The 56,107-nt window shown below is 68.2% G+C and carries 54 protein-coding genes and 1 riboswitch; of the genes, 37 read left to right on the top strand and 17 right to left on the bottom strand.

Going from position 1 to position 56,107, the window contains the following annotated elements; genetic code table 11:
• Positions 1-131: 131 nt before the first annotated feature.
• Positions 132-956 (top strand): crotonase/enoyl-CoA hydratase family protein, encoded by an 825-nt coding sequence (locus tag ACT86A_RS19900; protein WP_445093660.1) that lies wholly within the window; start codon positions 132-134, stop codon positions 954-956.
• Between the two features lie 185 nt (positions 957-1,141).
• A complete protein-coding gene (locus ACT86A_RS19895) occupies positions 1,142-1,384 on the top strand; it encodes a hypothetical protein (protein WP_445093659.1) in 243 nt (80 codons plus the stop codon).
• A 263-nt stretch (positions 1,385-1,647) separates the two neighbouring features.
• Here ACT86A_RS19895 and ACT86A_RS19890 read toward each other — a convergent pair whose 3' ends face one another.
• Positions 1,648-2,133 carry an inorganic diphosphatase gene (locus ACT86A_RS19890; RefSeq protein ID WP_445093658.1) on the bottom strand — a complete coding sequence of 162 codons (486 nt, stop codon included), beginning with the start codon at positions 2,131-2,133 and terminating at the stop codon, positions 1,648-1,650.
• A 218-nt stretch (positions 2,134-2,351) separates the two neighbouring features.
• Here ACT86A_RS19890 and dacB point away from each other — a divergent pair, with 218 nt between their 5' ends.
• The 4 genes from dacB to hpt all read left to right on the top strand — a co-directional run bounded on the left by dacB (position 2,352) and on the right by hpt (position 6,790).
• On the top strand, positions 2,352-3,791 hold the full coding sequence (gene dacB, locus ACT86A_RS19885) for a D-alanyl-D-alanine carboxypeptidase/D-alanyl-D-alanine endopeptidase (protein ID WP_445093688.1): 1,440 nt from the start codon (positions 2,352-2,354) through the stop codon (positions 3,789-3,791).
• 13 nt (positions 3,792-3,804) lie between these two features.
• Positions 3,805-4,914 carry an Rv3626c family coenzyme F420 biosynthesis-associated protein gene (locus ACT86A_RS19880; protein WP_445093657.1) on the top strand — a complete coding sequence of 370 codons (1,110 nt, stop codon included), beginning with the start codon at positions 3,805-3,807 and terminating at the stop codon, positions 4,912-4,914.
• Positions 4,915-5,087: 173 nt separating this feature from the next.
• Entirely contained in the window at positions 5,088-6,182 is a 1,095-nt protein-coding gene (gene tilS, locus ACT86A_RS19875; RefSeq protein ID WP_445093656.1) for a tRNA lysidine(34) synthetase TilS, read from the top strand.
• Between the two features lie 53 nt (positions 6,183-6,235).
• Positions 6,236-6,790 (top strand): hypoxanthine phosphoribosyltransferase, encoded by a 555-nt coding sequence (gene hpt / locus ACT86A_RS19870; RefSeq protein WP_445093687.1) that lies wholly within the window; start codon positions 6,236-6,238, stop codon positions 6,788-6,790.
• Positions 6,791-6,793: 3 nt separating this feature from the next.
• On the opposite strand, the gene ACT86A_RS19865 is transcribed toward hpt, so the two are convergent.
• Genes ACT86A_RS19865 through ACT86A_RS19855 form a run of 3 tightly spaced genes read right to left on the bottom strand, consistent with a single transcriptional unit; the run spans position 6,794 to position 12,800 of the window.
• Positions 6,794-7,510 carry a cyclase family protein gene (locus tag ACT86A_RS19865; RefSeq protein ID WP_445093655.1) on the bottom strand — a complete coding sequence of 239 codons (717 nt, stop codon included), beginning with the start codon at positions 7,508-7,510 and terminating at the stop codon, positions 6,794-6,796.
• Positions 7,507-10,296: a protein kinase domain-containing protein gene (locus ACT86A_RS19860; RefSeq protein WP_445093654.1), complete on the bottom strand. Its 2,790-nt coding sequence runs from the start codon at positions 10,294-10,296 to the stop codon at positions 7,507-7,509. Before ACT86A_RS19860 ends, ACT86A_RS19865 begins: the two co-directional genes overlap by 4 nt.
• Positions 10,293-12,800 (bottom strand): serine/threonine-protein kinase, encoded by a 2,508-nt coding sequence (locus tag ACT86A_RS19855; RefSeq protein ID WP_445093653.1) that lies wholly within the window; start codon positions 12,798-12,800, stop codon positions 10,293-10,295. The genes ACT86A_RS19860 and ACT86A_RS19855 overlap by 4 nt, the downstream gene beginning before the upstream one ends.
• A 462-nt stretch (positions 12,801-13,262) precedes the next feature.
• Between ACT86A_RS19855 and ACT86A_RS19850 the strand changes: the two genes are divergently transcribed.
• On the top strand, positions 13,263-14,564 hold the full coding sequence (locus tag ACT86A_RS19850) for an amidase family protein (RefSeq protein WP_445093652.1): 1,302 nt from the start codon (positions 13,263-13,265) through the stop codon (positions 14,562-14,564).
• 15 nt (positions 14,565-14,579) lie between these two features.
• On the opposite strand, the gene ACT86A_RS19845 is transcribed toward ACT86A_RS19850, so the two are convergent.
• From ACT86A_RS19845 to ACT86A_RS19830, 4 genes are all read right to left on the bottom strand, one after another.
• Positions 14,580-15,467 (bottom strand): LysR family transcriptional regulator, encoded by an 888-nt coding sequence (locus ACT86A_RS19845; protein WP_445093651.1) that lies wholly within the window; start codon positions 15,465-15,467, stop codon positions 14,580-14,582.
• A 423-nt stretch (positions 15,468-15,890) separates the two neighbouring features.
• Positions 15,891-16,724 carry an SDR family oxidoreductase gene (locus tag ACT86A_RS19840; protein ID WP_445093650.1) on the bottom strand — a complete coding sequence of 278 codons (834 nt, stop codon included), beginning with the start codon at positions 16,722-16,724 and terminating at the stop codon, positions 15,891-15,893.
• Entirely contained in the window at positions 16,721-18,331 is a 1,611-nt protein-coding gene (locus ACT86A_RS19835) for an aldehyde dehydrogenase family protein (RefSeq protein WP_445093649.1), read from the bottom strand. The genes ACT86A_RS19840 and ACT86A_RS19835 overlap by 4 nt, the downstream gene beginning before the upstream one ends.
• Positions 18,332-18,676: 345 nt before the next feature.
• A complete protein-coding gene (locus ACT86A_RS19830) occupies positions 18,677-18,940 on the bottom strand; it encodes a DUF2277 domain-containing protein (RefSeq protein WP_445093648.1) in 264 nt (87 codons plus the stop codon).
• A 155-nt stretch (positions 18,941-19,095) separates the two neighbouring features.
• On the opposite strand from ACT86A_RS19830, the gene ACT86A_RS19825 reads away from it, so the two are divergent.
• On the top strand, positions 19,096-19,950 hold the full coding sequence (locus ACT86A_RS19825) for a DUF1266 domain-containing protein (RefSeq protein WP_445093647.1): 855 nt from the start codon (positions 19,096-19,098) through the stop codon (positions 19,948-19,950).
• On the opposite strand, the gene ACT86A_RS19820 is transcribed toward ACT86A_RS19825, so the two are convergent.
• Positions 19,930-20,874 carry a hypothetical protein gene (locus tag ACT86A_RS19820; protein ID WP_445093646.1) on the bottom strand — a complete coding sequence of 315 codons (945 nt, stop codon included), beginning with the start codon at positions 20,872-20,874 and terminating at the stop codon, positions 19,930-19,932. The genes ACT86A_RS19825 and ACT86A_RS19820 overlap by 21 nt on opposite strands.
• A 436-nt stretch (positions 20,875-21,310) precedes the next feature.
• Between ACT86A_RS19820 and ftsH the strand changes: the two genes are divergently transcribed.
• From ftsH to ACT86A_RS19725, 19 genes are all read left to right on the top strand, one after another.
• Entirely contained in the window at positions 21,311-23,704 is a 2,394-nt protein-coding gene (gene ftsH / locus ACT86A_RS19815; RefSeq protein WP_445093645.1) for an ATP-dependent zinc metalloprotease FtsH, read from the top strand.
• A 299-nt stretch (positions 23,705-24,003) separates the two neighbouring features.
• Positions 24,004-24,594, top strand: coding sequence for a GTP cyclohydrolase I FolE (folE, locus tag ACT86A_RS19810; protein ID WP_445093686.1), 591 nt, complete (start codon positions 24,004-24,006; stop codon positions 24,592-24,594).
• 152 nt (positions 24,595-24,746) lie between these two features.
• Positions 24,747-25,604 (top strand): dihydropteroate synthase, encoded by an 858-nt coding sequence (gene folP / locus ACT86A_RS19805; protein WP_445093685.1) that lies wholly within the window; start codon positions 24,747-24,749, stop codon positions 25,602-25,604.
• Complete coding sequence (gene folB / locus ACT86A_RS19800) at positions 25,601-26,038, top strand: dihydroneopterin aldolase (RefSeq protein ID WP_445093644.1); 438 nt, start codon at positions 25,601-25,603, stop codon at positions 26,036-26,038. Before folP ends, folB begins: the two co-directional genes overlap by 4 nt.
• A gap of 114 nt (positions 26,039-26,152) precedes the next feature.
• The gene (folK, locus tag ACT86A_RS19795; RefSeq protein ID WP_445093643.1) at positions 26,153-26,689 is read left to right on the top strand and encodes a 2-amino-4-hydroxy-6-hydroxymethyldihydropteridine diphosphokinase; all 537 of its coding nucleotides are present in this window, start codon (positions 26,153-26,155) and stop codon (positions 26,687-26,689) included.
• Positions 26,686-27,162 carry a DUF3180 domain-containing protein gene (locus ACT86A_RS19790; RefSeq protein ID WP_445093642.1) on the top strand — a complete coding sequence of 159 codons (477 nt, stop codon included), beginning with the start codon at positions 26,686-26,688 and terminating at the stop codon, positions 27,160-27,162. Before folK ends, ACT86A_RS19790 begins: the two co-directional genes overlap by 4 nt.
• 69 nt (positions 27,163-27,231) lie before the next feature.
• A complete protein-coding gene (locus ACT86A_RS19785; RefSeq protein ID WP_445093641.1) occupies positions 27,232-28,161 on the top strand; it encodes a DUF6779 domain-containing protein in 930 nt (309 codons plus the stop codon).
• Between the two features lie 144 nt (positions 28,162-28,305).
• On the top strand, positions 28,306-29,235 hold the full coding sequence (locus tag ACT86A_RS19780) for a Rossmann-like and DUF2520 domain-containing protein (RefSeq protein WP_445093684.1): 930 nt from the start codon (positions 28,306-28,308) through the stop codon (positions 29,233-29,235).
• Complete coding sequence (gene panC, locus ACT86A_RS19775) at positions 29,235-30,215, top strand: pantoate--beta-alanine ligase (RefSeq protein WP_445093640.1); 981 nt, start codon at positions 29,235-29,237, stop codon at positions 30,213-30,215. The genes ACT86A_RS19780 and panC overlap by 1 nt, the downstream gene beginning before the upstream one ends.
• A gap of 13 nt (positions 30,216-30,228) precedes the next feature.
• Positions 30,229-30,648, top strand: coding sequence for an aspartate 1-decarboxylase (gene panD / locus ACT86A_RS19770; RefSeq protein WP_063022203.1), 420 nt, complete (start codon positions 30,229-30,231; stop codon positions 30,646-30,648).
• 15 nt (positions 30,649-30,663) lie between these two features.
• Entirely contained in the window at positions 30,664-31,458 is a 795-nt protein-coding gene (locus tag ACT86A_RS19765) for a type III pantothenate kinase (RefSeq protein ID WP_445093639.1), read from the top strand.
• A gap of 427 nt (positions 31,459-31,885) precedes the next feature.
• On the top strand, positions 31,886-32,494 hold the full coding sequence (locus ACT86A_RS19760; RefSeq protein WP_445093638.1) for a cupin domain-containing protein: 609 nt from the start codon (positions 31,886-31,888) through the stop codon (positions 32,492-32,494).
• Positions 32,495-32,502: 8 nt separating this feature from the next.
• On the top strand, positions 32,503-32,925 hold the full coding sequence (locus ACT86A_RS19755; protein WP_445093683.1) for a rhodanese-like domain-containing protein: 423 nt from the start codon (positions 32,503-32,505) through the stop codon (positions 32,923-32,925).
• Between the two features lie 296 nt (positions 32,926-33,221).
• Entirely contained in the window at positions 33,222-34,688 is a 1,467-nt protein-coding gene (gene lysS / locus ACT86A_RS19750) for a lysine--tRNA ligase (RefSeq protein ID WP_445093682.1), read from the top strand.
• 116 nt (positions 34,689-34,804) lie between these two features.
• Complete coding sequence (locus tag ACT86A_RS19745; protein ID WP_040864538.1) at positions 34,805-35,164, top strand: histone-like nucleoid-structuring protein Lsr2; 360 nt, start codon at positions 34,805-34,807, stop codon at positions 35,162-35,164.
• Between the two features lie 180 nt (positions 35,165-35,344).
• Positions 35,345-35,992 (top strand): FHA domain-containing protein, encoded by a 648-nt coding sequence (locus tag ACT86A_RS19740; protein WP_445093637.1) that lies wholly within the window; start codon positions 35,345-35,347, stop codon positions 35,990-35,992.
• Entirely contained in the window at positions 35,989-36,129 is a 141-nt protein-coding gene (locus ACT86A_RS19735; protein WP_445093636.1) for an anthrone oxygenase family protein, read from the top strand. Before ACT86A_RS19740 ends, ACT86A_RS19735 begins: the two co-directional genes overlap by 4 nt.
• A 203-nt stretch (positions 36,130-36,332) precedes the next feature.
• A complete protein-coding gene (locus ACT86A_RS19730; RefSeq protein ID WP_445093635.1) occupies positions 36,333-37,280 on the top strand; it encodes an esterase/lipase family protein in 948 nt (315 codons plus the stop codon).
• A 287-nt stretch (positions 37,281-37,567) separates the two neighbouring features.
• Positions 37,568-40,123 carry an ATP-dependent Clp protease ATP-binding subunit gene (locus tag ACT86A_RS19725; protein ID WP_445093634.1) on the top strand — a complete coding sequence of 852 codons (2,556 nt, stop codon included), beginning with the start codon at positions 37,568-37,570 and terminating at the stop codon, positions 40,121-40,123.
• 402 nt (positions 40,124-40,525) lie between these two features.
• Here the strand turns inward: ACT86A_RS19725 and ACT86A_RS19720 are convergent, their stop codons facing one another.
• The gene (locus ACT86A_RS19720; RefSeq protein WP_445093633.1) at positions 40,526-42,031 is read right to left on the bottom strand and encodes a sensor histidine kinase; all 1,506 of its coding nucleotides are present in this window, start codon (positions 42,029-42,031) and stop codon (positions 40,526-40,528) included.
• Positions 42,032-42,469: 438 nt separating this feature from the next.
• On the opposite strand from ACT86A_RS19720, the gene ACT86A_RS19715 reads away from it, so the two are divergent.
• Positions 42,470-42,910: an OsmC family peroxiredoxin gene (locus ACT86A_RS19715; protein ID WP_445093681.1), complete on the top strand. Its 441-nt coding sequence runs from the start codon at positions 42,470-42,472 to the stop codon at positions 42,908-42,910.
• Here the strand turns inward: ACT86A_RS19715 and ACT86A_RS19710 are convergent.
• The 4 genes from ACT86A_RS19710 to mhuD all read right to left on the bottom strand — a co-directional run bounded on the left by ACT86A_RS19710 (position 42,885) and on the right by mhuD (position 45,169).
• Positions 42,885-43,454 (bottom strand): hypothetical protein, encoded by a 570-nt coding sequence (locus tag ACT86A_RS19710; RefSeq protein ID WP_445093632.1) that lies wholly within the window; start codon positions 43,452-43,454, stop codon positions 42,885-42,887. The two genes, ACT86A_RS19715 and ACT86A_RS19710, sit on opposite strands and share 26 nt — an antisense overlap.
• A gap of 35 nt (positions 43,455-43,489) precedes the next feature.
• A complete protein-coding gene (locus ACT86A_RS19705) occupies positions 43,490-44,281 on the bottom strand; it encodes a CbtA family protein (RefSeq protein WP_445093631.1) in 792 nt (263 codons plus the stop codon).
• Positions 44,272-44,466 carry a CbtB domain-containing protein gene (locus tag ACT86A_RS19700; protein WP_445093630.1) on the bottom strand — a complete coding sequence of 65 codons (195 nt, stop codon included), beginning with the start codon at positions 44,464-44,466 and terminating at the stop codon, positions 44,272-44,274. Before ACT86A_RS19700 ends, ACT86A_RS19705 begins: the two co-directional genes overlap by 10 nt.
• 30 nt (positions 44,467-44,496) lie before the next feature.
• Positions 44,497-44,651, bottom strand: a riboswitch (cobalamin riboswitch).
• 203 nt (positions 44,652-44,854) lie between these two features.
• Complete coding sequence (gene mhuD, locus ACT86A_RS19695; protein WP_445093629.1) at positions 44,855-45,169, bottom strand: mycobilin-forming heme oxygenase MhuD; 315 nt, start codon at positions 45,167-45,169, stop codon at positions 44,855-44,857.
• Positions 45,170-45,227: 58 nt separating this feature from the next.
• Between mhuD and ACT86A_RS19690 the strand changes: the two genes are divergently transcribed.
• Positions 45,228-45,989, top strand: a complete 762-nt coding sequence (locus ACT86A_RS19690; protein WP_445093628.1) for an alpha/beta fold hydrolase — start codon at positions 45,228-45,230, stop codon at positions 45,987-45,989.
• A gap of 39 nt (positions 45,990-46,028) precedes the next feature.
• Here ACT86A_RS19690 and ACT86A_RS19685 read toward each other — a convergent pair whose 3' ends face one another.
• Positions 46,029-46,970, bottom strand: a complete 942-nt coding sequence (locus ACT86A_RS19685) for an HhH-GPD family protein (RefSeq protein ID WP_445093627.1) — start codon at positions 46,968-46,970, stop codon at positions 46,029-46,031.
• 91 nt (positions 46,971-47,061) lie between these two features.
• Here ACT86A_RS19685 and ACT86A_RS19680 point away from each other — a divergent pair, with 91 nt between their 5' ends.
• Both ACT86A_RS19680 and ACT86A_RS19675 read left to right on the top strand, forming a co-directional pair.
• Complete coding sequence (locus tag ACT86A_RS19680) at positions 47,062-47,685, top strand: carbonic anhydrase (protein WP_445093626.1); 624 nt, start codon at positions 47,062-47,064, stop codon at positions 47,683-47,685.
• 126 nt (positions 47,686-47,811) lie between these two features.
• Positions 47,812-48,468 (top strand): hypothetical protein, encoded by a 657-nt coding sequence (locus ACT86A_RS19675; RefSeq protein WP_445093625.1) that lies wholly within the window; start codon positions 47,812-47,814, stop codon positions 48,466-48,468.
• Positions 48,469-48,559: 91 nt separating this feature from the next.
• Here the strand turns inward: ACT86A_RS19675 and radA are convergent, their stop codons facing one another.
• Positions 48,560-49,957, bottom strand: a complete 1,398-nt coding sequence (radA, locus tag ACT86A_RS19670; protein ID WP_445093624.1) for a DNA repair protein RadA — start codon at positions 49,955-49,957, stop codon at positions 48,560-48,562.
• Between the two features lie 135 nt (positions 49,958-50,092).
• Positions 50,093-50,818 (bottom strand): copper chaperone PCu(A)C domain-containing protein, encoded by a 726-nt coding sequence (locus ACT86A_RS19665; protein ID WP_445093623.1) that lies wholly within the window; start codon positions 50,816-50,818, stop codon positions 50,093-50,095.
• A gap of 443 nt (positions 50,819-51,261) precedes the next feature.
• Here ACT86A_RS19665 and carD point away from each other — a divergent pair, with 443 nt between their 5' ends.
• From carD to ACT86A_RS19635, 6 genes are all read left to right on the top strand, one after another.
• Positions 51,262-51,750 carry an RNA polymerase-binding transcription factor CarD gene (gene carD / locus ACT86A_RS19660; RefSeq protein ID WP_043718617.1) on the top strand — a complete coding sequence of 163 codons (489 nt, stop codon included), beginning with the start codon at positions 51,262-51,264 and terminating at the stop codon, positions 51,748-51,750.
• A 2-nt stretch (positions 51,751-51,752) separates the two neighbouring features.
• The gene (gene ispD / locus ACT86A_RS19655) at positions 51,753-52,478 is read left to right on the top strand and encodes a 2-C-methyl-D-erythritol 4-phosphate cytidylyltransferase (RefSeq protein WP_445093622.1); all 726 of its coding nucleotides are present in this window, start codon (positions 51,753-51,755) and stop codon (positions 52,476-52,478) included.
• A 2-nt stretch (positions 52,479-52,480) separates the two neighbouring features.
• Positions 52,481-52,948: a 2-C-methyl-D-erythritol 2,4-cyclodiphosphate synthase gene (ispF, locus tag ACT86A_RS19650; RefSeq protein WP_445093680.1), complete on the top strand. Its 468-nt coding sequence runs from the start codon at positions 52,481-52,483 to the stop codon at positions 52,946-52,948.
• Between the two features lie 64 nt (positions 52,949-53,012).
• The gene (gene cysS, locus ACT86A_RS19645) at positions 53,013-54,419 is read left to right on the top strand and encodes a cysteine--tRNA ligase (protein WP_445093621.1); all 1,407 of its coding nucleotides are present in this window, start codon (positions 53,013-53,015) and stop codon (positions 54,417-54,419) included.
• Positions 54,419-55,399, top strand: a complete 981-nt coding sequence (rlmB, locus tag ACT86A_RS19640; protein ID WP_445093620.1) for a 23S rRNA (guanosine(2251)-2'-O)-methyltransferase RlmB — start codon at positions 54,419-54,421, stop codon at positions 55,397-55,399. Before cysS ends, rlmB begins: the two co-directional genes overlap by 1 nt.
• A gap of 373 nt (positions 55,400-55,772) precedes the next feature.
• Positions 55,773-56,081 (top strand): DUF4190 domain-containing protein, encoded by a 309-nt coding sequence (locus tag ACT86A_RS19635; protein ID WP_445093619.1) that lies wholly within the window; start codon positions 55,773-55,775, stop codon positions 56,079-56,081.
• Positions 56,082-56,107: the final 26 nt, after the last annotated feature.

The raw sequence follows: 56,107 nt of genomic DNA, 5'->3' as shown, positions 1-56,107 counted from the left end.
GCCGGGAACCAGGTGCGTCCCCGTTAATTTGCACAGGATTTACACGCGGCGAGGTTTGCGTGCTCCGTCCGGTATGCGGGGCTGTCCCGGCCCAGGATGTCGGTCTCGAATCCGCTCGATACGCTGTACAAATGACAGAGTGGCAAGCTTTCGCCGTCGAAACGAAGGACAACGTTGCGCAGGTTGCGTTGACCGGTCCCGGCAAGGGCAATGCGATGGGCCCGGATTTCTGGCGCGAATTACCGGAGATCTTCCAGGCGCTGGACACCGACCCGGAGATCCGCGCGATTGTGCTGACCGGTTCGGGAAAGAACTTCTGCTACGGCCTCGACCTGCTGCCCGCGATGAGCGGCATGTTCGGTGCGTTGCTGGGCGAGCGGGCCTGGGCTGGGCCGCGCACCGAATTCCTGACCGAGCTGCGCAAAATGCAGGCTTCGGTCACCGCGGTGGCGGATTGCCGCAAACCGGTGATCGCCGCGGTATCCGGGTGGTGCATCGGCGGTGGACTGGACCTGATCGCGGCGGCCGACATCCGCTACGCCAGCGCCGAAGCGAAGTTCAGCCTGCGAGAGGCCAAGGTCGCGATCGTCGCGGACATCGGGTCGCTGCACCGGCTGCCCGGTGTGATCGGCGAGGGGCACCTGCGTGAACTCGCCTACACCGGCAAAGACATCGACGCCGCGCGTGCGGAGAAGATCGGCCTGGTCAACGACGTCTTCCCGGATCAGGAGGCGGTGCTGTCCGCGGCGCACGCCACCGCCCGCGAGATCGCCGCGAATCCCCCACTGGTCGTGCAGGGTGTCAAAGATGTGCTGGAGCAGCGGCGCAAGGACGAGGTCGCCGCGGGTCTGCGCTACGTCTCCGCGTGGAATGCCGCGTTCCTGCCCTCCGAGGACCTGACCGAGGCCATCAAGGCCGTCTTCGAAAAACGCGCGCCCGAGTTCCGCGGCAAGTGAGTCCGTCGGCGGGGGCGCGACCGGATGGGATGCGCGGTGCCCGCCCGAGGGGAGCGAAAGGGTGGGCAAGGTGATTCGCCCCAGGGTTGCACTGCCCTCACCCTAGGGGTGGCTGTGCGCAGCGGCGATCGGCCATAACGTTTGTGGTGTCAGAAATTCCACCCGGAAATTCAGGAGAACGAACAATGCGCATCAAGTCCATTCTCGCTGCTGGTCTGCTGGCCACCGCCGCCGTCGCCGGGGTGTCGACGGCCGCTTCGGCCTCGGCCGCGCCCGGATACCACGACGTCGCCTATGGCGGCACCTACGTCGGCACCTATGCCACTTTGAACGCCTGCAGCGCCGACGGCGCCTCGCCGAGCACCGGCGGCTACTACTGGGAGTGCGTCGACACCTACGGCGGCTGGGACCTCTACATCTACTACTGAGCCACCTAACCCTGAGAAGGGGCATCCGGTATCCGGGTGTCCCTTTTCGCCTTTCCGGTCACGAAGCACCAGCACCGGTCACCAACGGATTCCCGCTGAGCCGAGCGCAGCAAGAACGACAATTGAGCGTTCCCGGCCCCGCTCCCGTCCGAGTGGCCGCCACGTTCGCGACGAAGTCGCCAGCGGCGGTCGCTCGGACGCGAGCCATGAAGGGGCCGCGAACCCGCAGCGCCGAAGGCGCTGCCAAACAACACAGCGCCGAACTACCCCTCGTTCTTCAGGCGCTGGATCGAGGCTTCGATCTCGGCCTCGGCCTCGGCGCGGCCGACCCACTCCGAACCCTTGACGAACTTGCCGGGCTCGAGATCCTTGTAGCGCTCGAAGAAGTGCTTGATCGCGGCCAATTCGAACTCCGGGACGTCCTTCAGATCCTGGATGTGGTCCCAGCGCGGGTCGCCCGCGGGCACGCACAGGATCTTGTCGTCACCGCCCGCCTCGTCGACCATCTTGTACATCGCGACCGGACGGGCCTCCACGATCACGCCGGGAAACACCGAGTCCGGCAGCAGGACCAGTGCGTCCAGCGGGTCACCGTCTTCGCCGAGGGTGTCCTCGATGTAGCCGTAGTCGGCGGGATAGACCATGGACGTGTACAGGAACCGGTCGAGCCGGACCCGGCCGGTCTCGTGATCGACCTCGTACTTGTTCCGAGAACCCTTGGGGATCTCGATGGTGACGTCGAACTCCACGCCATCTCCTTCACTGCGTCGGTGTCGAGCCCGGCGACTCGGCTTCTTTCGGCGACTGCCGATTCGGCCGCTGTGGAGTCCGCCGACTCGCCAGGTTGTTCGGGGGGAACGGTTGCGCAACGAGGATAGTGTGGGCGACGGGGAGATGGGTGCGGCAGGCGGCTGCTGCGGGAATCGGTCAGGAGAGCGGCGGCGACGTGTTTGGTGGCAACGAGAACATCGGTGGGCTGGCTGCCAGACGGCGCCGCAATAGATCGATCGGCGTCGTGCTCACGGTGGGCGTACTGCTCGGGGTGGCTGTCGTGGCGGTTGTCACGGTGCGACCGTGGAGCGACGAGTTCCGGCACGGCCGGCTGACCATCGCCGCCGCACCCGCGCCGGTCGAGCCGTCGCCGCAGGTCAGCCCGGCCCGCTCGAATGCGCCCGCACCGAGCCCGGCCGGGGTTGCCGCGGCGCTGGCCGCGGTGATCGGCAATCCGGACCTGGGCGCGTTCGCCGGCCAGGTGACCGATGCCGACAGCGCTGTGGTGCTGTGGAGCGGTGACGCGAACAAACCGATGATCCCCTCGTCCACCGCCAAGGTCCTCACCACGGCGGCCGCCCTGCTCACGCTGCCCGCCGAGCACCGGGTGGCCACCAAGGTGGTCGCCGGTGCGGCGCCGAACGAACTGGTGCTGGTCGGCGGTGGCGATCCGACGCTCACCGCGCAGCCGGACGGCAAGGGTTACTACTCGAACGGGCCCCGTGTGTCCGATCTGGTGGCGCAGATCACCGCCGCGGGTCGCCGGGTGGACACGATCGTCGTCGACACCTCTGCCTACGCGGGCCCGACCATGGCGCAGGGCTGGGACCCGATCGACATCCCCGAAGGCTCTATCGCTCCGATCGAGTCGGTGATGATCGATGGCGGCCGTCTGCAACCGCTGGTCGAATACTCGCCACGCAGCACCACGCCCGCACTGGACGCGGGTCGGCGTCTGGCCGCCGACCTCGGGCTCGACCCCGCGCGGGTCAGACTGGGCGTCGCGCCACCGGGGGCGGCCGAGATCGCCGGCGTGCAGTCGGCACCGCTGCGCGATCGGCTGCGCGACATGATGGTCCACTCCGACAACGTGCTCGCCGAGGCGATCGGACGGGAGATCGCGACGGCGACCGGCGGCGAGGCATCCTTCGGCGGCGGGGTCGGCGCGGTGCGTGCGGCCCTGCGGACAGCCGGTTTCGATCTCACCGGCCTGGATATGCATGACAGCAGCGGGCTTTCGGTCGACGACCGGATTCCCGCTCGCTTGCTCGACCGGGTCATGGCCACCGCGGCCAAGCCCGCCGGTGCCACCATGGTGCAACCGGCCGGCACCAAAGCCAAGCCGGAGAACGACCGGATCGCGGCGACCTTGGCCCCGATGCTCGACGATCTGCCGGTCGCGGGTGCCACCGGCTCGTTGAGCAGCCGATACGTCACCAGAGACCGGCACGGTGCGGGCTGGGTTCGAGCCAAGACCGGAACTCTCTCGGTGTCCAGCGCGTTGGTCGGGTATGTGCTGGACGCCGATGGGCGGGTGCTGACCTTCGCGCTGATGTCGAACGATCGACCACCGGAGGCGAGCAGGCCCGCGTTGGATGCGATCGCAGGCACGCTGCGAAACTGTGGATGCTCGTGACGGGTGGTTGACCATGACCCAACAAGATTCCGACCTGGCCGGATCCGGCCAGGTGAGCGCGGTCGAACGGCGGAAGGGGCGGACAAGCCTGTCCGGCGTGGTCGATTGGGGCCTGGCCGCGAAAACCGGTGCCGCCCTGGTTCCTGCGGGTCCGCGCACGTCGCGCTACTCGGCCGAACAGGTGGTGGCCGAGCTGGCCGACGCGTCCGAGCGCGCTGAAGCGCCGGTCCGCGAGGTGAGCGGGCTACGGGACGACCGTCCGGTGCCGGCCGCCAGAATCGTCGACCGGCCGGGCTGGATCACCGCCGCCGCCGACTCCATGGCCCAGCTCACCGGCACCGGTGGCGCGCCCACCGGAGCAAAGCTGCTCGCGGGCAAGCCCGCCGGTGTGCAGGCGGGCGCGATGCTCGCATTCCTGTCCACCGCGATCCTCGGCCAGTACGATCCGTTCTCCGGGGCAGACGGGACCCTGCTGCTGGTCGCGCCGAACATCGTGGCGGTGGAGCGCGCGCTCGGAGTGTCGCCGAGCGATTTCCGGCTCTGGGTCTGCCTGCACGAAGTGACCCACCGGGTGCAGTTCTCCTCCGCACCTTGGCTCGCCGAGTACATGCGCGAAAACGTCGAGGTGCTCGGCGAAGCCGGTGACGAGCCGCTGGCCGACATGCTCTCCCGGCTGCTGGCGGAGGTACGCGAACGCCGTCGCGGCGGCGGATCCGACGACCCGGCCGCCCGCGGCGTGATCGGGCTGCTGCGCGCCACTCAGGCGCCGCCGCAGCGTGCGGCGCTGGACCGCCTGCTCATGCTCGGCACCCTGCTGGAGGGGCACGCCGATCACGTCATGGATGCGGTCGGTCCCGCGGTCGTTCCGTCGGTCCAGCAGATCCGCACCGCGTTCGATCAGCGCCGCAGGCGCCCGAGCAACCCGGTGCAACGCCTGCTGCGTGCCCTGCTCGGCGTGGACGCGAAAGTCGCGCAGTATGTGCGCGGCAAGAAGTTCGTAGACGAGGTGGTCGGCAGGGTCGGCACGGCGCGGTTCAACACGGTGTGGACCGAGGCGAACGCGCTGCCGCGCACCGACGAGATCGAGAATCCGGACCGCTGGATCGAGCGGGTGCTGGGCTAGCGCGGTCCAGTTCCGCTACGCCGTCCAATTCCGCCGTCCAGTTCCGCTACGACAATGCCCGGCCCAGCGCGGGGCGTCGCCGGCGGCGGTGCGGCTGGACTGTTGCCGACGAAATCCGATTCGCCGATGCCGTGTCGGAAACAGTACGCACGGCCAGTCGGTAGGCTGCGCGCATGGGGCGTGCGTCAGGAACGACATCCGGGCGTTTCGCAGCGGAGGCCGGGCCACCGGGTTCTGGCGGGCGGCGGTCCGCGTCCGATGCCGCCGATGCGGAGCGCCTGCCCGAGACCACCGCCGTACTCGCGGTTCGCCGGGCGGTGCGCGAGTGGCTGCGCCGGTTCGGCCCGGCCGAGACCCAGGACCAGGCGGTCGCGGTGGCGTTGTCCGGCGGCGCGGATTCGCTGGCGCTCACCGCAGCGGCGGTGGTGGAGACGAACGTGGTCGACGCGCTGGTGGTCGATCACCGATTGCAGCCCGGGTCCGGTGCGGTTGCGGCCGAGGCGGCGGCGCAGGCGCTCGCACTCGGCTGCCGGTCGGCGCGGGTACTCGCGGTCGAGGTCGGCACCGAGGGCGGCATGGAGGCGGCGGCGCGCCGGGCTCGATACGCCGCGCTGGACGCGGCGCGCAACGGTCTGCCGGTCCTGCTCGGGCACACGCTCGATGACCAAGCCGAAACGGTGCTGCTCGGGCTCGCGCGCGGATCCGGTAGCCGCTCGATTCAGGGAATGGCCGGGTACGCCGAGCCGTGGGGCCGGCCATTGCTCGACGTGCGCCGGCAGACCACCCGGCAGCTGTGCGACGACCTCGGGGTGACACCGCACGAGGACCCGCACAACGCGGCGCCGGAGTTCACCCGGGTCCGCCTGCGCAGCGAGGTCTTGCCGTTGCTGGAGCAGGTTCTCGGCGGCGGTGTCGCCCAGGCGCTGGCTCGCACGGCCGAGCAACTGCGCGAGGACGGCGCGGTGCTGGACGCGCTCGCGGCAGAGCTGCTGCACACCGCGACTGATGGGCAGACGCTCCGGATCGAGACACTCGCCACTGCGCCCGCGGCCTTGCGAAAACGGGCGATTCGCGCATGGCTGCTCGCCGGCGGCGCGAAAGGCTTGACGAACAGGCATTTACAGGCCGTCGACGAGTTGGTGACCGCTTGGCGCGGGCAGGGGGGCGTCGCGGTCGGCGGAGGACGGCCCGGTCGCAGGTTGGTCGCCGGGCGCGAACGTGGCAGGCTGACACTGCGGCTGGGCGAGGATGGCCATCTGAGGCGATGACGCCGACTCCCACCGGCCCACCGGGCTACATCACGGAAGGGAATCCAGCTGACGTGTACGGGGACGACATCGCGTCGGTACTGATCACCGAGCAACAGATCGCCGCCAAGACGCAGGAACTGGCCGAAATCATCGCCAAACGCTATCCCCCCGATGCGCCCGAGGGTGATCTGCTGTTGGTCGGTGTGCTCAAAGGCGCGATCTTCTTCATGACCGACCTGGCCAAGGCGCTGCCGATCCCGACCCAGATGGAGTTCATGGCCGTCTCGTCCTACGGATCGTCCACCTCGTCCTCCGGGGTGGTGCGCATCATGAAGGACCTGGACAAGGACATCGCCGGCCGCAACGTCCTGATCGTCGAGGACATCATCGACTCCGGTCTCACGCTGTCCTGGCTCAAGCGCAACCTGTCCACGCGTAACCCGGCCTCGCTGGAGGTCGTCACCTTGCTACGCAAGCCCGACGCGCTACGCACTCCCGTGGAGGTCGCGCACGTCGGCTTCGATATCCCGAACGAATTCGTCGTGGGCTACGGCCTCGACTACGCGGAGCGCTACCGTGATCTACCCTATATCGGCACCCTCGACCCGAAGGTCTACGGCGGCTGACCACTATCTCGGTAGAATGCCGAAAATTGTTGCGGGGGAACCTGCTCCGCCGCGATAGAGCGGGCCGCCGACCAGGACCCACGCGCCCGAGACGGGCAGTTCGGCGAGATTCGCCAGACATTCCAAGCTGATCCGGTGCTCGCCGTAGAGCAGCTTCGACACCGCGTAGGTGTCATCGATGCCCAGGTCCGGGCCGAAGGTGTCGATGCCGAGTGCGCCGCGGTGGCCGAGTCTGCCGGTGCGTAACAGCCATTCCACTGTCGCCACTGCGAAACCCGGTTGGTGGCCGGCCGACTCGCCGGTGCCGATGAACTCCGGCGTACCCCACTTGGCGTCCCAGCCGGTCCAGGCGAGCACTGCTGCGCCGTCCGGAATGCGGCCGTGTCCGGTCTCCCAGTGCCGCAGGTCTTCGACCGTGATCGCGTAGTCGCGATCGTTCGCGCAGCGCTGCCGGAGGTCGAGCTTCACCGCGGGCAGCAGCAGGTCGTCCAGTTCCAGCTGGTCGGCGGCGAGCCCGTCGGCGTGGAAATGGATCGGCGCGCCCCAGTGGGTCCCGGTGTGTTCGCCCTGCTGGATGTAGCGCAGGTAGTAGCCGTCGTTCGCGATCGTGGCCACGATGTCGGTGTGGAATTCCGGGTCGTCCGGATACAGCGGCGTGGTGGCCGGATCGTGCACGTGCGACAAACTCACCAACCGCCCCAACGGCCGCGGCGTGGTCATCGCGCCCGCTGCGGAATCGCCCTGGCCACCGCGAGCAGGTCGGATTCGAGGAGTCGGAACAGCCGGTAGGTGAGCACGAACGCCAGGATGCCACCCACGCTCAGCATGCGCACCGGAACGATCACCAACCCGAGGTCGGCGGGGTCGACGAAGGTCGCGCTCGCCACGCCGAGCAGCGGAACCGACGCCGCGACGCCGAGATAGAAATTGCCGCGTCTGGCCAGCGCCCGGAGCTGGCGTTCGTCGTCCGGTCCGACCCCTCCGCGGACCAGCAGCTGCGGATAGATCGAGCGCAGCGAGTAGATCATGATCGGAAAGAACGGATAGGCCAGCGCGATCGCCGCGCACACGACTTGCGCGGCGAAGAACTGCAGGAATGTCCTCGGCGGCAGATCGACACCGGAGAAGGCCAGTCCCAGCGGCCAGATGATGCCGGCGACCAGCCAGAAGCCGAACGGAACCCACACGGCCCAGTCACCCATCAGCAAGGTGTCGCGGCGCGCTTTCGCGAGTGTGTGCGCGGAGTACTCGTGACCGCGCCGCAGGCGGTACGCGATGGCGAGTGGGCGCCGGGTGAGGAACAACAGCAGCAGCCCGGCCACCGGAAACGCGATCAGGTTGTTGACCAAGCCGACCGCCGCGAATTTCTCCTGGTCAGCCGCGGTCATCCGGTCGATGATCAGGGCCTGGTTCAGCTGGATGTTGTAGAAGCTCGCCAGCACGTTGGGCACGCCGATGCACAACGCCGCGAGCGGAAGCAGCCACCCGCGGGCCCGGAACGCGAGGCTGTCCGGCGGGGGATCGACCAGGTCGCGCGCACGGGAGTCCAGGCACAGGTCGAGTTGTCCGGCCAGCTCGGCGCCGCTGCGCCAGCGGCGTTTCGGGTCCGCGTGCAGGCATTCCAGCAGCACGCGGCGCAATGCGGCTGGTGTCCCCTCAGGCAGGCGGGACAGCGCCACGGCGCACACGCCGCGTTGACGCACCGCGAGCATCCCCGCATAGATTTCCGCCGTGGGGCCGGACTCGGTGCGGCGCGGGTCATCGAACGGGCTCGCCCCGGTGAGCATCTCCCACAGCAGCACACCGAGGGAGTACACGTCGCTGCTGTCGCCCGGTTCGGGCGCATCGGGATCGAGGTAGCGCGCCAGCTGCTCCGGCGAGCGATAGGCCAGCGCGTCCGTCGCGAGGGCGCCCGCTGTGCCCGCGTGCGGCCCCGGGTCGGCGAGAGCGAAATCCGCGAGTTTCGGGATGCCCTCGGCGGTGAACAGGACGTTCGCCGGTTTGATGTCGTGGTGCAGCACACCGTGGTGCGCGGCGTAGTCCAGCGCGTCAGCCAGTCGCCGGCCCACCCACGCCACCGTCTCCGGCCAGCTCAGGCGGGTGATCTCGGCGCGCACGCTCGAATCCGACGGCCGGATCTCGCCCTTGGCCGCCATGGCCCGGTCCACCGCGCGCAGCAGCAGAGCGCCGCCGTCGGCTACCGGGCCGCGACGGCGTTGCTCCAGTACTCCGACCGCGGTGCCGCCGGGGAGGTACTGCATATAGACCAGGCGCGGGATTGCCGGGGCTGCCGTCCGGTCCTGTGCAGCGCCGGCGGCCGAGGTCGGATCGCTCGGCGCAGGGGTGGTGGCGCGGTCCGACGGGATGTCGGCGTCGACAAGGGTCTCATCGGGTTGGGTGACAACGACGGTGTCTTCGGCCGATTCGGTCGAGGTTTCGCTCCGCCGGTCGGGGAGTTCCGCACCGTTGCGGCGCGGGTAGGGAGGATGGCGGGTGCCGGGCTCGCCGACGACGGTCGTGTCGTCGGCGGGGGTACCGGGCTGGACGACGACCGTCGCTTCGCCGGCGTCGGTCTGTTGGTGCACCGCTGCGGGATTGGTGCTGGTGCGTTCGGTCGGGGGCGAACCGGATTCGGCAACGGTCGCGTCTGCACGGTCGGGCGGACCGACTGCTGCTCGACCGGCCGCGTCGGCAACCGGGAACTCGGCGACTACCGTGTCGGCGATCGTGGCGTCCGGATCGAAGGGCACGGCCGCGGTGGTGTCGGGCCGCGCCGCGGCAGTGGTGTCGGGCCGCGCCGCGGCGATGACGGTACCCGCATCAGGGGCGGCGATGGTGTGGTCGCGGGAACGTGGACCGGACGTGGTCAGAGCACGTACGGCGTCGGCGCTGAGCAACCGCTGGTCGAAGACGCGCACGATGTGGGGGTGGTCGAGTTGGGCCATGGTGTGCGGGACGCCCGACCGTCCGGCGGAAAACCGCACCGCGACAAGCCGCTGCATGGATCGCTGCCGGGCGAGGAAAACCCGGCCGAGCACGCCGGCGCCCAGGTCGGTGAGTAGGTCGAAGTCATCGATCCGCAGGCCCGGGGCGAGATCGGCCAGCGCGGCGATGGCGGCGCTGGACTCGGCATCGACCACCGCGAAGTCGCCGAGGCGTACGCCGACCTCGGCGGCCAGGTCGGGGTACTCGGCGAGAAAATCCGGCAGCGGCAGTGGCGCGCATCGACGGCGAGCCAGAAACTCCTCGCACACGAGTTCGACGAGCTCGGGACTCGCGTCCACCTCGGGGAATTCCTCGCGGTACTCGGTGACTCGCTTGCCGAGCCCTTCGTGCTCCCAGCGCCGCCGCAGGTCGACCCGGACCAGATCGGTGAGCACGGCCAAGCGCACCTGCGTACCGTCGGGCACATAATCGGCGATCCGCGGCGGCAACCGATCGGTGCGCAGACTGCGTTGCCAGGCGGCGGCGAACCGGTCGACGGCGTCGGCGCGCAAGGAGCTCACCTGCTGGTCTCCGCCGCGTCCGCGTCGGCGGGCGCCTGCCGCCCGGGAAGCGGGCCCGCTACGGCGGATTCCGGGTCGACTACGCGCTCCAGCGCCCGCAGGTCCGCCTCCAGCGAACGGAACAGCAGATAGGTGCCCACAAACGCGATTATGCCGCCCACACACAGCAGTCGGACCGCGAAAATCACCGACGGGATATCGCCAGGGGGTAGGAAGGTGACGCCGGCGACGGCGAGCAGCGGCACCGACGCGGCCACCGCCAGGTAACCGTTGCAGCGCCGGTCCAGCCCGCGCAGCCACACCGCGTCCTCGGGACTGAGGTCTCCGTGCCGCAGGAAGACCGGATATATGCACCGAACCATGTAGAAGGTCAGCAGGAAGAACGGATAGGCCACCGCGATCGCCCCGCACACCACCAGCGAGGAGAAGAAGTGCACCACGGCCCGTGCCGGTATGGCTCCGGTGGACACCTGCAGCGCGATCGGGAAGATCGCGCCCGCCAATACCCACAGCGAAAACGCCACGATGACGGCACGGTCGCCCATCAGCAGCGCGTCTCGTCTGGCACGCCGGAGGGTGTCCGGATCGTATCGTCGGCCTTTGCGTAAGCCGCGCGGCACCGTCAGCACGTATCTGGCCATGTACAACACCACCGCGATGCCCGTCGGGAAGAAGATCGCGTTCACGACGCTGGTGATGACGAGGAACGTCTGCTCTGCCTCCGCGGTCATCCGGCTGATGATCAGGTGCTGATTGTGCTGGATGTTGTACAGCGAGGCCAGCACATTCGGCAGGGCCACCGACACCAGCGCCACCAGCACGATGTATGGGCGCAGCCGGCGTCGCCAGCTGTTCGGCGCGGGGTCGACCAGTTCCCGCGCGCGCTGGTCCAGACACATCTCCAGCTGTCTGGCCAGGACCGCGCCGCTGGACCACCGGCCGGTCCGTTCGGGCGCGAGGCAGGTCAGCAGTATTCGGCGCAGCGCGGCCGGACAGTCCGGCGGAACTCGCTCCAGCGCCGCGGCGTCCACGCCGGTACTGCGGCGCTCCAGCATGGCTTCGAGCGTGGTGTCGTCGCCCTGACCGCCCAGCCCCGCCGTGCTGTCATTGAACGGCTTTGCCCCGGTGAGCAGCTCCCAGAGCAGCACACCGAGCGAGTAGATGTCGGCGCGGGTGTCCAGGTCGGCGGCGCCGCGGTCGAAGCCGGGATGGCAGGCCTCCAGCTGTTCCGGCGACATGTAGGCCAGTGAGCCGCCGAAGTAGGCGACCGGGCTGGTGCCCTCCACATTGCGGCTGAAGCTGATGTTGAAGTCGGCCAGTCTCGGCACCGCTTCGGCGGTGAGCAGCACGTTGGCCGGTTTCACATCCCGGTGCAGCACGCCGTGCGAGGAGGCGTAGTCCAGCGCCTCGGCCAGCCTGCGCCCGAGCCAGGCCACCGTCTCCGGCCAGCTCAGCGCCGCGATCTCGGAGCGCACGCTGGAGTCGGTCGGCCGGATCTCGCCTTTTTCCTCCATGGCCGCGTCGACGGCGTCCAGCAGCAGCTGTCCGCTGCGTTCGGCGGGCGGGGTGCAGCGCACCAGCCGCAGGACGCCCAGCAGCGTGCCACCGGGCAGGAACTGCATGTAGAGCAGCCGCAGCCGGCGCGCGGCACCCTCGGCGTCATCGAGTAGCCGCTGGTCGAAGACCCGCACGATGTAGTCGTGGTCGAGCTGGGCCAGCGTCTGCGGCTCGGTGCCGTGATCGGCGGAGATCTTGACCGCGACCAGCCGTTGCAGCGACCGTTGCCGGGCGAGGAAGACCCGCGCGAACGCACCGCTGCCCAAACCGGTCAGCAGATCGAAATCATCGATTCGCTGACCGATTTCGATGCGGTCGAGCGCGGTGTTGCCGCCCGACCCGGTCCCGATCGTGGTCGGCACGGCGGTGGCCGTTCCGATCAGATCGGCCGCGGTCGTTCTGGTCACCTCAGAACCACGATCGGGCTCGATGGTTTGGTTCAATTCGGTGTCGGCGACAGTGGAGCCGGTGGGCGCGAACGCGGTCCGGGGGGAATCCGCCAGCACCGCGCGCCGGGTGCTCTGGTCGATCTCGTCGGCGTTCAGCAAGGCGCGCAGTTCCTCCGCCTGATGCGGGAATTCGCGCAGCGAATCTCGCGGATCGACGCGTTCCCCACTGTGGCGGCGGATGACGAACTCTTCATACACCAGACCGGCCGGGATTTCTTCGGGAGAGAGTTCGGGAAATTCGGCGCAGTAATCGGCCAGGCGTTTGCGCGCGGCCGGTTCCGGGGCGGTCCCGGTGGACGCCGCGGGACGGCGTAGCCAGCGATGGCGTAGGTCCACGCGGATCAGCTCGAATAATGCTTCGCGGCGCAAGGTTGTCGCATCGGGCAGGTACTCGATAATCGCAGGCGGGCGCCGCGTGGATTCCCACGCCGCGGCGAAGGCCGCCACCGCGCTGAATTCGGCATGTGACAGGCCGCCATAACCCGGGCCGGTGGCCATTCCCGGGAAGGTATCGGAACTTCTCTCAGAGTTCGCAGTCATGCTGCACCTCGCCGGCGGTCGGCTTCGGCATGACCGCGAACGCAGCTGTGTCCATTGTTCGCTCGCTTCGCTCACCCTTGCTCGGACTTAGAGGGCTCGGACCCAGCGGCTCGGCGGACGCTGCGGAATCCGCAGTTTTCGGTGGTGTGCCGCAAAAATTCTCGCCACACCCAACACCATCATCCCCCGTGCCGTATTCGAAATGATAACTTGCGGCTCGAGAGCGGATCACCCGATTTCGACAACGATGCGACGGGGGATGACCAGCACATGTCTGACGATGCCGCAGTGGTGGCGAACGGCTCGATTTCGACGAGGACAGCCGGGCCGCGAACAACGAGTCGGAATGGCGGGACCGGCGAGGTGGTCGCTCAGTTACTCTCCGCCGCCACGCAAACGCGCGCCGAGCCCGGTCGGGGAGTGGACGCCGATCCTGGGCGCGGCCCGGCCGTGACGATCGCGGCGCGGGTGCGGGACGGTGTGCTGCTGCCCAGCCAGGTGGTGTCGGAGCGGATCTCGATCGCGCAGCAGGAGTCGAACCCGTTCCCCGCTGTTCGCGCCGAGCGAGCCATGGCGGAGGCCGCCGCGCTGGAGGAGCGCGACGACCTCGACGTGCTGCCGCTGGCCGGGGTGCCCGTGGCGGTCGAACGCGGCACCTCGATCGTGGCGGACCCCATGTCGTGCGGGTCGGTTGCGGCCCCGGATGATCAGGTGGCGGCCAGGCTGCGCTGCGCGGGCGCCGTGGTTGTCGGGCTCGTTCCCGGCGGCGAGGACCATCGGCAGGGCGATGGTCCGGATGGTGTCCCGCACAACCCGTGGAACACCACGCGGAGCGCGGGTGGATCAGCCGGGGCGGCGGTGGCAGCCGGGCTTGTTCCGGTGGCGCACGCCGGCGACGAATTCGGTTCGGTGCGCATCGCGGCCGCCTGCTGCGGCGTCTTCGGGATCAAGCCCGGGTGCTACAACCCGGCCGCGGCCGGAGCTTGGCCGGGCCTGCCCGAGGACGGCGTGCTCGCGACAACCGTTCAGGACGCCGCGCTGGCGCTGTCGGTCCTGGCAGAGCGATCGAACCTGGCCGAGGTGGACCCGCCCGGCCGACTACGCATCGGACTGGCCGTGGATCCACCCTCGCGCCTGGTGCGCGTCGACCGGCATTGGACCGCCGCCGCCCGCCGGGCCGCTGCGGTCGCCACGGCGGCGGGCCATCTCGTCGAGTCCACCGTCTTGCCCTACGGCAACGCTCAGTTCGCCGTCTTCCTACGACGGCTGGCGATGGGTGCGCGTGAGGCCCCGGCCCTATCGCCGCAGCCGGCTCGACTACCGCATCGCAGTCGACGCCAACTGGCTGTGGGCCGAACGGTGCACCAGTTGCGGCTCGTGCGCCCAGCCCAGATCGACCGGGTCGAGGCGCGATTACTGGAATTCTTCGACCGTTACGACGTGGTGATCACTCCCACGCTCGCCGCCCCGCCACCCAAGGCGCGGGCCCGGCACTCCCGCAATCGCCCCACCACTCTGCTCGCGGACGCGCGGTGGGCGCCTTTCACCCCGCTGTGGAATCTGGTCGGCTGGCCCGCCGCCTCCGTGCCGATGGGCATGCATCCCTCGTCGGGAACGCCCGTGGCCGCACAGCTCGCGGGCCCGCCCGGCAGTGAATCCACCTTGTTGCGGCTGGCCGCGCAGTTGGAGAGCCGGCACCCTTGGGAGCGCACCGCGCCCTGAGCCCAGCCGCACTGCTCAGACGCTGACCGGAGACTGCTGCGCGGCGAATCCGCCCTCGGCGGCGCGGCCCGCGAACTCCAGGATGGTCGGCCGGACGTCGTCGGCCCGCCACGCAACGGCGAGCTCACACGGCGCGAGCCCGGACACCGGGCGTGCGGTCAGGCCGGGCCAGCGGTACATCGGCACGTTGTTCTCGGCCAGCAGGCAGACGCCGAGACCGAGACTCACCGCCTCCAACCGGTCCTCGGCGGTCGCGGCCTCGGCACCGATCTTCGGCACCCGGCCGCCACGCCCGTCGTTGCCGAGCCAGAACTCGCGCACCGCGCCGGCTTCGGTGGGCAATGCGATGAACGGCTCGTCGAGCAGATCGGCGAACTCGATGGTCGCCGAGACGGCCAGGGGGTGATTTTCCGGAAGCAGCACCCAGCGCGGCTCGGTGCGCAGCACCTGCCAGCGGTAACGGCTCGGGTCCGGCAGGGGGAGCCAGACCAGGGCGAGGTCGGCCTGCCGCCCGGCGAGTCCGCTGGACGGATCGGTCCACGACGCCGCGTGCAGCGCGAGACGGTGCCCGCTGGCGCTCTCCAGATCGCTGAGCAGGCCGCGGCCGAGGGTGGACTGAATGCCGACACGCAGCACCTCGCCCGCCTCCTGCAGGGTCACGTGGGTGGCTTCCCACAGCTCGAGGATCTTGCGGGCGCCTTCGAGCAGTTCCTTGCCCGCGACGGTGAGCGCGACGCTGCGCTGGTTGCGGTCGAACAAGACCACGTCGAGCTGCCGTTCCAGCTGACGGATCTGACGCGACAGGGTGGGTTGAGCGATGTGCAGCCGCTGAGCGGCGTTGGTGAAGTGCAGTTCCTCAGCGACGGCGACGAAATACCGCAGGTCGCGCAAATGCGGGTCCATAGCCCCTTGCTATCAGAATCAGTCCTGAATTTCTAGCCTTATCAGGCCAAAAAGTTCGGATACGGGCACCGAAACAGTCGGCGAGTTTGTTAGGGATAGCATATTGCCTGCCAAGATGGTCCGCACTAGGCGGTCGGCGAATTCTCGGCATGTGCTGCCGCTTGGGATCGAAGTCCCGCAATTGGGCGTTTGACCAGCACTTACGGTAGGTGTCAGCGGTCTCGGTGGCGGATTGTGGACACTCGTGCGGCCGCGAAGGGTCGGCTGCGCATTTGCCGCTGAACGTTTTCCAGGCCATCGTTCAATATCGTGATTTTCATCACAAATTGTTTGTCCTGCGGGTTCGGTCACGGGCGGTGTGCCCTGGACGCACCTGGCACCGCGCTCGGTCGAATCGAATGACGGCGCCACCCGACGGGACGATCACACGCTGCGAGCGCGCTCCTCATAGGCTTTGCGTTTCTCGGCGTCGACATCGTCGAGAAACGCGCGGTCGGCGCCGAGCGCACGGCCGATCCGGTTACCGAGTGACTCGGGCAGCAAGCCGACGACTCGAGCGATGAACCCGGCCAGCGCGGTCACCCTGACGTTGGACTTCGGAGCGACGATCAGCGCGGCGATGGTGTCGGCGATCTCCTCCGGCTCGGCCGCGCGCAGCAGCCTCAGCGCGCTGACCCCGGCACCGAGCTCGGTATTGGTCAGCGTCGGCAGGACCGAGGAGAAGTGCAGGCCGGTGCCCCGGTACTCCTCGCGCAACGTGTCGGTGAATCCCAGCACGGCGTGCTTACTGGCGTTGTAGGTGGCCAGGCCCGGGATGTGTGTCTCGCCGGCCAGCGAAGCGATATTGATGATGTGTCCACGCCCACGCGGCAGCATCCGGCGCAGGCCCAGCTTGGAGCCGAGGATCACGCCGTAGATGTTGATGTCCAAGATCCGGCGGCTCACCTGGTCCGGCTCGTCCACCAGCTTGCCGGTCGGCATGATGCCCGCGTTGTTGATCAGCACGTCGATCGGGCCGAGCGTGCGCTCCACGTCGTCGAGGAAACTCCCGAACGACGTCTGATCGGTGACGTCGAGTTTGCCGAAGAACTCGAACCCGCGCGCCGCGCCGACCTCCTCGACCGCGGTCTCGTCGATATCGCCGATGCCGATCCGCGCGCCGAGGGTCTGCAGCGCGGTACCGGTGGCCAGTCCGATGCCGCGGGCGCCGCCGGTGATGACGATGACTTTGCCGCGGATCTGCGTCGCGTCGATCATGTGTCGCCGCCCTTCAATTTCCAGAGTGCGCGCAGGTCGAGGCGGCGCAGACCACGCGCACCCGCCGCGCGCATGGCGCCGAGCGCGAACAGCAGTTTCGGCATCGAATACGGATACCAGAAAAGCTCCTTATGCTGGGTCGGCAGGATCGGCACGGTGATCGCCTGCTGGCGGCAGTACTTGCGCACACCGTTCGCGCCGCCCCAGCGCGCGCCCACACCGGATAGACCCCAGCCGCCCATCGGCAGCGCGAAGCTGAACAGGTTGGCGAAGACATCGTTGATGTTGACCGCGCCCGCGTTGATCTGCCGAGCGATCCGCGCGCCGCGTTCTCGGTCGCCGGTCCACACCGATGCCGACAGCCCGTAGACCGAGTCGTTCGCCAGCCGGATCGCCTCCGCCTCGTCGGCCACCTTCATCACCGGCAGCGTGGGGCCGAAGGTCTCCTCGGTCACGCAGGACATGGTGTGGTCGACGTCGACGAGCACGGTCGGCTCGAACGCGGTGCCGAATCCGGCCCGCCGGCCGCCGGTCAGCACTTTCGCGCCCGCCGCGACGGCCTCATCGACATGGCGCTGCACGATGGCTGCCTGGCTCTCGTTGGCCAGCGCGCCCACCTCGTGCTTCGCGTCGCGTCCGTCGAGGCCCTGGCGCAGCGCCTTGACGTCGGCGGTCAGCTTGGCGACGAACTCGTCGTAAACCGGCGCCTCGACATACACCCGCTCCACCGAGATGCAGACCTGGCCGGAGTTGAACATGCCGCCGAAGGCGATGCCATGGGCCGCGCGATCGAGGTCCGCGTCGGCCAGGACGATGGCCGGGTCCTTCCCGCCGAGTTCGAGGCTGTAGGGGATCATCCGGTCCACGCAGGCGGCGGCGATCTTGCGGCCGGTCGCGGTGGAGCCGGTGAACTGGATGTAGTCGGCGTTGCCGACTACGGCGGCCCCGGTCGCGCCCGCACCGGTAACCACGGTGAAGACCTCAGGAGCGCCGGTCTCCGCCCAGCCCTTCGCCAATTCGAGCGCCGACAGCGGCGTTACCTCGGACGGCTTGAGAATGACGGCCGCGCCCGCGGCGAGCGCGGGAAACACGTCCATCACCGGCATGGCCAGCGGGAAGTTCCAGGGAGTGATCACGCCGACCACCGGATAGGGCCGGTAGACCGTGGTCAGTCGCTTGACCCTGGCCAGCGGGCTGTGCGGCGAGGGGCGGTCGTCGGCGAGGAACTTGGCCGCGCGGCGCGCGTAGTACCCGATCAGATCGGCCGCGAAGCCCGGGTCGATCAGGGCGTCCACCCGCGGTTTGGCGGTCTCCGACTGCAGCACGGTGGCCAGGCGGTCGGTGTTGTCGATCAACCAGTCCTGGAACTGCAGTAGCCACGCCTTGCGCCCGCCGGGACCGATCGCTTCCCATTCCGGCTGATGCACCCGTAGCTCGCGGACCTCGGCCGCGACCGCGTCCGCGGTCTCTTCCGGCACCGTGCCCACGACCGCACCGGTACCGGGGTTGCGGACCTCGATCAGGGCCGGGCCGTCGCAGGTCTTCGCCGCCGGTGTCTTCCGCGGGGTTTTCGCGGCCGCGCCTGGCGCTGGATCGGTATCGGTCACCAGCTGTTCTCCCACTGACGTGTGCTGAACGGCGATGTGCTTGTGGAACAGGTCACTATTCTATGATCGTGACATAATCCGCGAGGAATTTCCCGGCCTTATTCGGCAATGGTCACTTTGTGCTCGAAACAAATAGTGGCGAGATTTCGGTCCCTCTGATTTCGGCTCCGTCTGATTTCGGCTCCGTTTGATTTCGGCGACGTCTACGAGACGAAGCGCGCCAGACGCCGGAGCGGATCGTCACCCGGCTCGGCGCAGTCGTCACCGCGCAGTCATGACCGCGCAACATTTCCGAACTTGCCCGCGATCCGCACCGCGATCTCGCGGCGAGCACCGGGCTCCGGACTATTCGCTCGCCGCCTCACGTGCCGCGAGGCGGCGCAGCGGTGGCTCGGTGGTCGGCGCGACCCTGCGGTCGGGCAGTTCGGCGAGCAATGTGGTGGTCGCCGCCGCGATGGCCGCGACGGCCTTGTCGACGGCCGGTTTGGTGGTCGAGCTCAGGCCGGACACGCCACCGACCTTGCGCACGTACTGCAGTGCGGCGGCATAGATTTCCTGCTCGGTTGCGGCAGGTTCCAGGCCACGTAAGACGGTGATGTTTCTACACATGCGTGAACACTAGCGCCAGATCACGCCGTGCGTCGGGCACCGAGCGGAAATGCTTCGCCGCGACCGGCGCGCGGTGTTCGGCGCGAGACGGCGAACGCGCGAAGCCATTCACGAATACCGGTCCGCGCCGCCGCGGATAAGGAACAATCGGGGGCATGTCTTCGCGCGGTGTACCGACCCTGACGATGTTTCCGTATGCGGAGCTGGACGAGCGGGAGGAAGACCATTGGTCCGGCGCCGCGATCTCCGACGACGAGCTGCGCGCGCTGGCTCTCGGCGCCTTCTACTCCGCGCGCTGGGACGCCTTCCACGACGCGCTGCTGCTCGGACCGGAGCGCGCGCATCCGCTCGGCGACCGGCGTGAGCTGGCCATCGACACACTCACCGGCGCGTGGGGCATCACCGACGCGACCGAGGCGCGCGCGTCGATGGAACAGTTGCTCGACGGTATGCACGCCCCGCTGTACGCGCTGGTGCATCCGCTCGTGACGGCATCGATCAACGCCAGTGAGCGCGACCGTTTCGGCGAGCGGGCCGACCGGCACCGGGCATTCCTGCGGCAGGTCGGCGCATTCCGCGGGATGGACAATCCCGAGGTTTTGGTCCGCGACTACGACATCTGGTCGCAGGCGATCAAGATCGGTTTCACAGATCATCTGCCCAGGCCGCTGCCCAGTGACATCCACGCCTGGGATCTGGCCAGGGTGGTCGCGGTGGCGCGAATGGCCTACACCGCGGGTTACCTCGATGCCGACATGGCCTGGAGTTACCTCGGGCGCGCCCTGCCGCTCGCGCAGACCAAATACCGCAACTGGCGCCAGTTCGGTGACGCCTATCTCACCGGGTGGACCTATTGGCAGGCCTGCGAGGACCTGGCCGAGCTGAAGAACGGCGGCGTCGACCGCCGCATGGAGCTGCTGCGGCTGTGGCTGCGCCCGACCAGCCCGTGGCGGCGGGTCGGGCTGAACCCGGTCGCCGTCGGAGAGGACTCAGCTCCCGTCGGGGAGTGAGCGCAGGACGCCCCGGCCGTAGCGCTGGAACTGCGCGTCGTCGACCATGCCGAGGGAGTGTCGCTCGACCAGCAGTTCCCATTCCGAATACAGCTGGGCTACACCGGGATCCGCGGCGCCGGCGGCGCCGTCGGCGGATTCGCGGCGCACCGCGAAGTTCACCGCGCAGGTGACCCGTTCGGTGTCGGCGCGGTCGGCGCCCACGAAACGCAGCGTCCGGTTGCCGTCGTGCACCTCCATACCGGTCGTGCCGCGGACCGGACCGATCTCGCCGGGACCGACCGGGTGAGCGTCGGTGCTGCGCGCCCAGATGACGGCGGGGATGGGCAGTTCGTACGCGTACCGGGGCTCGCCGATCGAGATGAACAGCAGCCGTCCGGTCGTCGCGGCGAGCAAGCCCGGGCCGGTACCCGCGGGGGGATGCCCCACCGCGATGGCGGTCTCCAGGACATACTCGTCCGGCGTCACGTAACGATGGAGAGCCGCTATCGCCGGCTTGGCCTCGCGCCGCGGTGTCATCCGGCGGCTCGCCCGGTCCACGTCCGCGCGAGTGGGGCCGCCTCGGCCCCACTCGGGGGTAGGCGGACTCAGATCGGGCGCGGCCACGTCGATGCGCTGGGTGGCCAGAATGTGGGTGTTGATCCGGTCGACGATCTCGGTGGCCGCGGGAACGTCGTGCTCGGCGATCAGTACCGGTAGCGGTGTCCGGTCGGCGGGGACGCCGGTGAGCACGGGCGTCGGGTATCGCAGGTAGATCTCGATGACCACCGTTTCGTCCGCGCGCCGGTTCAGCCGGACCTTGAGCAGGTCCGAGACGGGAACGTCGAGGACGCGCTCACCGTCCGACCCGGGCCGCAGAACGATCAGCCTGCCCTGACCGTGACGCAGTATCGCTGTGGGTGTCCGTAACTCGACTATGTCCATACCCCCTGCGCTCTGTTCGATTCGCGGCGCTCCCGGGGTCCCTGGCGGTGAGGTGAGCTATCGCCTCGCGCCTGTCGCTCGCGCCGCTCTGCCTGATTTCGCGGCGCTTTCCGGGCCCTTCGTGGTTACGCAAACTACCGCCTTCGTGCCCGTCGGTGCGCGCCGTGTGTTGTGTCGTCGCTCACGATAAGCCGAACATGCCATGATTGTTGCCACTTGGAGGAAGCTGAACCGGAGACATCGGGAACCACCGTCGGCCTCCGGCCGTTGACCTCTTTAGCTGCACCTGCAGCCGAACTGCGCGATGTATCGAATAGACCGTACGCGGTAACGTGGCATGTCCGCATGCGAACCCCGCGGAACCGGACGCGCCAGACACATCGCCAGGCAAGAACCGGAGACACCGGAAAGGACTGGCCGCCCCGGCCGACGCTCTATGAACCGCAAGACTGTGTTTCGCACCCTGGCCGTAGTCTCGGGCATCTTGCTCGTGATCTATGTGTTCAGCATCTTCGGCAACGACACGCGGGGCTGGAAGAACGTCGATACTTCGGTTGCCCTGACCCAGCTCCAGGACAAGAACAACGTGCAGAACGTTCAGATCGACGACCGCGAGCAGCAGCTGCGCATCGAGCTGAAGCACGGCAACGACGCGACCGGCGGCCAGTCCAAGATCATCACCAAGTATCCCGGCGGCAGCGAGACCTCCGCGCAGATCTTCGAGGCCGTGAAGAACTCCGGCGCGAACTACAACACCGTGGTCAAACAGGAGAGCTGGTTCACCCAGATTCTGCTGTTCGTGCTTCCGATGGTGATCCTGCTCGGCCTGTTCATCTTCGTGATGGCCCGCATGCAGGGCGGCGGGCGCGGCGGCATGATGGGCTTCGGCAAATCGAAGGCCAAGCAGCTGTCCAAGGACATGCCCAAGACCACCTTCGCCGACGTGGCCGGAGCCGACGAGGCAGTCGAAGAGCTCTACGAGATCAAGGACTTTCTGCAGAACCCGGTCCGCTACCAGGCCCTCGGCGCCAAGATCCCCAAGGGCGTGCTGCTCTACGGCCCGCCCGGCACCGGTAAGACACTGCTGGCCCGCGCCGTGGCCGGCGAGGCGGGCGTGCCGTTCTTCACCATCTCCGGTTCGGATTTCGTGGAGATGTTCGTCGGCGTCGGCGCCTCCCGGGTGCGCGACCTGTTCGAGCAGGCCAAGCAGAACAGTCCCTGCATCATCTTCGTCGACGAGATCGACGCGGTCGGCCGCCAGCGCGGCGCCGGCCTCGGCGGTGGTCACGACGAGCGCGAGCAGACCCTCAACCAGCTACTGGTCGAGATGGACGGCTTCGGTGACCGCACCGGCATCATCCTCATCGCGGCGACCAACCGCCCCGACATCCTCGATCCCGCGCTGCTGCGTCCCGGCCGGTTCGACCGGCAGATCCCGGTCGGCAACCCCGATCTCGCCGGACGCCGCGCCATCCTGCGGGTGCACTCGCAGGGCAAGCCGATCTCGCCCGATGCCGACCTGGACGGCCTCGCCAAGCGCACCGTCGGCATGTCCGGCGCCGACCTGGCCAATGTGATCAACGAGGCCGCGCTGCTCACCGCGCGCGAGCACGGCGCGGTGATCACCGGCGAATCGCTGGAGGAATCGGTCGACCGCGTGATCGGCGGCCCGCGCCGCAAGAGCCGGATCATCAGCGAGCACGAGAAGAAGATCACCGCCTACCACGAGGGCGGTCACACCCTTGCCGCCTGGGCGATGCCGGACATCGAGCCGGTGTACAAGGTCACCATCCTCGCGCGTGGCCGTACCGGTGGTCACGCCATGACGGTGCCCGAGGATGACAAGGGCCTGATGACCCGCTCGGAGATGATCGCGCGCCTGGTCATGGCGATGGGCGGTCGCGCGGCCGAGGAACTGGTGTTCCACGAGCCGACCACCGGCGCGTCCTCCGATATCGATCAGGCCACCAAGATCGCTCGCGCGATGGTCACCGAGTACGGCATGAGCGCCCGGCTCGGTGCGGTCCGCTACGGCCAGGAACAGGGCGATCCGTTCCTCGGCCGCTCGATGGGAATGGGTTCGGACTACTCCCATGAGGTGGCGGGCGCGATCGACGAGGAGGTGCGCAACCTGATCGAGGCCGCGCACACCGAGGCGTGGGCCATCCTCAACGAGTACCGCGACGTGCTCGACGATCTGGCCACCGCGCTGCTGGAGCGGGAGACCTTGCATCGCAAGGAACTCGAGCAGGTCCTCGCCGCGGTGCAGAAACGACCGCGGATCACGGCGTTCAACGATTTCGGCGGTCGCGTGCCGTCGGACAAGCCGCCGGTGAAGACGCCGGGCGAACTGGCTGCCGAGCGCGGCGAATCGTGGCCGCCGGAGCCTTTGGTGAAGCCGGTGGCCGCGTCCGCGCAGCGCGAGCCGCAGGGAGCCAACGGTTATCCGCCGCACGAGAGCGGGTACGGCGCGCCGCCGCAATATGGCCGTCCGACCACGCCCGGTTACCCGCTTCCAGCGGCGCCCGTGCCGGCGTACCCGCGCCAGGGCACGCACGGCTCGCGCCCGGACTACGGCGCTCCGGCGGGTTGGTCGGCGCCTGGTTGGCCGCCGCGGGACGAGCCGCAGCAGCAGGGGCAGCCCGGCGGGTGGGGTGATCCGCAGCAGCCGCCGCAGGGCTTCCAGCCGTGGGGTCCGCAGGGTGAGCACGACGACGCCTACGGCCGGGACGGATACGGCGAGCATGGCGGCTATGACGAGCCGCGGCGCGGCAACCCGGCCGGTGAGGGCGAAAACGGCGACTGGAATGGACCGAACGGCCGGCACTGAAACCGGGCGACTTTGCCGGATGTTCTTCGTGGTCACCCGAACTGCCGCCCCAGGACCAGTCGCTCGCGCCGATGGGTCCGATCGGTGGCGTCGCGAGGCCATCGGCCGGGCCGCGGCCGGGGACGATTACGCTCGACCAGCGGGGGTGCCGAGTAATTGTCGGCATCCCGAGATTTTGGAGGTGTCCTCGATTGTCGGCCAACAATCATGGCGGTGGCTACGTCCTCGCCGAGTCCAATGCTGCCGGGTCCAATGCTGCTGAACACGACGGTGTCGACCTCGGCGTAACCGAGCCCGGCCTGGTCGCGCTGGAAACCGGCAGGTCGTTCGACCGGGTCCGCGCCGAAGCCGCGGTCCGGGAATTGTTGATCGCCGTCGGTGAGGATCCGGACCGGCCCGGTCTGCGCGATACGCCCGCCCGGGTGGCGCGTGCGTACCGGGAGACGTTCGCCGGCCTCTACGTGGAGCCGGATGCGGTGCTCAACACCACGTTCGACGAGGGACACCAGGAACTGGTGCTGGTCAGGGACATCCCGATGTACTCCACGTGTGAGCACCACCTCGTGTCCTTCCATGGTGTCGCCCACGTCGGCTACATCCCCGGGCCGCACGGCCGGGTCACCGGTCTGTCCAAACTCGCCAGGCTGGTCGACCTGTACGCCAAGCGCCCCCAGGTGCAGGAGCGCCTGACCAGCCAGATCGCTGACGCGGTGATGCGCAAGCTGGACCCGCGGGGCGCCATCGTCGTGGTCGAGGCCGAGCACCTGTGCATGGCGATGCGCGGCATTCGCAAGCCGGGCGCGAGCACCACCACGTCCGCGGTGCGCGGATTGCTCCAGTCCAACGCCGCCTCGCGTGCGGAGGCGCTCGATCTCATCCTGCGTAAGTGAGCGAGCCGGCGGTGCCTGAGCCAGGAGCGAAGAGAGTTCCCCCGACCGATGACGGCCACCGCGCGCTCACCGACCGAACCGAGCCTCGGCGCGCGGCCACAGCCGCCCAGGTGAGCGGGGTCGGTGCGCGCGGCGGTCGTTCCTGTCTGGTGATGGGCATCGTCAATGTCACCAGCGATTCGTTCTCCGACGGTGGCAAGTATCTCGATCCCGAACTCGCCATCGCCCAGGGCATGAGGCTGTACGACGCGGGGGCGGACATCATCGATGTCGGCGGCGAGTCGACGAGGCCCGGCGCGGTACGCATCGATGCGCCGACCGAGGCGGCTCGGGTTACGCCCGTCATTCGCGGACTGGTCGCGGCGGGCGTGCCCACCAGCGTGGACACCATGCGCGCCGCGGTCGCCGAAGCGGCGATCGCCGCCGGGGTATCGGTGGTGAACGATGTCTCCGGTGGCCGTGCCGACCCGGATATGGTGCGGGTGATCGCATCCGCCGAGGTTCCGTGGATTCTGATGCACTGGCGGGCGGGCGCCGACTACCGGCACACCGGGCCCGCCGAACACTATGACGACGTGGTGACCGAGGTACTGGCTGAACTGGACAGGCAGGTGGACGTGGCTGTCGCGGCAGGGGTCGATCCGTCTCGGTTGATTCTCGACCCGGGTCTGGGTTTCGCGAAGAACGCCGAACACAACTGGGCACTGCTCGGCGCACTGCCGGAACTCGTCGCACACGGACTGCCGATCCTGATCGGCGCCTCCCGTAAGCGCTTTCTCGGCACGTTGCTCGCCGACGCCGCCGGAGCGCGTCCACCGGGTGGTCGGGAGACGGCCACCGCGACCATCTCGGCGCTCGCCGCGCTGCACGATGCCTGGGGTGTGCGGGTGCACGACGTGCGCGCTTCCCTCGACGCCATCGCGGTCGTCAGTGCGTGGCAGAACGCCGCACAGCAGCGCGCCGCAGAGCACGATACCGCCCGCCCGAGTGCGCGAGGAGCTCACCGATGAGCCAGTCCCCGGTCCATGCCGACGACGGTGCCGCGGCGCGGACCGCGGCGATCCGGCCCGGTGCCGACCGGATCGAACTGCGCGGCCTGCGCGCCTACGGATATCACGGGGTGTTCGATCATGAGCGCCGTGACGGCCAGGAGTTCCTGGTCGATCTGACCGTATGGGTGGATTTCGCCGTCGCAGCGGTATCCGACGACTTGGCGGCCACCGTGGACTACGGCGCGCTGGCCGAGCGCGCGGTGCGGATCATCCAGGGCCCGCCGCGTAATCTCATCGAGTCGGTGGTGTCGGAGATCGCCGACGACGTGATGACCGATCCGCGGATCAGATCGGTCGAGGTGGTGCTGCACAAGCCGTCGGCGCCGATCCCGCACACTTTCGCCGACGTCCGGGTGGTCACCGCGCGGCACCGAGGGGAACATCCCGCATGAGGCAGCGCGGTGTGACCGTGGGGGGCTCCGCTCGTGTGAGAAAGGGCACAGCGTGAGCGAGCGAAATACCGGCCCGGTCCTATCGCGGACCGAGCGCGCCGCGGAGGCGGGCCGATGACGCGCGCGGTGCTGTCCATCGGCTCCAATCTGAGTGACCGGCTCGCGCATCTCCAAAGCGTCCTCGATGGCTTCGGGCATCGGGTCCTGGCCGTGTCCGCGGTGTATTCGACCGCGCCTTGGGGCGGTGTTCCGCAGCAGGACTACCTCAATGCCGCTGTGCTGGTGGAAGATCCGGCATTCGGCGGTGCGGACTGGCTGCGGCGTGGCCAGGAGCTGGAGCAGGCCGCGGGACGGGTCCGCGACGTGCGCTGGGGCGCGCGCACACTCGACGTGGACGTCGTGTGGTGCGCCGAGCTGCGCGATGGCGAGCTGGTTGCCTGTCGCAGTACCGACCCGGATCTGATCTTGCCGCACCCGCAGGCACACCGCCGTGCGTTCGTGCTGGTGCCGTGGCTGGATGTCGTGCCGGACGCGGTGCTCGAGGTCGACGGCGCGGTGTATGCCGTCGCGGACCTGCTGGAGCGGCTCGATCCGGCCGAGCGGGCCGGCGTGCGCCGCACCGCGTTCTCGCTGACGGGCCCGGCGTCGTGAAACTCAAGCCGACGCGCGTCCTGGACCTTGTGGCGAATGTGCTCATCGCCGCGGTCGTCGCGTGGATCGCCACCCGGGTGGCCTATGACAACTTCCCGCCGATCTCGATCTTCGCGGGCGCCTCGCTCTACCCGGTGGCCGCGATCGAGGCCGTGCTCGCTTTCGTGATCCGCGCCCGGGTCAACGATCATCAGATCGGCGACGGCCGCCACCAGTTGCATCCGATCACCGCGGCTCGCGCTGTCGCGTTGGCGAAGGCGTCGGTGCAGGTGGGTTCGATCGCCGCCGGCATCTGGCTCGGCTTCCTGTGCTGGGTGCTCCCGCAACGGGGCACGCTGCGCGCCGCGGCCGCGGACAGCCCGGGCGCGATCGTCGGGATGCTGGCGGGGGCGGCTTTGGTTGCTGCGGCCCTGTGGCTGGAGTACTGCTGCCGGGCGCCTGAGGACCCCACCGACGATGGGGCAACCACATAGCTAGTCCCCTGACTGGGATCACATCACCGAATCTGGGCGACGGTCCGGGTTTTGGCTACCCTGGCGGGCATGGTTTCACCCTCCCGTAGCAGCACTTCCCGTCGACGACGGGTCGACACGGGAAAACTGTTCAGCGGCGGCTTGATCCTGTCGGGTCTGGTTGCCAGCGTTTTCCTGGTCTTCAGCGACAATGTGCAGTTCGTACGGGTTGGTCTGGTCGCGGCGTTATGGGCCGCCGCAATCGGCGCGCTGGCCGCGACCAGGTACCGCAAAGCCGCCACGATCGACAAGGCGAAGGTCCGCGATCTGCAGACGGTCTACGAGCTGCAGCTGGAACGGGAGGTCACCGCGCGCCGCGAGTACGAGCTCGGTGTCGAGGCGCGCGTGCGTGCGGAAGTGGGCGCAGACGCCACCGAGCTCGCGGCGCTGCGCGCCGAGCTCACCGTGCTGCGCCAGAGTTTGCAGCGGCTGTTCGACGGAAATATGCCGATGGACCGGCCCGCGTTGCGCGCCGACGCGACCCGGATTCAGGAGCTGACCAGCTCGAGTGTGGAATCGGCGAACAATAGCTCCGTGAATGCCGGAATGTGGTCGGCGTTCGCCGACCAGCAACCGCGTAGCAGTACGACGCCGATCTTCGAGCCCGACCACCCCCGGCCCCCGGTCTTCGCCAGCCCGTTCGACGAGCCGGTCACCGCGGAGACCGCGGCCGTCTCGTCCGATGAAGACGACCAGGACGACGAGCACGGGCCGCGCGGTTGGGCCGAAGCATTCACCGAGACCGCCGGCAAACCGGTCGACGAACCCCCGAAGCAGCCGGTCGGGCGGCCCGAACCCAGCCCGGGACCCGTCCCGCCCGCGACCCCTGCGCCGATTGTGGGCACGCCGAGCGCGCGCAGGCGGCGCCGGGTCGAGGAGGATGGCGAGACGCCGTCAGGGCGTCTCTCCGTCGCGGAGATCATGGCCAACCTGCAATCCGAGGAGCGCGACGGGCGCTGACCCGGCCCGGTACTGCGGCCTAAATCACGCGGGCACCCGTGGCATCGCCCAAGTGCGTCCCGATATCCTACGTGGCGTAGGCGTCCGGTACCCGCAAGGCGGGACTGGAACGACATCGAGAGGACAACGTTGACCTCGAGAAGCATGAATTCCGAAGGCGCGACTTCGGGCTACGACCCCGCGCCCGCACGCCTGACGGTGGGCATCGTCTCGGCGGGACGCGTGGGTTCGGCATTGGGCGCGGCGCTCGAGCGCGCCGGACACGTGGTGTTCGGCGTCTGCGCGATCTCCGATGCCTCGGTGCGCCGTGCCCGTACCCGGTTGCCCGACTCGGAGATACTGCCGATCGAAGCGGTGGCCGCACGCAGCGAGTTGCTGCTGCTCGCCGTGCCCGATACCGAGCTGGCCGGCCTGGTCAGGGGGCTGGCCGGGACCGGGGTCGTCCGGCCGCGCACGATCGTGGCGCATACCTCCGGCGCGAACGGTGTCGGTGTGCTCGCCCCGCTCGCTGAGCTCGGCGCCCTGCCGCTGGCCATCCACCCCGCCATGACCTTCACCGGCCACGACGAAGACGTGACCAGGCTGGGCAACGCCTGCTTCGGCATCACAGCCGCCGACGAGGTCGGCTACGCCATCGCGCAGTCGCTGGTGATCGAGATGGGCGGCGAGCCGGTGCGGGTGCCGGAAGACAACCGGGCGCTGTATCACGCCGCGCTCGCGCACGGCAGTAATCACCTGGTCACAGTGATCGTCGATGCGCTCGCCGCGCTGCGCGCCGCGCTGGCAGGTCCCGGACTGCTCGGCCAGCAGGCGGTCGACGATCAGCCGGGTGGCTTGGCCGAGCGGCTGCTCGCCCCGCTGGCCTCGGCGGCCCTGGACAACGCATTGCGCCGCGGTCAGTCCGCGCTGACGGGTCCGGTGGCCCGTGGCGACGCGGCCGCCGTCGCTGCTCATCTGGCCGCGCTGGCGTCGGTCGACCCACAGCTGGCCGAGGCGTACCGCGCCTTGTCGCTGCGCACCGCGCAGCGGGCCGGCACCGCCCCCGCCGTTATCGAACTGCTGGAAGGACGCTGATGTTCGATCCGAAATTGCGCGGCGCCTATCGCCCGGGCGAGCTGACCGTGCATCACGATCCCGCCGTGCTCAGCGCGGTATCCGCTGCCCTGCGTGGTGTCGGCCGCACGGTTGCCCTGGTGCCGACAATGGGCGCCCTGCACGCGGGCCACTTGGAGATCGTGCGCTCGGCGAAACGGACCAACCAGGTGGTCATCGTGTCCATCTTCGTCAACCCCTTGCAGTTCAGTGCGAACGAGGACCTGGGCAGCTACCCCCGGACCCTGGAGGCGGACGTCGAGGCGCTGCGTGCCGAGGGCGTTGGGTTGGTATTCGCTCCGAGCGTGTCCGATATGTACCCGGACGGCCCGCGCACCACCGTGCAGCCGGGCCCGCTCGGCGCCGAACTGGAGGGGGCGAGTCGACCGACTCATTTCGCCGGCATGCTCACGGTGGTCGCCAAACTGCTGCAGATCGCACGCCCGACCGAGGCGTTCTTCGGTGAGAAAGACTACCAGCAGCTCACTCTGATCCGGCAGATGGTTCGTGATCTGAATTTCGACGTGAAGATCACCCCGGTGGTCACCGTTCGCGAGGCCGACGGCTTGGCCCTGTCCTCGCGCAATCGCTATCTCGACCCGGCGCAGCGCGAATCGGCTCTCGCGCTCTCGGCCGCACTGTCGGCGGGCAAGCACGCGGCCGGGCTCGGCGGTGACGCAGTACTGGCCGCCGCCCGCCAGGTGCTCGACGCCGCGACCGGCGTCGACCTGGACTACCTGGAACTGCGTTCGGCCAACTTGGGGCCCGCCCCGGCCACCGGGAACGCCAGGCTATTGATCGCGGCCAAGGTCGGCGCGACCCGGCTCCTCGACAATATTGCCGTGACCCTCGGCGCTCCGCTCGATGGGCACCCGACCGTCTCCGGTTCGCGGCCTATCGCGCACTCGTCCCAGCCTGCCCAGGCGGTGTCCGATCCCGCCCTGCTCCCTCCCGCGAACTAGAAAGGGCGACGCAATGCTGCGCACCATGATGAAGTCGAAGATCCACCGCGCCACCGTGACGCACGCCGACCTGCACTACGTCGGCTCGGTCACGGTGGACCAGGACCTGCTCGATGCCGCCGACCTGCTGGAAGGCGAGCAGGTCTGCATCGTGGACATCGACAACGGCGCCCGGCTGGAGACCTACGTCATCGCCGGCGAGCGGGGTTCCGGCGTGATCGGGATCAACGGAGCCGCCGCCCACCTGGTGCACCCCGGGGACCTGGTCATCCTGATCGCCTACGGGCAGCTGAACGAACAGGAGCTCGCGGAGTACGACCCCAAGGTGGTGTTCGTCGACGAGCGCAACCGCCCCGTCGAGCTGGGCTCCGACCCGGCGCACGCGCCGGAGGGCTCGGGCCTGACCTCGCCGCGGTCCCTGTCGTTCGTCTGAGTCGGCGGCCGGGACATGCTGCTGACCATCGATGTCCGCAACACCAGTATCGAACTCGGTCTGTTCTCGGGGACCGGGGCGCATTCGAAACTGGTGCGGCACTGGCGAATACACACCAATCCACTGTTGACCGCCGATGAATTCGCCATGCAGGTGCGCGGGCTGGTCGGCGCGCAACTGGACGAGGTGATCGGTGTCTGTGCGCTGTCCACCGTGCCACCGGTGCTGCGCGAACTCCGAGCCATGTTCAGCCAGTACTGGGGTCACGTTCCGAATGTGCTGGTGGAGCCCGGTGTGCGCACGGGCATTCCGCTGCTGGTCGACAACCCGAAAGAAGTCGGCGCGGACCGCATCGTCAATTGTCTGGCCGCCCACCATCGGTATGCTTCGCCCGCGATCGTGGTCGATTTCGCTACGGCGATCTGCGTGGATCTGGTGTCGAAGAAGGGCGAGTTCCTCGGCGGGATCATCGCGCCCGGTGTGGAGATCTCCACCGAGGCTCTGGTGGAACGCAGCGCGCTGCGGCGGGCCGAATTGACCAGGCCGCGGTCGGTGGTGGGGAAAAACAGCATGGAATGCATGCAGTCCGGCGCGATATTCGGATTCGCGGGCTTGGTGGACGGACTGATCGATCGGATTCGCGACGAATTCGCCGCCTTTGCCGGCGACGATGTCGCGGTGGTGGCGACCGGCGCGAGTGCGCCGCTGATCGTCCCGGAGTCGGAAACCATCGATCACCTCGAACCGCATCTGACGCTCGATGGCCTGCGACTGGTCTACGAGCGTAATCAGCAGCGCCGCCGACCCTGAGTCACCAGGGCGGCTCCGCGAGTGCGGCGAGTGTCGCGGGCGGCAGCTCAGGCGGGCTACCGGCGGTGGCCCGCCGGTGTGGGGCGGCTTTGGCTGCCGCGAATTCGACGATGCGCCAAGTGGTGATACCTGTTTCGCGAAAGGATCGGTCGTGAACAGCTTCTCGACCTCCGCGCTGAGGGCTGTGGTGGCGCCGCACTTACGCGGCACCCTCCGCGAAGGTTGGAGCAGAGTATTCCCCAGGTGACGTCGCTCACTATGGCCTGCGTCGGCTCGCGGGATATTTGCACAACCGAAGCCCGCTGCTAGACTGGCCGCCGTGTATTACCGCGTGAGCACCCAGGAGTGTTGTCGAGGCTGACCTGCCTCGACCGATCGAGGCTGACTACCCGTCCTCGACCGATACCATCTTCCTGGAGATTCGCTCATGCGTTCTTCTGTACTCGCCCTTTCGTCCGCGCGTACCGCGTTGTCGGCCACCCCGCCGCTGGATCGTTCGGTGGCGCCCGCGCTGCCGACTCGGCTCCGCCCGGCCGATCTGCTGCGGCTGACCGACGAAGGTGCCGAAGACGTCCTGGCCGGGCGTTATGACCATCTGCTGCCCGCGGACGGCCGCTGGCCCACCGACGAGCGCTGGGCGACCAGATTGCTCGCCGACGACGAGGTCGACGTCTGGCTGATCAGTTGGACGCCGGACAAGTCGACCGAATTGCACGACCACGCCGGATCGCTCGGCGCGCTGACCGTGCTCAGTGGCGCGCTTTCCGAATACCGTTGGAATGGAACGGAATTGCGCTGCCGCACGCTCACGGCGGGTGATCAGGCATCGTTCCCGATCGGTTGGGTGCACGACGTCATGCGCGCGCCCGCCGCCGTGCCGGGTGTCGCCGAATCCGCGGGCCCGCTCGATCCGACGCTGAGCGTCCATGCCTATTCCCCGCCGCTTACCGCCATGTCGTATTACGAGGTGACCGGCCACGGCACCCTCCGGCGCACCCGAACCGTTCTCACCGACCAGCCCGAAGGTGATATGTAATGACCCGTTTGACCGTCGATCAGATGCTCGAGAACGCGCGGGCCCAGCTGAACCGGATCTACGCCTTCGAATTGCCGGAAGCGATCGAACGGGGCGCCATTCTGGTGGATATCCGGCCGCAGGCGCAGCGCGGGCACGAGGGCACGTTGCCGGGCGCTTTGGTGATCGAGCGCAATGTCCTGGAATGGCGGCTGGATCCGGCCAGTTCTGCCCGCCTGGCCTTGGCCGCCGACCACGAGGTGGAGTGGATCGTCGTCTGCTCTGAGGGCTATACCTCCAGCCTGGCCGCCGCCGCGCTGCAACAACTCGGGCTGCGGCGGGCAACCGACCTGGTCGGCGGATACCAGGCACTGAAGGCGGCGGGGCTGCTGAACGTCGCCGCGCGGGCGCCGCACTTCACGCGTGAGCTCGACTCGCTCGCCTCGTTGTAAATTCGCCGCGATCACTTCCAACTCGAATTAGCCGGGTGCACAGATGTTTCCGTACACCGCACGGTGCCCGCCCGGCATTTTCGAGTTCGGTGCGTGCTTCGTGGAGCATCTCGACTAGTTCGCCGGGCCGATACCTTCTCGTTACTAATGGCGAGAGCCTGGGCAGCCCGCAAAACGATTTCCGGTGCACGCTAGGGTTGTTCGATGTGAGCACCCCGAACTCTGCATCCTCCAGCGCATCGACATCGGATCAGCGGTCTGCCGTGGCACCCGACGCCGACGGCGCACCGGAACAGATGCGGATTCGCCGGGAGAAGCGGGAGCGACTGCTCGCGGCCGGTGGCGAGGCCTATCCGGTCGTCGTGCCGCGTACGCATACCCTCGCCGAAATTCGGGCCGCATATCCCGACCTGGTTGCCGACACGGCCACCGGTCAGCAGGTCGGTGTCGCCGGACGCGTCATTTTCCTGCGAAATACCGGCAAGTTGTGTTTCGCGACGCTGCAGGAGGGTGACGGCACCAAGTTGCAGGCAATGATCAGCCTCAATGCCGTGGGCGCGGACTCGCTGGCCGCCTGGAAGGCCGACGTGGACCTCGGTGACTTCGTCTTTGTCCAGGGGGAGGTCATCGCCTCCCGGACAGGTGAACTGAGTGTCATGGCCGATTCCTGGTTCATGGCGGCCAAGTCGCTGCGCCCGCTGCCGGTGGCGCACAAGGAGCTGAACGAGGAGTCCCGGGTCCGGCAGCGTTATGTCGACTTGATCGTGCGTCCTGAAGCCAGGGAAATGGCGCGTACCCGCATCGCGGTGGTGCGCGCGCTGCGCAACGCCCTGGAGCGCAGGGGATTCCTCGAGGTCGAGACGCCGATGCTGCAGACGCTGCACGGCGGCGCGGCGGCGCGGCCGTTCGTCACCCGCTCGAATGCCCTCGATATGGACCTCTACCTGCGCATCGCGCCCGAGTTGTTCCTGAAAAGGTGCGTTGTCGGTGGCCTGGAGCAGGTCTTCGAGATCAATCGGAACTTCCGGAACGAAGGTGCGGACTCCACGCATTCTCCCGAGTTCGCGATGCTGGAGACATACCAGGCATACGGGACCTATGACGACTCGGCGCGGATGACCCGGGAATTGGTCCAGGAAGTCGCCCAAGAGGTGTTCGGCACCCAGGTGGTGACCCTGGCCGACGGCACCGAATACGATCTGCGCGGCGAGTGGGCGACGGTCGAGATGTACCCGTCGTTGTCGGATGCACTGGGTGTCTCGGTCACGCCGGAAACGTCCGTCTCCGAATTGCGCGCGCTCGCGGATCGGGTCGGTCTGGAAATTCCGGAGGGCAAGGGCTACGGGCACGGGAAACTCGTCGAGGAACTATGGGAACATCAGTATGGCGACAAGCTGTACGCACCGACTTTCGTGCGCGACTTCCCGGTCGAGACCTCCCCGCTGACCAGGCAGCACCGGAGCCGGGCAGGTGTCACGGAGAAGTGGGATCTCTATGTGCGCGGCTTCGAGTTGGCCACTGGCTATTCGGAGTTGGTCGACCCGGTGATCCAACGCGAGCGGTTCGTCGACCAGGCTCGGCTGGCCGCGCAGGGTGACGACGAGGCGATGGCACTCGACGAGGACTTCCTCGCCGCGATGGAGCACGGCATGCCGCCGACCACCGGAACAGGTATGGGAATCGATCGGTTGTTGATGGCGCTGACGGGATTGGGAATCCGAGAAACGATACTGTTCCCAATTGTGCGTCCGGTCACCAGGTGACCACCCTGATTGCAAAGCAGTGGCCCCGTCTTGGAATTTCCGGAATTCAAGGTATTCTTGCCTCGGGTAATCGGCCTAGTATGCGGGTCGCACGATTTCGAGAGGACGTTCATCTCATGGCAAAGAAGGTCACCGTTAGCCTGATCGACGATGTCGACGGTGAGTCCATCGCAGACGAGACCATCGAGTTTGCGATTGACGGTGTGTCGTACGAGATCGATCTGTCGTCGGCAAATGCGGCGAAGCTGCGCGACGGTTTGGAAGAGTGGGTTTCGAATGCGCGCCGGGTCAGCGGTCGGCGCCGGGTCAAGGCCGCCGCCGCGGCGGCGGGTACGCCCAAGAGTCGGGTCTCCATCGACCGGGAACAAAGCGCTGCAATTCGCGAGTGGGCGCGCCGGAATGGTCACAAGGTGTCCGCGCGGGGCCGTATCTCCGCCGACATCACCGACGCGTACAACAAGGCCGCGAAGGGATAGTTCTATTTCGACCGCCGTCCCGGCGAATCGTGCGACGCAGGGGCGGCGGTCTTGTTTGTGATAGTGGCTTCGATATAGCGGCGGACCGGATGACACGGTGGCCCACGTCGGCGAACGAATCGATCTTGCTCATAGTTCACGAACGCGGCACGATGGAAACGTGCGACGGTCACTGGCGGTATGGAAAGGCGAGGTATCGGCGCAGTGACGGGATTCGTCGGATCATTCTTGCGGTTCACCGATGACGCCGGTCGACAACAGGAGTTCACGCTCACGTCGGACCGCGGCCGTGTCACCATCGGTCGTTCCCCGCATGCCGATCTGTCCCTGAGCTGGGACGCGGAGGTCTCCCGGCTGCACGCGGCGGTCGAGTATCTGGGCGCGCACTGGACCATCGTCGACGACGGGCTTTCCCGCAACGGCACTTTCGTCAACGGCGACCGGCTCGTCGGCCGACGCAGGCTGATGGCCGGCGACGTCATCCGAGTCGGGACCTCGCGGGTTTCCTTTCACGATTTCGGCGGTGCGCCCGACGACATCACCCGCACCTCGACCGGGTCGGTTCCCACCGCGCGTTCGCTCACCCAGACGCAGCGCTCGGTGCTGATCGCGCTGTGCCGCCCCTACAAGCACGGCACCGGATTCGCCACCCCGGCTTCCAATCAGCAGATCGCGGAGGAGTTGTTCCTCAGCGTCGACGCGATCAAGACCCATCTTCGCGCGCTGTTCGCCAAGTTCGGCGTGGAGGACCTGCCGCAGAACCAGAAGCGCGTGCGGCTGGCCGGACTGGCCATGCAGAGTGGCCTCATTTCCGATCGCGATCTGTGATCTCGATCACTGACCTCGTCGCTGTGCGTTCCGATTTCGAATCCGCGTGGGTCCGGTGGAACATCGTGCGCGGCGTGCTCCGCAGGCCGGCCGTCCTGGCGCTGTGCGGCACGCTGTTCGCCACGGGCGCCCAGTAGGGGAAGCCGTCCGCCGCTGCGGGAACGTCGGCTCGGGTGGTTGCGGGCCGGTACCCGACGCTGAACCAGCCCGGAGCGCCGACCTTCGGTCAGCCAGAGTTTCTCCGGCGATCCGCGGGAATCTCCCCCGCCTGGGGCACTTCGTACGGTAGCTTCCCCTAACGCAGTCGATACCTGGAGGCTATCGATACCTGGAGGCTATCGTGCGACGTGTCTCGGGCTTTTCTCTGCTCGTCGTTGGGCTGGTAGTGGTGTGCGCCGTCGCCGCGGCGGGCTCGGCGCACGCGCAGGAGCGGTATCCCGTCGACTTCAACTTCTTCGCCGGCGTCCCCGCCGAGCTGGCGAATCCGGGCGGTTCGCTGCCCGGCACCAACAACTGGTCCTGCCGGCCCAGCCCCGAGCACCCGGATCCGGTGGTTCTCGTGCACGGTACGGGTGGTGGCGCGCAGACGAATTGGGGCGTGTACGCGCCGCTGCTGGCCAACGAGGGCTATTGCGTGTACGCGGCCACCTACGGCAACTATGACCTGCCCTGGCCGTTGTCGGCCATCGGAGGCATGCTCCCGATCGAGCAGAGCTCGGCACAGCTGGCCACGTTCGTCGACCGTGTGCTCGGCGCGACCGGCGCGGCCCGAGTCGACCTCATCGGCCACTCTCAGGGCAACTTGATCGGCAACTACTTCGTCAAGCGGCTCGGTGGCGCGGCGAAGGTGGACAAACTGGTCGCGCTGGCCCCGCCCTGGCTCGGCTCGAACGCCGGCGGCATGGCGGAACTGAACGATTTCGGCACCCGGCTCGGTCTGGGCCCGCTGTTCGACGCGGTAGCCGGATCGCCGTGCCAAGCATGCCGCCAGGTCCTGCAAGGATCGGACTTCATGCGCGCGCTCAACCAGGACGGCGTCTATCACCCCGATGTCGCTTATACGAATATCGCGACCATGCTGGATGAGCTGGTCGTGCCCTACACCGCGGGGCTGGTCGCGGGCCCTCGCGCGACGAACATCGTGGTTCAGGACGGATGCGCGACGGACTACTCTGGGCATACGGGCATAGCGGGCAGTCCGAGGGCCGCGACCTACGTGCTCAACGCGCTCGATCCCGCGCATCCCCGGCCGGTGCCCTGCGGTTTCGCCGCTCAGTACACCGGGTAGGTAGCCGGGGTCATCCGCGCGGGCCGGAGATTCGCCTCGTCGGGCGCCTGTTCGCTGAGGGCAAAACCTGGCTGGAAACGAATCCCGCGAAGCCCACGTTATGAATGAATGACCGCGCTGTCGCAGGTCGGCAATAAGGTGGACTGGCGACGGCGGCATCCCCCGCCAACTAGAGTGGAGGCGGGGGCCGCAACCCCCGGGCTTCATGGCAGGCTGACGCCCACGGATATACACAGCACACTGCGGCGTCTGTTGCCAGAATGTCGGAGCAGGAGAGTGAGGGAGCGATGTTCGAGAGGTTCACCGACCGCGCGAGGCGTGTCGTTGTCCTGGCCCAGGAAGAGGCCCGGATGCTCAACCACAACTACATCGGCACCGAGCACATCCTGCTGGGGCTGATCCATGAGGGTGAGGGCGTCGCGGCCAAGTCGCTGGAGTCGCTCGGTATTTCGCTGGAAGGCGTACGCAGCCAGGTGGAGGAGATCATCGGCCAGGGCCAGCAGGCCCCGTCCGGGCACATCCCGTTCACCCCGCGCGCCAAGAAGGTGCTGGAGCTGAGTCTTCGCGAGGCGCTGCAGCTCGGTCACAACTACATCGGCACCGAGCACATCCTGCTCGGCCTCATCCGCGAGGGTGAGGGCGTGGCGGCGCAGGTGCTGGTGAAGCTGGGCGCCGATCTCAACCGCGTGCGTCAGCAGGTCATCCAGCTGCTGTCCGGGTACCAAGGCAAGGAGCCGGTCGAGTCCGGGTCGCGCGGTGAGGCGGGCACCCCGTCCACCTCGCTGGTGCTCGACCAGTTCGGCCGCAACCTGACCCAGGCCGCGCTCGAGGGCAAACTCGACCCGGTCATCGGCCGCTCGAAGGAGATCGAGCGCGTCATGCAGGTACTCAGCCGCCGGACCAAGAACAACCCGGTGCTGATCGGCGAGCCGGGTGTCGGCAAGACCGCGGTGGTCGAGGGGCTCGCGCAGGCCATCGTCAACGGCGAGGTGCCCGAGACGCTGAAGGACAAGCAGCTCTACACCCTGGACCTGGGCTCCCTGGTCGCGGGCAGCCGTTACCGCGGTGATTTCGAAGAGCGCCTGAAGAAGGTGCTCAAGGAGATCAACACCCGCGGCGACATCATCCTGTTCATCGACGAGCTGCACACGCTGGTCGGTGCGGGCGCAGCCGAGGGCGCCATCGACGCCGCCTCGATTCTGAAGCCGAAGCTGGCCCGCGGCGAGCTACAGACCATCGGCGCGACCACCCTCGACGAGTACCGCAAGTACATCGAGAAGGACGCCGCCCTGGAGCGCCGGTTCCAGCCGGTGCAGGTCGGCGAGCCGACGGTGGAACACACCATCAACATCCTCAAGGGTTTGCGCGATCGCTACGAGGCGCACCACCGGGTCTCCATCACCGATGGCGCTCTGGTGGCCGCCGCGACGCTGGCCGACCGCTACATCAACGACCGGTTCCTGCCGGACAAGGCGATCGACCTGATCGACGAGGCGGGCGCACGGATGCGCATCCGTCGCATGACCGCTCCGCCGGACCTGCGTGAGTTCGACGACAAGATCGCCGAGGCGCGCCGGGAGAAGGAGTCCGCGATCGACGCGCAGGACTTCGAGAAGGCCGCGCGGCTGCGCGACAAGGAGAAGCAGCTCGTCGCCAAGCGGGCCGAGCGCGAAAAGCAGTGGCGTTCGGGTGATCTGGACGTCGTGGCCGAGGTCGACGACGAGCAGATCGCTGAGGTGCTGGCGAACTGGACCGGTATCCCGGTGTTCAAGCTCACCGAGGAGGAGACCACCCGTCTGCTCCGCATGGAGGACGAGCTGCACAAGCGGATCATCGGCCAGGAGGACGCGGTCAAGGCCGTCTCCAAGGCGATTCGCCGCACCCGCGCCGGTCTGAAGGACCCGAAGCGGCCGTCCGGCTCGTTCATCTTCGCCGGTCCGTCCGGTGTCGGTAAGACCGAGCTGTCCAAGGCGCTGGCGAACTTCCTGTTCGGTGACGACGACGCGCTCATCCAGATCGACATGGGTGAGTTCCACGACCGCTTCACCGCCTCGCGGCTGTTCGGTGCCCCTCCGGGCTACGTCGGCTACGAGGAGGGCGGCCAACTCACCGAGAAGGTGCGCCGCAAGCCGTTCTCGGTCGTGCTGTTCGACGAGATCGAGAAGGCCCACCAGGAGATCTACAACACCCTGTTGCAGGTTCTGGAGGACGGCCGCCTCACCGACGGCCAAGGCCGGACCGTGGACTTCAAGAACACGGTGCTGATCTTCACCTCGAACCTCGGCACCTCGGATATCTCGAAGGCCGTCGGACTCGGCTTCACCCAGAGCAATGCCGAGGGCTCGAACTACGAGCGGATGAAGCTCAAGGTCAACGACGAGCTGAAGAAGCATTTCCGGCCGGAGTTCCTCAACCGCATCGATGACGTGATCGTCTTCCATCAGCTCACCACCGAGCAGATCGTCGAGATGGTGGACCTGATGATCGGGCGCGTCGCCACGCAGTTGAAGAACAAGGACATGGCGATCGAGCTCACCCAGACCGCGAAGAACTTGCTGGCCAAGCGTGGCTTCGATCCGGTCCTCGGTGCCCGGCCGCTGCGCCGCACCATTCAGCGCGAGATCGAGGACCAGCTGTCGGAGAAGATCCTCTTCGGCGAGATCGGCCCCGGCCAGACCATCTCGGTCGACGTCGAGGGCTGGGACGGCGAGGGCTCCGGCGAGGACGCCAAGTTCACCTTCACAGGTAAGGCGAAGCTCACCAAGGCTGCCTCGGAGGAGAAGCCCGAAGTCGTGCTGACCGGTGCGGCCGAAGGTTCCACAGAGGCCGCCTCCGGCGAGTAAGTCCCGAACAGCGGGCCCGTACCACCGGCAAACGGGGTACGGGCCCTCTTCGTGTTCGCACGGTTCCGCGGGTTCGACCAAGCGATCACCTATGCGACAGCACCAGCGAGGGACGTGGGCGTGTTCGTGGCAGCGGTGCTCGATGCGGTTGGCTAGCGCTGACGGGTGCGTCGGGTTCGGATGTCGCGCCTGTCGACGGGGCTCGTCGGGGTCGGTGGTACTCGGCCGCTCTACGGGCCCGTCCTGCGGACGACTCGGTCGGGTCGTGTTCGAGTGGTTGCTCGACGCGGGGTTGTTCGGGTCCGCTGTGGTGTCTGTCGGTTTTCCCTGGGGTGCCGCTGGTGTAGGCCCGCGGCTGTTCGATCAGGCGTGGTATTCGAGTGGTTCTCGCCGCCGGGTTGCTCAGGGCTGCTGGGGGCCTGTTGGTCTTCCCTGGGGTGCCGCCGATGTAGGTCCAGCAGTTGTCTGATCAGGCGTGGTCGATGCCGGGGCGTGCGCGTCCGTAGTGCTCGACGCGGTCGTGCCGGGCGGTGTGGTTGCGGTCGGTGCTGGTGCTGCCGCGGTGGGTTCGGTCTTCCCCGGATCAGGGGTTCGCGTCGGTAGCCTTGCCGCGACCCGGAAGCCGCCACTGGGGCGGGGGCCAGCCGTGAGCGCGCCGCCGAGTGCGTGGGCCCGCTCGCGCATGCCGATGATGCCGTTGCCGCCGCTGCTGCCGGAACGCGACGGTGCGCTGGTCGGTCGGGTGTTGTCGACGGTGATGTCCACTGAGCCCGTCGCGTACCGCACGGTCACCGTGGCGCCGGCGCCCGGCGCGTGCCGCAGCACATTGGTCAACGACTCCTGGATGATCCGCACTGCCGCCGCATCGATGACGCTGGGCAGTTGCTGCGGTGTGCCGAGCGCTCGGGTCTCGATCGTCAATCCGGTCGCGCGCGGGCGTTGCAGCAGGTCGTCCAGGTCGCCGATGCTCGGCTCGGGTGCGCGCGAGGCGGATCGTGCGCCGGCGGAATCGGCCTTCGGTGCGGTCCGCGTGGAACTGCCGCTCGAAGCGGGCTCGGCAGCAGCCGAACTGCGGCCGTTGTACGAGCCGAGCGTGCGGCGGCTGGACCCATGGTCCGGGTGCGCAGCGTCGTCAGCCGCCAATTGGTCCCCGGGCGCCGGCATTGTTGCGGAGCGCATCGTGTGCAGCAGCGCATGCACCTCGGCGAGTGCGTTGCGACTGGCGGACTTGATCGCGGCCAACGCGGTCCGCGCCTGCTCCGGCCGCTCGTCGAGTAATTCCAGCGCCACCGAGGACTGCGCGTTGATCATCGACAGACTGGTGTGCAGTTCGCGGGCGATAGCCAGGCGCTCCTCGCCGGCTTGCCGCTCACGCTGTGCTTCCGCTTCCCGGCACGCGACCTCGGCACGTTGTCGGTGCGCGACGAGCACGGCCTTGCGCTGCCGGATCCCTTCGGCCACCGACAGCAGCACAGCCGGCCAAGCCAACAGGGCGAATATCTGCCACAGGTCGGCGGGTCGGCCCAGCAGCGCGGGTACCGGCCAGACCAGGGTGAGATAGCCGAGCGGGACGAGCGGATAAGTCCACCAACGAGATCCGCTGCTAGCGGCGGTCAGAAAGGCGACGACCAGCGCGACGAAAATCGGCCCGTACCCATAGCCGCGCAGAAAAAACACCAGACACGCGGCCAGCGCCACGAACAGCACCGGCATGGGCTGCGCCCGCCGCCAGATCAGCGCGACCGGCCCGGCGAGCAGCAGGAGGTAACCGAGCACATCGAGGAGATGCACCCCCGTCTGCCGCATGTTCGCGACAGTGCCCCCGATCACTTGAACCGTGGCGACGACGAGCGCGACCCCCCAGTCCCATCCGACCGAGTTCCGATCCGAAATCACTGCCACCCGCACGCACGTAGCCTATGCGGCTGGGCCCTGATTTCGCGTCCGCCTGCGAACGTATTTCCGCAATCGCGACATCGGCATCCGGAATGCATCGGAATCCGCACCGGCATAGCGATTCTGGGGGATGTGGACACTGGCGGGCTCGGCGCGATCCCCCGCGGCCCCGGGCTCGCCGGCGGACTGGGCGGTCTGGGTGCTCGCCGGGATCGCCGACCCCGGGTGTGGTCCGCCGAACTGCTTGGTGCGGGTGGATTTACGGCCGCGGCGGCCGCGACCCAGATTTGGGCGAGACCACAGCGCTGGCGGGTACGCGCGGCCCGTGGACCGTGCGGTCTGGCGAATCTCCCGGAACACCACGGCGATCCGCGAACTGGTGAGCCTACGTGATGCGACCAGGGTAGGTTCGTGCTGAATCGTCAAACGATCATCGGCGAAAGGACCGTGATGCCCACACGTACCGCGCGTACCGCCTGGACCGGCACCCTGCAGGAGGGGGCGGGACAGGTCGAGCTGACCAGTTCGGGGGTCGGCAAGTACGACGTATCGTTCCCCAAGCGTTCCGCCGAGGAGGCCGACGGCACCACCAGCCCGGAGGAGTTGATCGCGGCGGCACACTCCTCCTGCTATGCGATGGCGCTGTCGGCGCAGATCGGCAACGCCGGTGGCACGCCGGAAAGCCTGGACGTCACCGCCGACGTGACCCTCGGCCCCGACCCGGCGGGCGGCTTTCGGATCACCGGGATCAAGCTGACCGTCCGCGGTCGCGTCTCCGGCATCGACGCCGACGCCTTCCAGGCCGCCGCCGAGGCCGCCAAGGCGGGCTGCCCGGTCAGCAAAGCGCTGGCGGGGGTGGACAACATCACCCTCGACGCGGCTCTCGCGTAGTTCGTTCGGCCGCTTTGCTCCCCGCATACTCGGTGTGCGGGGAACGAGGCGGGTGCGCGAAGCAGCCACGCTTGCCGAACCAGCGGCGGGCACCGCGGGTGTAGAGCGCGGGAACCGCGACGAGCACAGCGGCTATGTGGATGGCGCGGATGACACCGAGCGTTACGGAGGCGGGAGTCACGTCCGTGACCAGGTCGCGCAGTTCCTTCGCAGACATGGCCGTGGCCAGCGGTTCGATGCTCAGCGAGAGCAGACCGAACACTCCGACGCCCACCGTGATCAGCAGACGCGCCCAACGTTCGCCGCGGAACATGCGCATCGCGACGGCCAGCACGACCAGGTAAATCGCTATGCGGATGCCGAATCCGGCTGCCAGGTCTGCCGGGTCGGCGTCGAATGCGACCGCTGCTCGCGCGATCGCCTCGACGACGCCGGCCAGCAACGCTACGACAAGCGCGACGAACGCGATGCGAACAGCGCGGGGTGGCGCGGAGGCGGACAACCGCGGTGGGGCGGGCCAGGAAGAAAGAGCAGTGCCGGTCATAGAACCGACACTGCCTCAGCGCTTCTGGACGCGAATCAGTCCGCGGTAGCGGCCCTTACCCGTACCGGGGTATCGGTACGCGTCGCGAATTCGGTGAGCGCGGCGAAGCCCAGGGCCAGGCAGGTCCACAGTGTGGCGGTTTCGGCCAGTGACGCCATCCGGAACTCCCACAGCAGGGTGGCCGGGAAATCCGCGCCCACCTCGTTCACGGCGGGCAATAGGACGTAGCCGAGCGTTGTCACCACGGCGAACGCGGCGACACCGCCGATCAGCCGCACCGTGGACAGCTGTGCGCGCAAGGCGGTGAACACGACCACCGCGGCACCGACGGCCACGATGCCGAGCAGCACCGCCGCCAGCCACAGCAAAGTGCGGTTGTCGATGGTGTCGGGGTCGCCCACCGCCGGCGGATTGGCCGGGTATTTGAAGAACGGTACCGCGACGATGGCGGCCCATCCGGCCGCGCCCAACGCCAATGCGAGCCGCGGGCCGGACAGGGTGGTGTAGCGCCGCGCTACGTGCGCGACCGAGGCATAGATGGCGCCGAGCGCCAGCCCGGCCAGTCCGAGCGCGAGGAACTGTCCGAATTTCTGGCCGGTCCGGCTCACCAGTGGTTCGTCCGCGTCTGCGTGGGAATGACCGCCCGGCGACTCAGCGTGTTCGCCATGTGGATGCTCGGCGGCGGAGCCCAATTCTTCGATGGCGATCGCGGCGTCCACCTTGGGTTCGCCGACGAAATAACCGACTGTCGCGGCCAGCAAGCCGGCGATGAGGCCGGCCAGCAGGCCGCGAAGCAGCAGTGTTCCGAATGAACCGATCAGTGGCACGGAAGCCCCAGCAGGTGGCGTCCGTCGTGCATCAGCTCATGCAGGTACATCCCGCTGCGCGAGATGACGCCCTGGTCGAACCCGACCAGGTAGAGCGTGAGTAGTGCGAGAAGAACGACACCGACCGTGACGAGTACGGTCGCGAGGGGGTCCGTTGCCCGGCTGGGCGAATGTGCGATGGCCATGCGAGTCCTCCTTGGGATACGCGTCCCGTCGGGTGGTGGCGCGACGGTGCCGGTGTCTGGCTTTTCCGGCACCGGACTCGGCGCATGGAATACAGTGGCGCGACCGCTCCGGATTCGCACCGGAATTACCGCATCACCCTCGCGTTGGTCCTTCGAACTGTGACACCTCATGCCCCCCGGCGTCAACAGCGACCGGCAGGGCGTACCACGGCGTCGGGCGAGTCGCCGGGCAGGCAGACCTGCCCGGCGAAAGACATCGAGGACCGCGGCGTCAGCGACGGGCCGACTGCGGCTGCCGCGCGCTCGCTCCGGCGCGAACTTCGCCCGGCAGCGCACGTTCAGCGGCAGCCCGCGTCACCACATGGGCTCAACGGCCGCCCGATCGGGCTCAGTTCGCGGGCTTCCCGGCGACGTCGAGCACGACTTCGAATTCCAGCAGGGAAGCACCCGTCGCGACCGGCTTCTGGCGCTCGCCCGCGTGCGCCTCGCGCGCGGGTCCATCGCGCCAGGCGGCGAAGGATTCCTCCGAATCCCACTGGGTGACAACAAAATAGCGGCTGTCCCCGGCGACCGGGCGCAGCAGCTGGAAGCCGAGGAAGCCGGGTGAGTTCTCTACCGCGTGCGCACGGTGGGCGAACCGCTTCTCCAACTCGGGGCCCGCGCCCTCGGGAACCTCGATCGCATTGATCTTCACAACAGCCATGAGTCCAAGCTAGCGGTTGCCGCCGAAAAAGTGCTCAGCGGCTCGTATTGTCGAACCGATGTTGCACGACGACGGGTTGCACGACGAAGGCGGAGCAGGCGCGCCGATTCTGCTGTTGCACGGACTGATGGGCAGCGCGCGCACCTGGCGCGATCAATTGGACTGGCTGCGCGAACACGGCCACGTCTACACCTTCGATGCCGCCGGACATGGCAGACCCGCGCCCGCCCAGCTGACAACCGAGGCATTCGTCGACGACCTGGCCGCGGGCACGGCCGCGATCAGCGAACCGATCGTAGTGATCGGGCATTCGATGGGCGCACTGCACGGCTGGGTCTTCGCCGCAACCCATCCCGAACGGGTCCGGGCGCTGGTGATCGAGGACATCGCGCCGGATTTCACCGGCCGCACCGCCGCCCACTGGGCTGCGATGATCGAGGCGTGGCCGCAGCCTTTTCCCGACGCCGAGGCCGTGCTTTCCTTCTTCGGCCCGGTGGCCGGTCAGTACTTCTTGAACTCGCTGCAGTACGGGCCGGAGGGATACCGGCTGCACGGTTCGGTCGCCACGTTTCGTGACATTTCCGAGGAATGGGGGACGCGCGATTTCTGGCGACAATGGCACGCCGTGCGGGTGCCCGCCCTACTGCTGGAGGGGGAGCGAAGTATCACGCCACCGGGACAGATGCGGCGGATGGCCGCCGCGCATCCGGAAGCCGATTACGTCCTGGTACCCGGCGCGGGGCACCTTGTGCACGACGACCAGCCGCAGCGTTACCGGGCGGAGGTCGAGCGCTTCCTGCGGCGCGTGCTCGGTGGTTAGGCGTAGCTGCGCCTTCGCTGCGGCTCGGCTGCGGACAAGTTACGTCCGACAGCGCCGATCAGGGATGGATTCCGCATCGTGACCGCCGCCCTCGCCCGCGAGCGCGAACAAGCCGTCAGCGGTTTGTTCGATCAGTCCGTCCACCAGCAGTGAGTCCAGCGCCCGGTCTCGCTGTCCCGGATCGCGGGTCCAGGCGAGATCGAGGCGCACCCGCTCGACCGGGCCGCTGGCGTGGCGCAGGACGTCCAGCAGACGACCGCGGGCTTGACGGTCGGTGCCCTCGTACTTCTGGGTGCGGCGGACCACCTCGGTCACCGGTCGTCCCGCGCTGACCCACGCACAGACCGGGAGCGGACAGCGCGAGCAATCCGGAGTGCGCGCGGTACACACGGTCGCGCCGAGTTCCATCAGCGCCGCGGAGAATACGGCGGCGCGATCGACCTCGTGCGGTAGCAGGGCTTCGGTCTCGGCGAGGTCGCGCGAGGACGGGTTGCCTGCTTCCGCGCGACCGTGCACCGCCCGGGCAACCACGCGCCGGACATTGGTGTCCACCACGGGGACTCGTTGGCCGTAGGCGAAACACGCGACGGCCCGCGCGGTGTAGGCGCCGATCCCGGGCAGGCCGAGCAGCACATCCACGTCAGTGGGGACCTCGTCGCCGTGCTCGGCCGCGAGCACTCTGGCGCACTCGTGCAGGCGCAGCGCCCGCCGTGGGTAACCCAGCTTTCCCCAGGCCCGCAGCACCTCGGCCGCCGAAGACGCCGCCATTGCCGACGGGACCGGCCAGCGCGCCACCCACTCGCGCCAGATCGGTTCGACGCGCACGACCGGCGTCTGTTGCAGCATGATCTCGCTCATCAGGATCTGCCACGCGGTAACGCCCGGCCGCCGCCACGGCAGGTCGCGTGCGGTCGCTCGATACCAGCCCAGCAAAGTGTCCGCGTCGATGCCATTCGGTGCGCCGTTCCGCACTTGCCTCACGATCCCCATCCTGCCGCCGCACGGCGGTATTTGCTCACCTGTAACCAACCCAAACTCGCTGGTAACACAACCATTGTGCACAATGGTTGTTATGCCGGATTCCAACCCGATCAGTGCCTGGAAGTCCCTGCGCGAAGGCAACGAACGCTTCGTCAGCGGTGCGCTGCTGCATCCTAGCCAGGGCGCTGCCGACCGTGCCGCGCTCGTCAGCGGCCAGTACCCGCACGCCATCCTGTTCGGCTGCGGCGACTCCAGGGTCGCGGCCGAACTGATCTTCGACCAAGGCCTCGGCGACATGTTCGTCGTGCGCACCGCGGGCCATGTGGTCGACAGCTCGGTCCTCGGCTCGATCGAGTACGGAGTGCAGGTGCTCAACGTGCCGCTCATCGTCGTGCTCGGGCACGACAGCTGCGGCGCCGTGAAGGCGACCATCGACGCGCTCGACGGCGGCGAGGTCCCCGGCGGGTTCATTCGCAGTCTGGTGGAGCGGGTCACGCCGTCCATTCTGATCGGACGGCGCGAAGGCCTGTCCACCGTCGACGAGATGGAGGCCAGGCACGTGGTGGAGACCAGCCGCCTGCTCATGCAGCGGTCGATGATCATCTCGCAGCGCGTTGCGACCGGCGAGTGTGCGATCGCGTGCGTGACCTACAAGCTGGCCGAGGGCAAAGTGCAACTGCACCGGGTCGTCGGCAACATCGGCGAGGTGGTCTGAAGCCGCGCCACACCGGGGCTTTTCCCAGCGTCGCGGCGGAATGTACCCGCACCCGAGGGGGTGCGGGCGGCCGACACGCCGTCCCCCTGAGACGCTGTGCGGCGACAGTGCCCTTACCGTTGAGGCGTGCTGGAACCGAATGGACCGCTGCCACCGGAGATCTACTGGCGTCGACGCGCATTCGCCATCGGCATCCTGGTGGTCGCGCTGGCGCTGGTGATCTGGGTCGTGCTCGCGGTCGTGCGCGGCGGTGACTCGCCCGGCGACACCAGGTCCGCCGGGTCCAGTTCGGTCCTGGCCAGGCCGGCCGACACAACCGCGGCCAAGCCGACCGCCAGCGGTGATTCCGGCGCGCCGAAGCCGTCACCCGCCACCAGCGCCGTCGCAGCGGGTCCATGCCCGGACCAGTCGCTGGCGATCAAAGTCACCGTCGAGCAGCCCACCTACCGGACCGGTGAGCAGCCGGTGTTCGGTATCGTCATCACCAACATCTCGTCGGTGGCCTGCACCCGAGATATGGGCTCCGGACTGCAGCAGGTGTCGGTCCATACGCTCGACGGCCAGCGGCGGCTGTGGTCGAGCACCGATTGCTACCCGGACGGCCAGCCCGACGTGCGCACGATGAATCGTGGTGAGCAGGCGGCATTCACGGTGACCTGGTCGGGTTCCACCTCGCAGCCCAGCTGTGCGGGCGAACGCCTTCCGGTGCCACCGGGCGCGTATAGCGTTGTGGCGCAACTGGGTTCGGTGCGCAGCGCGGCGGAGCCGTTCAACATCGCTTGAGCGGAGCCGTGCGACATCGTTCGAGTTGTGTTCGATTGGGCGGGATGGGGACAACGCGTCCGGGGATGGGGCAGGCGCGGCGATCGGCGGGCTAGCCGGCTGCTTCTTCGGGGGCGGCGCGCAGTCTGCGCAGACCCGCCAAGCGGATTGCGGAGCGGAGGTCGGTGACCTCATGGATTTTCATGGTGGTTTTCACCGGAGCCAGGCCGGGGGGTACCAGGGCGGTGGTGAAACCGAGACGCTCGGCTTCGGCCAGCCTGCGGCTCACGCCGGTCACCTTGCGGACCTCGCCCGCCAGTCCGACCTCGCCGAGGAGCACCCAGCCCGGGGGGATCGGCCGATCGGCTTCGGCGCTGGCGATGGCCAGCGCGACGGCCAGGTCGGCCGCGGGCTCGACCAGGCGCATGCCACCGACCGTCGCGGCATAGACGTCGCTCTTGCCGAGGAATACCCGGCCGCGGCTCTGCAGGACGGCCAGCACCATGGCGACCCGGTTGTAGTCCAATCCGCTCACTGCGCGGCGCGGCTGGGGAATCTCGGTCTTGACCGTCAGGCCCTGCACCTCGCCGACCAATGGGCGTTTGCCGTCCATCGCGACGGTCACCGCGGTGCCGGGTACCGAATCGGTCCGGTGATGCAGGAACAAGCCGGAGGGATCGTCGACGCCGGCGATTCCGTCCTCGTGCAGTTCGAAGCAACCCACCTCGTCCGCGCTGCCGAAGCGGTTCTTGATGCCGCGCACCATCCGCAGCGTGGAGTTCTTGTCGCCCTCGAACTGCAACACCACGTCGACCAGGTGCTCGAGGGTGCGCGGACCGGCGACGTTGCCGTCCTTGGTGACATGCCCGACCAGCAGCACCGCGATCCCGCTCGCCTTGGCCAGCGAGGTCAGCGCGGCGGTCACCGCGCGCACCTGGGTGACGCCGCCGATCACGCCGTCGGCGTCCGGTGCGAGCATCGTCTGCACGGAGTCGACCACGAGTAGCGTCGGGCGCACCTGCTCGACGTGGCCGAGCACGATCGCCAGATCCGATTCCGCGGCCAGATAGACCCGCTCATGGACCGCGCCCGTGCGATCGGCGCGCAGCCGGACCTGTCCCGCCGATTCCTCCGCCGTGACGTACAGCGATTTCTCGTCGCGCTGTGTCGCCCATCGATGGGCGACCTCGAGCAGCAGCGTCGACTTGCCCACCCCCGGCTCGCCGGACAGCAGCACCACCGAACCCGGCACCACGCCGCCACCGAGCACCCGGTCCAGCTCGCTGACCCCGGTCGGCCTGGCTTTGGTCGCCTGGGCGTCGATCTGCGAGATCGGCGTGGCCGCGGTACTCGGCAGCATCGCTTTGCGCCTCGGCGCCCCGACCGCACCCGAACTGACGACTACCTCGTCGACGGTGCCCCAAGCCGCGCAGTCGGGACACTTGCCCACCCATTTGGCGACTTCATGCGAACAAGCGGAACACCGGAACGTCGGCTTGGTCTTTGCCACACGCGCACCTTACGCACCAGCACCGACAGTGTCCGGATCAGTTCGCTCCGACGCCGGCCGGTGTGCCGTCCGCCAACCCGCGATCGGTAGCCGCGGGCCGCGGTCGTGCAGCAGCGACACCGGCCCGACTACGACTCAGTGACCGCCTTTGGGTTCGGCTTTCGCTGGGCCGGACTGGTCGGACTCGTGCCGGTCGGTGTGTTGGCCGGCATCGACGGGGACCTGGACCTGGACGGTGCCGTTCTGCTTGAAGTTGAACGAGACGTTGTAGGTCAGGCCCGGGGTGATGTCCTTGGTCAGGCCGGTGATCTCGATGAGGATCGGGCTGGCCTCGGGGTCGGCCGCGGCCTGGGTGCCGTGGTCGCCGGCACCGTGCGAATCGGCCGCGGTACTGGTCGGCGCGGTCGTGCGGGCAGTGGTCGTCGGCGCGGCGGTGGCCGGCGTGTCGTGCTTGACCGGTTGGGCGCCGGCGACGACGGTCTGCTGCGGGGCGAGCTGGACGCTGGGCTTCCCGGCGGCCGGGGTGATCTTGACGGCGCCCAGGTCGCTGGTGATGCTGGCCAACTCGTCGGTGACGGTCTCGCCGTTGTTGATGATGGACAGGGCGATGACCGCTTTGCCGCCCTTGGCGTTGGTGTACGCGGCGCCCTCGGCCGGGTAGACGATGTGCACGTTGCGCAGCGAGATGGCGCCGACGTCGGCGTGGTTGCCGTTCACGGCGGCGACCTGATCCGCGGTCTGCGAGATCTGACCCGCGCCGCAGCCGGACAGCGCGATCGCCGCTGCGGCGGCAAATGCGGCAACCGGCACCATGCGACGTCGCGCCCGCTCGGGGGCGGTCACAGCTTTCAGGGCAGTCACGGGTTGTCCCTCCATGTCGACCGGGCTCTGCTCCGTTCGGGAGCGTAGTAACTAGGCAGCGTAGTAGTTCCCTTCGGAGGCCCGGGCGCGGGGCTGTGCTAACTTGCCCCGGACATCGCGCGAGCCGCTCCGGAACGCGGCGATGTCGGTCCAGCACGTGCGACACCCCGCGGGTGGGTAACAGTTCGGTCGAGCTTCGGAGGTTCTCTGAGGTTTTCGGAGGTTCTCGAGGTTCTCGGAGGTTGCGGAGAAGGTGCCAGGTCGCCGGTGGGACAGCGGGGCGACCGAGCCGGAAGCTAACCCGTTCTGGCACAACGTAATGCACACCGCGCGGCTTCTGTCAAGCCCCACGGTTGCCTCGTTGTGGCCCTGACCTGCACAGTTGATCGCGCCGTTATCGAGTCGCATGTTAAACTGTGAGCATCGAAAGGGGCACGGGACACATGATTTTTAAGGTCGGAGACACCGTCGTTTACCCCCACCACGGAGCGGCGCTGATCGAAGCAATCGAGACTCGCACCATCAAGGGTGAACAAAAAGAGTATCTGGTCCTGAAGGTCGCCCAAGGCGATCTGACTGTTCGGGTTCCCGCGGCGAACGCCGAATACGTCGGCGTGCGCGATGTCGTCGGCCAAGAGGGTCTCGATCGGGTCTTCCAGGTGCTGCGCGCGCCGCATACGGAGGAGCCGACCAACTGGTCTCGCCGCTACAAGGCCAATTTGGAGAAGCTGGCCTCTGGTGATGTGAACAAGGTGGCCGAGGTCGTCCGCGACCTGTGGCGCCGGGAGCAGGATCGCGGCCTGTCCGCAGGTGAGAAGCGCATGCTCGCCAAGGCTCGCCAGATCCTGGTCGGCGAACTCGCGCTGGCCGAAGGCACCGATGACGGCAAGGCCGAGACCCTGCTCGATGAGGTCCTCGCTGCGGCTTCCTGATCGTGGACACAACTGACAACGGTGCCCGTTCCAGCAGCGGGCCCGTCGTTGCTTTGGTGCCTGCCGCCGGTCGTGGCGTGCGCCTGGGTGAAGCGACCCCCAAGGCGTTCGTCACGGTCGGCGGCACACCCATGGTCCGGCTCGCTGTCGAAGGTCTGATCGCCTCCGGCGTGGTCGACCGGATCATTGTGATGGTTCCCACCGAGCTCGTCGACAGCGCCGTCGCTCTGCTGCCGCCCTCGGATGCGGTCCACGTGGTCGTCGGTGGCGCCGAACGGATCGACTCGGTGCGGGCGGGTATCGCCGCGGCGCCGGACGCGGGCTATTTCCTCGTACACGATGCCGCCCGAGCCCTTACCCCGCCCGAGCTGATCGCCCGCGTCGCCGCGCAGCTGCGCGCGGGGCGGTCCGCCGTGGTTCCCGGGCTCCCGGTCGCCGACACCATGAAGTCGGTGGATGCGGCAGGGGTGGTGACCGGCACTCCTGATCGCGCTCGACTGCGTGCCATCCAGACTCCGCAGGGTTTCGTGGCAGAACTGCTGCGCAGCGCCTACGCGACCGAAGGCAGCCGAGCCACCGATGACGCGGGACTGGTCGAGCGGCTCGGCGCCACGGTCACCACCATCCCCGGCGATCCGCTCGCTTTCAAGATCACTACTCCACTCGACCTCCTGCTCGCCAACGCGGTGCTGGACGGTGCGGGTATCGGCCGGGCGGTGGCGCCGTGAGCATGCGCGTCGGCATCGGCAGCGATGTCCATCCCATCGAGGCCGGTCGGCCCTGCTGGATGGCTGGTCTGCGGTTCGAGGGTGACGACGGCTGCGCGGGCCACTCCGACGGTGACGTCGCCGCGCACGCGCTGTGCGACGCACTGCTGTCCGCGGCGGGGCTGGGTGACGTCGGCGAGGTGTTCGGTACCGGACGCCCGGAGTGGGAAGGCGTCTCCGGGGCGGCGATGCTGAAGGAAGTGCGCAGGCTGCTCGGTGCCGCGGGCTTCGAAGTGGTCAACGCGGCGGTGCAGGTGATCGGCAATCGGCCCAGGATCGGGCCCCGGCGCGCCGAGGCCCAGCAGGTGCTCGGCGAGCTGCTTGGCGCTCCGGTTTCGGTGTCCGGCACCACCACCGATGGGCTGGGACTCACCGGCCGCGGCGAGGGCGTCGCCGCGGTCGCGACGGCCCTGCTGCAATCCTGTCGTTGATCCTGCTCCGGCGGACCAGAGCCGGTCCGTGAACGCCCTTATACACCAGCTAGGATCGACTGCCGTGACGCTGCGCCTCTTTGACACCGACACGCGGACCGTGCGCGAATTCGCGCCGTTGGTCCCTGGCCGTGCTTCGGTGTATCTCTGTGGCGCCACCGTGCAGGGTGAGCCGCACATCGGCCATGTGCGCAGCGGAGTCGCATTCGACGTCCTGCGCCGCTGGCTGCTCGCGCACGACTACGACGTCTGGTTCATCCGCAACGTCACCGATATCGAGGACAAGATCCTGGTCAAGGCCGCCGAGGCGGGCAGGCCGTGGTGGGAGTGGGCCGCCACGCACGAGCGCGCCTTCGACCGCGCCTACGAGCGGCTCGGGGTACTGCCGCCGTCCGTGGAGCCCCGCGCCACCGGCCACATCACCCAGATGGTCGAGATGATGCAGCGGTTGATCGACCGGGGTCACGCCTACGCCTCGGCGGGCAACGTCTACTTCGACGTGGTGAGCTACCCCGAGTACGGAAAGCTCTCCGGCCACAAGCTCGATGACGTGCACCAGGGCGAGAGCGCCGGCGAGGGCAAGCGCGACCCGCGCGACTTCACCCTGTGGAAGGCCGCCAAGCCCGGCGAGCCGACCTGGCCGTCACCGTGGGGGCCGGGCCGCCCCGGTTGGCATCTGGAGTGCTCCGCGATGGCCGGGTTCTACCTCGGCGGCGAGTTCGATATCCATTGCGGCGGTATGGATCTGGTGTTCCCGCACCATGAGAACGAGATCGCCCAGTCGAAGGCCGCCGGTGACGGCTTCGCCAGGTACTGGCTGCACAACGGCTGGGTGACCATGGGCGGGGAGAAGATGTCCAAGTCACTGGGCAACGTGCTCTCGGTGCCGAACGTGCTCAGGAAAGTTCGCCCCGTGGAGCTCCGGTTCTACCTGGGCAGCGCCCACTACCGCTCGATGCTGGAGTACTCGGACAAGGCTCTGTTCGACGCGGCGCAGTCCTATCAGCGCATCGAGGCGTTCGTGAACCGGGTGTTCGACCGAGCCGGGGAGATTCCGGTCGGAAAGTGGACCGACTCGTTCGCCGCCGCTCTCGATGATGATCTCGCGGTGCCGAAAGCACTGGCCGAGATCCACCGCGTGGTGCACGAAGGCAACAAGGCATTGGAAGCCGGCGCGATCGACTCGGCCGGTGACCTGGCCGGCCAGGTGCGGGCCATGCTCAGCGTCTTCGGCGTCGATCCGTTCGACCCGCACTGGTACGTGCCGAGCGATTCCTCGGCCGCGCTCGGTGCGCTCGACGTGCTGGTCGGCGCGGAACTCGATCGCCGCCAGCAGGCGCGCGCGGCGAAGGACTGGTCGGCCGCCGACTCCGTGCGTGATCGCCTGCAATCCGCGGGCATCGAGGTCACCGACACCGCCAACGGTCCAGAATGGGCGCTCGGCGCACCGCAATCCGGAAAGGCCAAGTGATGGCAGGCAACTCGCAGCGACGAGGTGCGATCCGCAAGTCCGGCAGCAAGAAGGGCGCGGTGGTCGGCTCCGGCGGCAAACGCAGGCGCGGGCTGGAGGGTCGCGGCGCGACGCCGCCCGCGGAGCAGCGGACCAAGCATCCCGCGGCCAAGCGGGCGGCCGCGAAAGCCAAGGCTGCCCAGGGCGGTCCGGCGGCACGCGGCGGTGCGACCGGCCGGCCGGGAGCACGCAGGACCGACGACGGTCCGGAGTTGGTGCTCGGGCGCAATCCGGTCGTGGAGTGTCTGCGCGCGGGAGTGCCCGCGACGGCGTTGTACGTCGCGGTCGGTACGGAGAACGACGACAGGCTGACCGAGAGCGTGCACCTCGCCGCCGACGCGGGCATCGCCATCCTCGAAGTGCCGCGCACCGATCTGGATCGGTTGAGCGCCAACGGTTTGCACCAAGGCGTCGCGTTGCAAGTGCCACCGTACCGCTACGCGCATCCGGACGATCTGCTCGACCGGGCTCGCGACTCGGCGAGCCCGGCGCTGCTCGTCGCGCTGGACAATATCTCCGACCCACGCAACCTCGGCGCCGTGATCCGTTCGGTGGCGGCCTTCGGCGGCCATGGCGTGCTGATTCCGCAGCGGCGCAGCGCGAGTGTCACGGCGGTGGCCTGGCGCACCAGCGCCGGCGCGGCGGCTCGCCTGCAAGTCGCGCGCGCGACGAATCTGACTCGTACGCTGAAGGATTGGGCCGCGCGGGGCATTCAGATCGTCGGGCTGGATGCGGACGGCGATACTACTCTGGACGAGTTCGACGGCCGTGAGCCCACCGTGATCGTGGTCGGTTCGGAGGGCAAGGGCCTGTCCCGCCTGGTCCGGGAGAACTGCGACTCGATCCTTTCCATCCCCATGGCCGGTCCGGTCGAGTCACTCAATGCCTCGGTTGCCGCCGGTGTGGTGCTCTCCGAAGTAGCCCGGCAGCGCCGCATGTGAGCGTGGAATTCTCGCAGCCGGGCAGCGCGCTTCGAACCGAGCGTGTTCGGCTCGAGGCGCGGTACTGCTCGATTCCGATAGCCCCGCGCATTCGGCAGGGCCGGGGAAACGGTCAGTGCCGTAACCGGCGGCATGTGCTGACCGATCCGACGCCGCATCCGTCGGCCGACGGATGCGGTGGACGCTTACAGCTGATTGGTTCGCGCTCGAATGAGGCTGCGCGACAACTGATTTCGTGAGCACACGGGGCAAATCGCCGGGGTAGGAGCGGAACTCGCATGACACGCAACGTAGGACCTGAACGCGAATCACGCACTATCTGATCGGTACGGCTTGAAGACGCGCAGCGGCGAACTAGCCTAGTATTCGGCTGGTGGTGATACCCAATCAGCCCATCGGTCAGCCGGTCGAACATCCGAACGCGTCGGCGGTGTTGTTCCTCGGCGCGGCAAGTCTGCTCTGCTGCGGCGTGCTGGGGCCGGTGGCATGGGCACTGGGTCGCAAGGCGCTCAACGATATCGAGGCTTCGCACGATGTGGCCGCGCATACCGGCGGCACGGTCCAGCCGTACGGCGGTCGCACTCAGGTCCTGGTCGGTTATGTCCTCGGCGTCATCGGCACCGTTCTGATGATCATCTTCGCGCTGCTGTTCGTGCTCATCTCGCTGCGCGGTAACGCTTAGCGGCGAAGCCGGATGAAGTTCGTCGC

This window comes from Nocardia glycosmidis, assembly GCF_052545115.1.
This window is presented reverse-complemented; position numbering and strand designations above follow the sequence as displayed.

What these genes read in the sequence shown, in the direction of transcription:
- mhuD (WP_445093629.1), bottom strand. Translation starts at nt 45,169, where the DNA reads ATGGCTGTTGTGAAGATCAATGCGATCGAGGTTCCCGAGGGCGCGGGC.
- ACT86A_RS19825 (WP_445093647.1), top strand. Translation starts at nt 19,096, where the DNA reads ATGTCTTCGCGCGGTGTACCGACCCTGACGATGTTTCCGTATGCGGAG.
- ACT86A_RS19855 (WP_445093653.1), bottom strand. Translation starts at nt 12,800, where the DNA reads ATGGCCACCGGCCCGGGTTATGGCGGCCTGTCACATGCCGAATTCAGC.
- ACT86A_RS19785 (WP_445093641.1), top strand. Translation starts at nt 27,232, where the DNA reads ATGGTTTCACCCTCCCGTAGCAGCACTTCCCGTCGACGACGGGTCGAC.
- ACT86A_RS19715 (WP_445093681.1), top strand. Translation starts at nt 42,470, where the DNA reads ATGCCCACACGTACCGCGCGTACCGCCTGGACCGGCACCCTGCAGGAG.
- panC (WP_445093640.1), top strand. Translation starts at nt 29,235, where the DNA reads ATGTTCGATCCGAAATTGCGCGGCGCCTATCGCCCGGGCGAGCTGACC.
- carD (WP_043718617.1), top strand. Translation starts at nt 51,262, where the DNA reads ATGATTTTTAAGGTCGGAGACACCGTCGTTTACCCCCACCACGGAGCG.
- folP (WP_445093685.1), top strand. Translation starts at nt 24,747, where the DNA reads ATGGGCATCGTCAATGTCACCAGCGATTCGTTCTCCGACGGTGGCAAG.
- ACT86A_RS19700 (WP_445093630.1), bottom strand. Translation starts at nt 44,466, where the DNA reads ATGGCCATCGCACATTCGCCCAGCCGGGCAACGGACCCCCTCGCGACC.
- lysS (WP_445093682.1), top strand. Translation starts at nt 33,222, where the DNA reads ATGCGGATTCGCCGGGAGAAGCGGGAGCGACTGCTCGCGGCCGGTGGC.
- folB (WP_445093644.1), top strand. Translation starts at nt 25,601, where the DNA reads ATGAGCCAGTCCCCGGTCCATGCCGACGACGGTGCCGCGGCGCGGACC.
- ACT86A_RS19780 (WP_445093684.1), top strand. Translation starts at nt 28,306, where the DNA reads ATGAATTCCGAAGGCGCGACTTCGGGCTACGACCCCGCGCCCGCACGC.
- ACT86A_RS19725 (WP_445093634.1), top strand. Translation starts at nt 37,568, where the DNA reads ATGTTCGAGAGGTTCACCGACCGCGCGAGGCGTGTCGTTGTCCTGGCC.
- ACT86A_RS19845 (WP_445093651.1), bottom strand. Translation starts at nt 15,467, where the DNA reads ATGGACCCGCATTTGCGCGACCTGCGGTATTTCGTCGCCGTCGCTGAG.
- folK (WP_445093643.1), top strand. Translation starts at nt 26,153, where the DNA reads ATGACGCGCGCGGTGCTGTCCATCGGCTCCAATCTGAGTGACCGGCTC.
- ispF (WP_445093680.1), top strand. Translation starts at nt 52,481, where the DNA reads ATGCGCGTCGGCATCGGCAGCGATGTCCATCCCATCGAGGCCGGTCGG.
- ACT86A_RS19900 (WP_445093660.1), top strand. Translation starts at nt 132, where the DNA reads ATGACAGAGTGGCAAGCTTTCGCCGTCGAAACGAAGGACAACGTTGCG.
- panD (WP_063022203.1), top strand. Translation starts at nt 30,229, where the DNA reads ATGCTGCGCACCATGATGAAGTCGAAGATCCACCGCGCCACCGTGACG.
- tilS (WP_445093656.1), top strand. Translation starts at nt 5,088, where the DNA reads ATGGGGCGTGCGTCAGGAACGACATCCGGGCGTTTCGCAGCGGAGGCC.
- ACT86A_RS19680 (WP_445093626.1), top strand. Translation starts at nt 47,062, where the DNA reads ATGCCGGATTCCAACCCGATCAGTGCCTGGAAGTCCCTGCGCGAAGGC.
- ACT86A_RS19710 (WP_445093632.1), bottom strand. Translation starts at nt 43,454, where the DNA reads ATGACCGGCACTGCTCTTTCTTCCTGGCCCGCCCCACCGCGGTTGTCC.
- ftsH (WP_445093645.1), top strand. Translation starts at nt 21,311, where the DNA reads ATGAACCGCAAGACTGTGTTTCGCACCCTGGCCGTAGTCTCGGGCATC.
- ACT86A_RS19745 (WP_040864538.1), top strand. Translation starts at nt 34,805, where the DNA reads ATGGCAAAGAAGGTCACCGTTAGCCTGATCGACGATGTCGACGGTGAG.
- ACT86A_RS19830 (WP_445093648.1), bottom strand. Translation starts at nt 18,940, where the DNA reads ATGTGTAGAAACATCACCGTCTTACGTGGCCTGGAACCTGCCGCAACC.
- ACT86A_RS19760 (WP_445093638.1), top strand. Translation starts at nt 31,886, where the DNA reads ATGCGTTCTTCTGTACTCGCCCTTTCGTCCGCGCGTACCGCGTTGTCG.
- ACT86A_RS19820 (WP_445093646.1), bottom strand. Translation starts at nt 20,874, where the DNA reads ATGGACATAGTCGAGTTACGGACACCCACAGCGATACTGCGTCACGGT.
- ACT86A_RS19765 (WP_445093639.1), top strand. Translation starts at nt 30,664, where the DNA reads ATGCTGCTGACCATCGATGTCCGCAACACCAGTATCGAACTCGGTCTG.
- ACT86A_RS19880 (WP_445093657.1), top strand. Translation starts at nt 3,805, where the DNA reads ATGACCCAACAAGATTCCGACCTGGCCGGATCCGGCCAGGTGAGCGCG.
- ACT86A_RS19895 (WP_445093659.1), top strand. Translation starts at nt 1,142, where the DNA reads ATGCGCATCAAGTCCATTCTCGCTGCTGGTCTGCTGGCCACCGCCGCC.
- ACT86A_RS19740 (WP_445093637.1), top strand. Translation starts at nt 35,345, where the DNA reads ATGGAAAGGCGAGGTATCGGCGCAGTGACGGGATTCGTCGGATCATTC.
- rlmB (WP_445093620.1), top strand. Translation starts at nt 54,419, where the DNA reads ATGGCAGGCAACTCGCAGCGACGAGGTGCGATCCGCAAGTCCGGCAGC.
- ACT86A_RS19690 (WP_445093628.1), top strand. Translation starts at nt 45,228, where the DNA reads ATGTTGCACGACGACGGGTTGCACGACGAAGGCGGAGCAGGCGCGCCG.
- ACT86A_RS19865 (WP_445093655.1), bottom strand. Translation starts at nt 7,510, where the DNA reads ATGACCACGCCGCGGCCGTTGGGGCGGTTGGTGAGTTTGTCGCACGTG.
- ACT86A_RS19840 (WP_445093650.1), bottom strand. Translation starts at nt 16,724, where the DNA reads ATGATCGACGCGACGCAGATCCGCGGCAAAGTCATCGTCATCACCGGC.